Origin of the sequence: Streptomyces sp. NPDC087310 (genome assembly GCF_044744405.1) — a bacterium.
Taxonomy (GTDB): Bacteria; Actinomycetota; Actinomycetes; order Streptomycetales; family Streptomycetaceae; genus Streptomyces.
This window is the reverse complement of sequence record NZ_JBIUYF010000010.1, coordinates 306,533-364,203: the sequence shown is the minus strand read 5'-3', so window position 1 is coordinate 364,203 and position 57,671 is coordinate 306,533. Positions and strand designations below refer to the sequence as shown.

Genomic DNA, 57,671 nt, shown 5'->3' with positions numbered 1-57,671 from the left:
CTCCAAGCTGTTCCTGTGGGGCGGCGAACCGCTGATGCACAGCAAGTTCGGCGAGGTCGCGGCCCTGCTGGAGCGGTATCCCCGTACCGTCAACATGTGCACCAACGGGCTGCTGTTCAAGCGGAAGCTGGACGATCTGCTCCGCATCGGCGAGAACCTCAACCTGCTGGTCAGTCTGGACGGTCTCGGCGACGACCACGAGGCGCTGCGCGGCAAGGGCACGTTCCGCAGGACCGTGGAGAACATCGAGACCATGCTGCGGCTCCAGCGCGAGGGCCGGTTCCGCGGGGAGCTGTCGCTGTCGTGCATGGTCTCGCACGCCACCGTCGGGAAGATGTACGAGTTCATGGAGTGGGCGGAGGAACTCGGCGTCAACACCGTGTACTTCCAGTTCCCCTGGTACATCAGCCCCGAAGTGGCGGGCGCCATGGACGAGTTGTACGAGAAGTCGTTCGCCTGGCTTCAGCCGGACACCGGCACGAAGAAGCCCACCTGGCACTCGTACACCTACCAACTGCCCACGGAGCAGCTTCCCGTACTGCGGGAGTCCATGCGGCGGCTGGCCGCGCGGCCCTGGCGGGTGCGGGTGCGATATCAGCCGCAGCTCGACATCGACGAGGTCGAGGACTTCATCCTCGGCACCTCCCGTCCGGCGCAGCAGCGCAGCAAGTGCCTCGCGGTGTCCAACCGGATGGAGGTGCACGCCGACGGCAATGTCAGCTCGTGCAAGTTCTTCCCGGAGTTCGTCGTGGGCAATTTGTACGACACGCCGGTCACGGAGCTGTGGCAGAGCGACGCCTTCCGGCAGGTGCGCCGGACGCTCGCCGAGGGCGGCATGATGCCCGTCTGCTCGAAGTGCATTCTTCTGTATCTCAACGGAGTGTGAGGGTGGCGATGAGTGTGACCGTGGACGAGATCGAGCTGAAGATCAAGGACGTCCTCGCCGGTGTGCTGCCGGGCGACGCCGCCCGGGAAGCGATCGGCCCCGACACCGATCTGATCGACGAGTACGGCCTGGACTCGCTCCAGGTGATCTCCTTCCTGCTGGGGATCGAGGACGCCTTCGACATCGAGCTGGACTACGAGAACCTGCGGCTGGACGATCTGCGGTCGGTACGGCAGTTCGTCGGCTACGTCGCCGGTCTCGGCGTGGCGGCGCGGTGACGGCGGGCCGGGGCGCCCCGGCGGTACCGGCCGCCCCGGCCGCCCACTGGGGCACGTTCGACGCGGAGCGGTGGTGGCGGGCCCCGGAGCTGGCCACCCTGCCCGCGGTCACCCTGCCGGGCGGCGCGGGCGCGGTGGCCGCGATGGACGAGCTGCTGGCCGGGTTCTGCGCGCCGGGCGATCTGCTGGTGACCCGGACGCCGATGGCGGACGCGGTGCGCGAGGGGCTGGGCGCGTGCGGGATCGACGTCGAGCCGTACGTCCTGCGGTCGGGGGCGGCGGAGGACGACCGCCCTCGTACCGTTGACGCGCTGATCGCCGCCGACGGCGCGGCGCGCGAGCGGATCGCGGCCTGCCCGGACGTCCTGCCCTACGCCGTACTCCCCGACACCGTCGCCCTCACCGACCGGCTCGGCAGACCCGGTCTGCTGCCGCCGGTGGCGGTGGTCGCCGAGGTCAACTCCAAGTCGTGGTCCAACGCGCTCGTCCGGAGGCTCGGCCTGCCCGGCGCGGGGCGCGTGGTCCGTTCGGTGGACGAACTGGCCTCGGCCGTCGCCGAGTTCGGGTACCCCGTGCTGGTGAAGGACCCGTACGGGGTGTCCGGGCGGGACACCCTGGAGATCGCCGCGCCCGGCGTGCTCGGCGCGGTCCTGCGCACGCTGGGACGGCAGGTCGCAGCGGGCCGGCGGATCGAGCTGGTGGTGCAGCGCCGATACGCCAGGCGGTACGACTTCTCCGCGCATCTGCGGATCGCCCGCACCGGCGAGGCCACCGTACTGGGCGTGCTGATGATGACCAACCACCTTTTCCGGTACGCCGGTTCACACCCGGCCGACCCCGGCTTCCTCGCCCGTCTCGACGCGGACGGCTACTTCGACACCCTCGCGGCCGTGGCCGAAGCGGTCGCCGGCGCCGGGTACTGGGGGCCGGTGGGCGTCGACTCCATGGCCGTCGAGGACGGGACGGTCGTCCCCGTCCTGGAGATCAACGCGCGCCGCTCCCTCGGACTGCTCTCGCTCCGCCTGGACCAACGGGTGCGGGAGAGCGGCGGCGGCCTGCGCGGCCATCTCTGGCAGGTGGACCTCGCCGTACCGCCCGGCCGCTCCGTCGCCGACCTGAGCGCCGCGTTGCACCGGGACGGTGCGCTGTACGGAGGGGGCCCGCGCCCCGGGGTGACGCTGCTGGGCGGCAGTACGCTGGCGGCCCCCGGCGGCCGGGTGTACTGCGCCCTGTTCTGCGCCCCCGACGAGGCGCCCGCGCTGCGGCGCCGGGTGCTGGCGGCGGCGGCCGACGCCGGGATGACACCGCGCGGGGCGTCCGACGGGGTCGCCGATGCGGCTTGACATCGGCCTGATCGGGGCGACCGCGATCGCCGAACGCGCGGTGGTGGGGCCCGGCTCCCGGTACGACGACGTACGGGTGCGCGCCGTGGCCGCGAGCGATCCGGAGCGCGCCGCCGCGTTCGCCGCCCGGCACGGGATCCCCCGGGTGCACGCCGACTACGCGGCCCTGTTGGCGGACCCCGGCGTCAACACCGTGTACGTATCGCTGCACAACTCGGCGCACCGTCCCTGGGTGGAGCGCGCGGCGCGGGCCGGGCTCCATGTCGTCGTGGAGAAGCCGCTCTGTCTCGGCCCGGCCGAACTGGCCGGGATCCGGGAGGCCGCGGCGGCGGGCGGGGCGCGGGTGGTGGAGGCGGTGCCCACGGCGGGCCATCCGTGGCAGGGAACCGTCCGCGCCATGGTCGAGGACGGCCGGTACGGGCGGCTGCGCTCCGTACGGACCGACATCCGCTTCGGTGTCCCGGCGGCGGGCAGCTACCGGGAGCGGCCGGAGCTGGGCGGCGGGATCTTCCGCGACTGCGCGAGCTACTGGCTCCAGGCGATTCAGGCGACCGTGGGACTCGGCTCCGTGACCGGACGCGGTACGGGGCGGTTCGACGGCCCGTACGGGAGCGACCGGGCCTTCGAGGCACACCTCGGCTGGGAGGACGGCCGGGAGGCGGTGCTCCACTGCGAGGTCGGCGAGGGCCATCAGGCCCGCCACACGTTCGTCTTCGAGACGGCGGAGGTGCGGCTGCGCAACTTCCTGCTCCCGACGATGGGCGCGCTGCCGCTGAACCTGGTGGTCCAGCACGCCGACGGGGCCAGGCAGGTGCTGCCGTTCCCCCCGGTGGCGTACTACGACTCCCAGCTCGACCGCGTCCGGGCGACGCTGTCGGGTCGTCACACGGACCACGATGACCACGGCGGCGAAGGCGACGGGGGCGGCAGTGGCGACGGCGGCGAGCTGGAGCGGGCCGGCGCGCGCGTCGAGCTGATGGCCTCGATCTACCAGGACGCGGTCCGCGCGTCGGAAAGGCAGACACGGTGAACAATCTGCACAAGCGGCGCCCCGGGGAGCGGCAGTTCGAACGGATGCTCGCGGCGGCGGGCGTCGACCCCGGCCTGGTGCGCTCGCGCACCGAGCTGTCGGACGCGACGTTCAACACGGTCTACCGCCTCCACCTGGCCGACGAGGCGCCGGGCCACCGCGGCCTCGTCCTCAAGATCGCGCCCGATCCGGCCACCCCGATGCTGAGTTACGAGCGCGGCATCATGCGGACCGAGGGGCTGTTCTACGCGGCGGCGGCGGGCCGGGCGCCGGTGCCCGAGGTGGTGTACGCGGACTTCTCCCGGGAGCTGATCGACACCGACTTCCTGGTGATGTCCGCCCTGCCGGGCACCAACTGGCACGCGGCCCGCGACGGGATCGCGGACGGCGAGCGGACGGAGCTGCGCGGCGAGCTGGGCGGGATGGTGGCGGCGCTGCACCGGGTGACGGGCACGGCCTTCGGCTACCCGCAGACCCCGTCCGAGGACCGGTCCGGCTCCTCCCCCTCGTCGGCGCCGGGGTGGCGCGCCGCGTTCCTCGCCATGGTGGACACCGTCCTGGCCGACGCGGTCACCTTCGGCTCGCCCCTGCCGGAACCCGCGGAGCGGATCCGGGAGACGGTACGGGCCTCGGCGGATCCGCTGGACGCCGTGACCACCCCGGTCCTGGTCCACTTCGACCTCTGGGACGGCAACATCCTCGTGGACCGGCCCGCCGCCCCCGCGGGCGCGCCCCGGATCAGTGGTCTGGTCGACGGTGAACGCGCCTTCTGGGGGGACCCGTTGGCGGAGCTGGTCTCGCTGGCCCTGTTCGGCGACATCGAGCGCGACGAGGCGTTCCTCGGCGGCTACCGGTCGGCGGGCGGCCGGGTCGACTTCGACGGGGACACCCGGCGGCGGCTCGCCCTCTACCGCTGCTACCTCTATCTGATCATGCTGATCGAGGCGGTGCCGAGGGGCTTCTCCGGTCCCGAGCAGGAGGCCAGGGACCGCTACGTGGGCCGCCATCTGCGCGCCGAACTGGCGACCCTGTCCGGGGCGAGCACCGGAGGCCGGCCGTGATCGAGATCCTCACCTCCGGGGTGGCGCTCGGCGTGCACGTCCCCGGGCTGCTGCTGGCCGACCGGCTCCGCGAACAGGGCGCCGACGCCGAGGTCCGGGTACTGGAACGGCTGCTGCCGGAGCGTACGTTGACGACCACGGCCGCCATGAAGTGGGCGTTCCACCGGAACTTCCGGTTCGCGCTGACCGGCCAGCGGGTGGCGACCGACCCGTCGGCCACGGTGGCGGACGGGGCCGTCGAGGAGCTGATGGACACCTGGCGGGCGGAGCGGATCGACCGGTTCGTGGTGTTCTCCGGCTACTGGCTGCCGATCGTCGAGCGGTACGTGTCCCGGTACGGGGCGGCCGGCGCCGCCGCGCCCCCGGTCGACGTCTGCCATGTGGACTCCGTGGCCTCGCCGTCCTTCGTGAAGACCGGCCGTCCCGCGCCCGGCGTACGCCATGTGTGGCTGGCCGACTCCGCGGGCGGGCGCATTCCGTACAGCATCCCCGTCACCCGGGAGCCCGCACTCCCCTGGGCCGAGCGGGACCGGCGGCTGCTGGTGCACGGCGGGGGCTGGGGCATCGGCACCTACCGGGAGCGCGCGCGGGAGTTACGGGCGCACGGCTTCGCGCTGGACGTCGTGGCGTACGAGGAGGCCGACGTGTCCGGCGACGACCCGGACATCCGCTCCTTCATGGTCGACCCCGGGTGGCATCCGTGGCTGGACGACGGCTATCCGCCGTTCGGCCGCGTCGTACCGGGCGAGCCGACCCGCTTCACGCGCGGCGCCGGGCACCACGGCTCCTTCGACCTGACGCGGGCCGCGGTCGCCACCGTCAGCAAGCCTGGCGGCGGCACCCTGCTGGACTCCCTCTGGTCGGCGACCCCGGCCGTCCTGCTCGAACCGTACGGCGGCCACGAGGAGCGCAACACCGAGCTGTGGCAGGAACTCGGCTTCGGCATCACGTTCGCGCGCTGGGCGGAGACGGGCTTCGACATGGCCGTCATCGAGAAGCTGCACCACACGCTCAGGGAGGCCGCGGCCCATCTCCCCGACTACTCGCGGCTGCTGGCCGAGGAGGCCGCGTCATGACCGCCGGATCGCTCGGGACGCTGCGGACGACGGTCGACCTGGCGTTCACCGCCCCTCCCGGCGGCGCCCAGGGCGTGTACGCGGCCACGTGGGGCCAGCGGGAGATGTGGCACAAGATCGCCCAGCACCGTCCGGGCGGCTTCTACCAGCTCTCGCAGATCATCCCGGTCGGGGAGCCACGGAGCCTCGACACCGTTCTGGGGTGTCTGCGGCATCTCGTGGGCCGGCACGCCTCGTTGCGCACCACCTTCCGCGAGGACGCGGGCGAGCTGTTCCAGGTGATCCACCGGGACGGTGTGCTGCCCGTCCGGGTCGAGGAGGCGCCCGGCGAGGGCCGGGAGCGGGCGACGGCCGCCGCGCTGGTGGACGGCTTCCAGGAGGACGAGCCGCTGCTGGAGCGGGAGTTCGCGCCGCGGCTGGCCGTGGTGACCCGGGGCGGGGCCGTCACGTACCTCGTGCTGGTCTGCTCGCACGTGGTGCTGGACGGGCACAGCGAACGCGTGCTGGCCTCGGAGCTCAGGACGCTGCTGGCCGCCGCGAACGCCCCGGCGGAGGCGGAGGAGACCCGTACGGTGCTCCCTCCGGTCGGGCACGGACCCGCCGAGCAGGCCGAAGCGGAGGCCCGCGCGAAGAGCCGCCGTACCTCCGCACGGTCCGTCGCCCACTGGCGCGCCACCCTCGCCGACGCCCCGCCCGCCCTCTTCCCCTCCCCCACCGAACCGTCGCCCGCCGCGCCGATCTGGTGCGGCAGGCTCGCCTCCGGGGCGCTCGCCACGGCCGAGGCGGCGCTCGTACGGTCCGGGCTCGGGTCCGGCGCCCTCTGGCTGAGCGCCGTCGCCCGGGTCCTCGCGGCACACACCGGGCGCCCCGCGACGACCTTCCGCCTGCCGGTCAGCAACCGCTTCGACCAGGCGCTCGACGGGTACGTCGGCAACCTCTCCCAGCACACGGTGGTCACGGTCGACACCGCCACCGGAACCTTCCGCGAGCTGGCACGCCGGGTCGAACGCGACCTGATGCGCGCCTACTTCCACGCCCGGTACGACCCGGCGGAGCTGGCGGAGGCGACCACGGAGATCGAGTCCCGGCGCGGCGCCCCGCTCGATCTGACGTATCTCTTCAACGACGTACGGAGCCGGAACGGCAAGCCGCGCCCCACCCCCGCCGACCCGGCCGCCCCGGAGGAGTCGGGAGCGTCGGGGGTGAGCTGGGAACTCCTCCACAGCTCGAACAGCGACATCAAGCTCCACGTACGCGTCACGGAGACCCGCGGCCGGCCACGGCTGGACATCGCGGCCGACACCTCCTGCCTGTCGAGGAGCGCCATCACCGACGCCCTGTTCGCCGTCGAACAACTCCTGGTCGAGGCGGCGCGCGAGGCGGAGGACGGGGCCGGGTAGGGGGCGGGAGGCGGGGCAGAGGGGCGGCGCCGCTGGGTCAGGCGAGGCCGAGCCATGCCTCCGCCCCGAACGTGCCCTTCACGTCGGAGGCGACGGTGGCGGCGTTCACCGTGGCCCCTAGGGCGTACACGGTGGTCTTCCGCGCCCCGCGCACGCTGAGGTGGACCGGGCTGTCGCCCGGGTGGTCGCCGAGGATGCGCTTCAGTTCGCGCACGGACCGCTCGGTGATCCGGTGGGCGGGGAGCGCGAGGCGCACCGGGGGCCGCCCGCCGTGCTCGGCCGCGGAGACGTCCAGCACGGCGAGTTCCCTGCCGAAGACGTTCAGGGTGCCCTCGCGGTCCTCGATCCTGCCCCGGACGGAGACGACGTTGTCCTCGGCCAGCGCGTGCTGGACGAGCTGGTAGGCGGCGGGGAAGAAGAGGACCTCGACACTGCCGTCGCGGTCCGCGAGGTCCACGACGGCCCACGCGTTGCCCTGTTTGGTCATCCTGCGCTGGACGCCGGTGATCAGCCCGGCGAGCCGTACCTCCCCGGTGGTGCGTCCGGAGCCGAGCAGTTCGGCGAGGGAGCAGTCCCGTGCGCCGGCGAGGATGTGCTCGGCGCCGTCCAGCGGGTGGGCGGACACGTACAGTCCGAGCATGTCCCGCTCGGTGGCGAGGAGTTGGCGGCGCGGCCACTCCGTCCCGTCGATGGGGAAGTCCAGCCCGAAGGCCGGCCCGCCACCCTCCTGGCCGTTTCCACCGCCCTCGCCGCCCTCGCCGGCCGATCCGCTCAGCTCGGCGAAGAGGTCATCCTGCCCGTACCCGGCCGCCTTCTTCACGGGGATGACCGCGTCGACGGCGGCCTCGTGGACGGCGGTCAGGCCCTTGCGCGCATGCCCGAGGGAGTCGAAGGTGCCCGCCTTGATCAGCGACTCGACCGCCCGCTTGTTCAGCGCGGGCAGCTCGGCCTTGTCCAGGAAGTCGGGGAAGGAGGTGAACTTCCCCTTGGCGCGGCGGGTGGAGAGGATGGACTCGATGACGTTGTCCCCGACGTTGCGCACGGAGCGCAGCCCGAACCGTACGTCGTCCCCGACCGCGGTGAACTCCGCGACGGACTCGTTGACATCGGGCTGGAGGACGCGCACCCCGTTCTTGCGGGCGTCGGCGAGATAGATCGCGGCCTTGTCCTTGTCGTCGCCGACGGAGGTGAGCAGGGCGGCCATGTACTCGGCCGGGTAGTTCGCCTTCAGATAGGCCGTCCAGTACGACACCAGCCCGTACCCGGCGGTGTGGGACTTGTTGAACGCGTAGCCGGAGAACGGCAGCATCACGTCCCACAGGGCCTTGATCGCCTCCTCGCCGAAGCCGTTGGCCCGCATGCCCCGGTGGAACGTGGCCCACTCGGCGGCCAGCACGTCCGGCTTCTTCTTCCCCATGGCCCGACGCAGCAGATCGGCGCCGCCCAGGGTGTACCCGGCCAGTTCCCGGGCGATGGCCATGATCTGCTCCTGATAGACGAGCAGATGGAAGGTGTTGCCGAGGATCGGCTCCAGGGCGTCCCGGAGTTCGGGGTGGATCGGGGTGATCTCCTGGCGTCCGGTCTTGCGGTGCGCGTAGTTGGTGTGCGCGTTCGCCGCCATGGGGCCCGGCCGGTAGAGGGCGTTGACGGCCGCGATGTCCTCGAACCGGGTGGGTTCCATCTGCCGGAGCAGGACGCGCATGCCGCCGCCGTCGAGCTGGAAGACGCCGAAGGTGTTGCCCTCGGCCAGCAGCCGGTACGTCCTGGCGTCGTCCAGGGGGATCACGGTGACGGGATCGCCGTGGGCGTCGTCCATGGGGTCCACCGTGGCCAGGGCGATGCCCCGGTTCTCGCGGATGTTCTCGATGGCCTGGTCGATGACGCCGAGGTTGCGCAGCCCCAGGAAGTCCATCTTGACCAGGCCCATCGCCTCGCACGACGGGTAGTCGAAACCGGTGATCCGCACGCCGTCCGAGGCGCGCATGTGCAGCGGGATCCGGTCGGTCAGCCGGGTCTTGGAAAGAATCACCGCGGCGGCGTGCACACCGGTGCCCCGGGTCAGGCCCTCCACCCCGCGTGCGGTGTCGACGACCCGTCTCACGTCCTGCTCGCTGTCGTACAGCTCCCGGATGGCGCCCGCCTCGGCGTACCGCTCGTGGGAGGGGTCGAAAAGCGCGGCCAGCGGGGCGGACCTGCCGTTCTGGTCGGGCGGCAGCGCTTTGGTGATCCGCTCGCCGTGGGAGTACGGGTAGCCCAGGATGCGCGAGGAGTCCTTGATGGCGTTCTTGGCCTTGATCCGGCCGAACGTGTTGACCATGGCGGTGTACTCGTCGCCGTACTTCTCGGTGACGTAGCGCACCATGGCGTCGCGCCTGCGGTCGTCGAAGTCGAGGTCGACATCGGGCGGGTTGATGCGCTCGGGGTTCAGGAACCGTTCGAACAGCAGGCCGTGCTCCAGGGGGCACAGCTCGGTGATGCGGATGGCGTACGCGACGAGGGAGCCGGTGGCCGAGCCGCGGCCGGGCCCGAGGGGGATCCTGTTCTCGCGTGCGTGGCGGCAGATGTCGGCGACGACGAGGAAGTACGAGCTGAAGCCCATCGGGCCGATGACCGACATCTCGGTCTCGAAGCGTTCCAGGACGGCCTGCGGGACCGGGGTCCCGTACCGCGTGGCGAGGCCCTTGAGGACGTCCTTGCGCAGCCAGGACTCCTGGGTCTCGCCGTCGGGCACGTCCGGGAAGCGCGGCATCTCGTCGGTGTGGTCGAAGACCTCGTCGTACGGTTCGACGCGCTCGGCGATCAGCAGGGTGTTGTCGCAGGCCCCCGGGAGTTCGGAGAAGAGCGCGCGCATCTCGGCGGCGGTCCGCAGGTAGTAGCCGGAGCCGTTGAAGCGGAAGCGGCCGGGGTCGTCCTTGTTCTTGCCGACGCCGATGCAGAGCAGGCTGTCGTGGGCGTCGGCCTGGTCCTCGGTGACGTAGTGCGCGTCGTTGGTGGCCAGGAGCGGGATGCCGAGGTCCCCGGCCAGCCGCAACAGGCCGTCGCGGACCTCGCGTTCGATGTCCAGGCCGTGGTCCATCAGCTCCAGGAAGTAGTTCTCGCGGCCGAAGATGTCCTGGTAGGCCGCCGCCGCGGACCTCGCCTCCGCGTACTGGTCGAGCCGCAGCCGGGTCTGGATCTCCCCCGAGGGGCAGCCGGTGGTGGCGATGACACCCGCCGCCCGCTCCGCGATCAGTTCCCGGTCCATGCGCGGTTTCCCGGCCGGGAACTGGCCCTCGTAACTGGCCTGGGTGCTGAGCCGGAACAGGTTCCGCAGGCCCTGGACGTTCCGTGCCCACATGGTCATGTGGGTGAAGCGGCCACCGCCGGAGACGTCCTTCGACCCCTCGCCGTCGTCGCCCACGGCGCGCCGGCCTCCCGGCCCCCAGAACTCCCGCTGGCGGTGGAAGCGGGAGGAGGGCGCCACGTACGCCTCGATGCCGATGATCGGCGTGACGGTCTCGAATCCCTTGGCGACCTGCGCGAACTCATGGGCGCCGAACATGTTGCCGTGGTCGCTCATGGCGATCCCGGGCATCTTCTGCCGGGCGACCTCGCGGAACATCGGCGTCAGCTTCTGCGCGCCGTCCAGCATCGAGTACTCGGTGTGGTTGTGCAGATGGACGAAGGAATCTGGCACGGGTGAGTCACCTCCTGGACAACCGGGCGTTGACCTGGCTCATCAAAGCGAGCCCGGAGCAGGGGAATCAAACAACCATTTCACCCTCATCCCACAACCATCCGTTGTATCGACGACGTGGGGTGCTGTTAGCGTGGCCGTCGTGGATCTCTCTGCCGTGCGTACCTTCGTCACCGCCGCCGACGCGGGCCAGTTCCAGGAAGCCGCGATCAGCCTGTCGGTCACGCAGCAGGCCGTCTCCAAGCGCGTCGCCGCCCTGGAGAAGGAGCTCGGCGTACGGCTGTTCACCCGGGCGCCGCGCGGGGCCCGGCTCACCATCGACGGGCAGGCGTTCCTGCCGCACGCCCGGGCGCTCCTCCGGGCGGAGGAGCGGGCCGCCGCCTCCGTACGGCCGGGGCACCGGGCGCTGCGGGTCGATGTGCTCGGCCGGCGGCTCTCCACGGCGGGGCTGCTGCGCGGCTTCCACCGTGCGCACCCCGAGGTCGAACTCGATGTCGTGACCCTTCTGCGCGCCGACACGGCGGTCGACGCGGTCCGCGACGGCACGATCGACGCGACGTTCCGCGCCGTCCCGCTGCCGGGCGGGCCGCTGCCCGACGGTGTCGAGGCGGTCCCGGTCCTCGACGAGCCGCTGCATCTGTGCACCGGTCCCGCCCATGAGTTCGCCGCCGCACGCGCGGTCACCCCGTCCCGGCTCGCCGGCCACCGGATCTGGATGCCCGGCAACGCCCAGGGCACGGAATGGGCCGCGTACTACGACGAACTGGCCGCCGCCTTCGGGCTGACCATCGACACGATCGGCCCCGACTTCGGCGTCGAGCCGCTGCTCGACGCCATCGCTGACTCCTCGACGCTGGCGACCTTCGTCGGCGAACGGACCCCGCTCGTCCGGCCCGTGGGCCACGACCTGCGTCGCATCCCGCTGCGCGATCCGACCCCGGTCTACCCGCACTGCCTGCTCTGGCGCACCGACAACCCGCACCCGGCCCTCACCGCGCTCCGCGACCATCTCGCCGCCACGCGCCCCCGCCTCACGGAGGGGGAGACCTGGACCCCGGCCGGGGCCTACGCGGTGCGGTTGCGGCCCACGTAGACGTTCCGCGCCCGGTAGAACGTGTCGCCGCCCGGCCCCGACGACCCGGAAGAGCCCTCCATCTGGAGGTTGATGATCAGCCAGAGCGGCTTGCCGACGAACCCGGCGCCCCGGTGGGCCGCCTTCCAGGTGCCGTCGAGGTAGTAGTGGATGTCCACGTCCGTGGCGTTCACCTTGGTGATCCAGGCGCGGTACGTGTGCCAGGAGCCGGGCGACGGGACGCCGACGATCGTGCTCGACACGTCCGAGGACGTACGGAAGGTGTTGAACCAGTTGTTCGTGTTCCCCTTGAACTCCAGGATGTCGCTCTCCGGCGGCCAACTGTTGACCCCGGTCAGCCAGAACGCCGGCCAGGTGCCCGCCCCGCTCGGGGCCTGGAACTCGCCCTTGACCTCGTAGTCGGGGAACTGGTCGGTCACCACGATCTGGTTCTTCGCGTGCACGGCGCCCGAGTGGTAGCGGATCGGGAGGTGCGGCGTGGAGGTGCTGGTGCCCTCGTCCCAGGTGATCCGGGTCGCCTGGAGGGTGAGCACACCGGAGTTGAGATAGATGTGGTTGTGGTCGGTGGAGCTGCCGTACATCCGGGCGCTGCCGTTGTGATCACTGCCCCAGGGATAACGGTAGTTCCACTCCGCCTCGAACGCGCCGTAGCTGCCGAAGGACCCGTTGATCACGTCCTCCCACGCGGCCGCCGTCGCTGCTGACGGCGCTGCTGATGTCGCCGCCCGCGCCGTACGGGGCGGGGCGGCGCCCAGCGTCAGCGCCCCGCCCAGCGCCGCGGCCCCGCCGAGGAATCCCCTGCGGCCGACGCGGCCCGGACCACTCGGGCCGCCCGCGTGCCCGTCGCCCTGGCTGCCGTACGACTCGCTCCGTGCCGGTACGTCCCGCATGACGTCTCCCCAGGATGGGACAGAAAGCATCAGGACTCACCACATTCCCAAGGGGATCATGAGGCGTCAACGGGTGCGGCACGAGTCCCCGCCCCTCATCTGATCCCCCGTCATGGCGTAGGCCAGGGCGCCCATTCGGGGGAACGTCACGGCGTTGAAAGCGTCGAAATCGCCCTCCGTCGTGGCGGACCCGTTCCCATGTCCTATGTCCTTCCCGTGTGCCGCGCGCTCGCCCGGAACCCCGCCGAGGGGGACCCGATGACTTCGGGAGCCAACATCAAGACCGACCACACCACCCACGTCCGTGTCCCGTACGCCTGGGCAGCGGCGGGCCTGTGCGCCCTCGCGCTCGCGGGCTGTTCCGTGCTGGGCGCCGTACGGCCCGGTACGGGCTCGGACGACAAGGCCGCGACGAACGCCGTGAAGCCCGCCGCCGCCCGCCCCGCGCAGCGCCCCGCGGGGCCGGTGCCGGCCGTACTGGCGGACGCCCATGTCAACATCGACGACGGAGCCGTGGTCGGCGTCGGGATGCCGATGTCGCTGGTCTTCGAGCACCCCGTGCCCGTCGCCGAACGGGCCGCCGTCGAACGGGCCCTGACCGTCTCCAGCACCCCGCGCGTGACCGGCGCCTGGAGCTGGGTCAAGGACCGCAACCTCCTCGACGGCGGGCGTCTCGACTACCGTCCCCGTGAGTACTGGCCCACCGGCACGAAGGTCACCCTCCGCGCGGGCCCGGGGTCCGGCCCGGGTGCCTCGCTGCACCGGCGCTTCACGGTCGGGCGGTCCCTCGTCGCCACCGTGGACGTACGCGACCACTCCATGACCGTCGTCAGGGGCGGCGTCGCCACCCGGATCCCGATCACGGCCGGGGCCCCGGGCATGGAGACCTGGAACGGCGTCATGGTCGTCTCCAACAAGGAGCGCCGGCTGCTGATGGACTCCAGGACGGTCGGCTTCGGCGACGCGTACAAGGGCTACTACAACTACGCGGTCCACCTGACGTCCTCCGGCACCTACCTCCACGAGAACCCGCTGGCCGACGTGCACGCGGGCCGCGAGAACGTCACCCACGGCTGTGTCGGTCTCCCCACGGACGGCACGGCGCGCCGCTTCTTCGATGAGGTCATCCCCGGGGACGTCGTACGGGTCACGGGTGCGCCCGAGACGGTCGACCCGGGCAACGGCTACGGGGACTGGAACGTCCCCTGGAGCACGTGGCTGGCGGGCAGTGCGCTGAGGTGACGGAGGTACGGACGCCGCGCGCCGTCAGCGGGTACTGAGCCAGTGCGGGTCGGGGACCACGGTCAGGACCGCCGAGACCAGTACGACCACGGCCAGTACGCCCAGTTCGGCGCGGGCGGGGCGGACGGCGTCGCCGCCCCGGCGCAGCCGGACCCTGGCCGCCAGCGCCAGCGCGCACACCACGGCCACCAGGACGAGCTTGGCGATCAGCACCCTGCCGTACGCCGTCGTGAGGACGACGTCCACGGGGAGCCTGCGCAGCGTCGAGAGCGTGCCGGTGGCGGCCAGCGCGGCGAGGAGCCGGCCCGCGTGGCGGGCGTACCGGGAGAGCAGTTCCCTGGACCCGGCCGGATCGCCGCGCCGGAGCCACAGGGCGCGCAGCACGTACAGCAGCCCGCCGGTCCAGAGGGACGCCGCGGTGAGGTGGACGACGGTGAGCCCGACGCCCAGCATCGGGGTGTACGGCTCGGGGTGGGCCCGCAGCGCCTCCGCGCCGATGACGGCGGCGAGCGGGGCGAGGGCGAGGCACGGACGCGTCAGAGTGGCGCAGCCGGCCGCCAGGAGGAAGCCGTTGGCCATGACGAGGAGGAAGCGGCCGTCCGAGGTGCCGTACACGGTGGCGAGGTCGAGTCCGCTGACCCGGGCCAGCAGCAGGATCTGGCCGGCCGAGGCGCCGGCCCCGACGAGCGAGGCGGCGACCGCCCAGCGGCGCGGCCCGGGCGCTCCGGAAGCGGGCGCGGGCGCGGGCGCGGGTCCGGTGCGGGCAGGTCCGGTACGGGCCGGTCTCGTGCGGGCGAGCCGGCCGCCCGCGAGTTCGCCGAGGTGGACGGCGAGCGCGGCGAAGACGGCCGCGCGCAGCACGGTGGTGGCGCCCGCGCCGGGTATGCGCAGCTCCCCCGTGCCCCGGGCGGCGAGGCTCGCGCCCAGCAGGGCGACGAGGACGGCCGCCAGCGCGCCGCCCGCCACGAGCGCCGTGGTGGCGGGTGTGATCCCGCGACCGGACACACGGGCGGTGTCGTCGGCGGGCGGGCCAGGAGATATCACCCGCTCATCATCTCCGCGGATCGCGGAGAGCGGCAACGCGGACGGACGGCGGACGGGCGGCGGGCAGGCGGCGGACGGGTCAGCCGCGCCAGGGCTGGTAGTGCGGGTTGTCCTCGCACTGCGCCATGGTCTCGGTCCTCTTCGCCGTGTCCACCGGGCAGGCGCCGACGACGCGCTCCCGGGAGATGCCGCCGGGGAAGGCGACCTCCTCGTTCCCCTCCGGGGTGCGGGCGGCGCCCAGGGTCGTGACGACGTCGATGCCGCCGGGCGCGTCGATGTAGTAGTTGTAGACGGCCTTGTCCCCCACCGTGGACGTGTCCCCCACGATGGACTTGTAGAGGTCGTGGTCGTAGCTGGCGGAGACGTACGGCGAGCCCGGGCCCGCCAGGGTGTGGCGGGCCAGGTCGTACCGGCCGCCCACCGGCGCGTCGGGGTGGAGGCCCTGTTCGAAGACGAGCCGCGGTGCCCGGCTGTCGGCGCGGTAGAGCTGCTTGCAGTCGGTGCGCCAGGACGGCGTCGGGGTGATCCGCGCGACCTCGACCCGGTGGTCGACGGCGGCGAACATCCTGTCGGCGACGAGGGGGCACCGGTCGGCGGCCGGCGCGGACTCGGCGGCCGGGGCAGGCTCCGCGACAGGTGCGGGCTCGGCGACAGGTGCGGGTCCGGCGGGTCTCACGACGGCCGACGGGGACGGCTCGGGGCCGGACACGGCCTCGGTGGCCGAGGCGGGGACGAACACGGCGGCGGCGAAGAGGGCGACGGCCGCGGCCCGCCGCCGCAGGCGAGTAGTGGTCATGGGGAGCACCCTCCTCGCTGTGCGGCGGCGGGCCGTGGACCGTCACCCGGATTGGGGCGTGTTGCCGGTCGGTGGACGCGCCGGCGGACGTACCCCGGCCGCTCGGGTCAGCGGAAGACGCCCGTGTGCCCGAGCGAGTAGCGGCCCGGCTGCGGGTAGACCGCCAGCCCGTGCGGACCGCTGCCGACGGGGATACGGGCGAGCTGCTTGCCGCTGGTGGTGTCGATCGCGTACACCTCCTCGTCGTAACGCCCCGACAGCCACAGGACCTTGCCGTCCGACGAGACGCCGCCCATGTCGGGGCTGCCGCCGTCCGGCAGGTGCCACTTCTTCGTCAGCTTGTCCTGCGGGAAGTCGAAGACGGACACGGAGCCCTCGCCCCGGTTGGAGATGTACATCTCGCGGGAGTTCCGGCTCACGTAGAGGCCGTGGGTGCCCTTGCCGGTGGGGAGCAGCTTCGGGGTGGAGAACTTCTTCCCGTCGAGCACCCACACGCCGTCGGCCATCATGTCCGCGATGTAGAACGTGCCGCCGTCCGGGGAGATCTTCACGTCCTGCGGCATGGCCCCCTCGAAGGGCAGCTTCTGCTCGCCGACGACCTTCATCTTCGCGGTGTCGACCTTGAGGAGTTCGCCGGAGAACTCGCAGGACACGATGAAGTACCGGCCGTCCGCCGAGAAGTCCGCGTGGTTGACGCCCGCGCAGGTGACCGGTTCGGTCTTGAGGATCTTCATGGTGTGCGGGTCGCGGAAGACGAGTTCCCGGTCGAGGGAGGCCATGACGACCGCGTACTTGCCGTCGGGCGTGAAGTACAGGTTGTACGGGTCGTGCACCTCCACCGGCTCGCCCGCCTTGCCGGTGGCCGGGTCGATCGGGGTGAGGGTGTGACCGCGGTTGTTGTTGACCCAGAGGGTCTTCAGGTCCCAGGACGGCACGACGTGCTGCGGCTGCCGGCCGACCGGGATCGTCTCGATGACCTCGTACGACGCCGGGTCGATGACCGAGACGGTGTCGGAGTTGGTGTTGGGCACGTACACCCGCGAGGGGAAGCCCCGTACGACGGGCGAGAGCATGCCGGGGCGGTCGGCGGCGTAGATGTCCTTGGGGTCCTGCACGGGGGGCATGCCCGGCAGTCCGGCGGGCACGGACCGCGCGGGGACGGCCGGGCGGTCGGGCTTGGTGACGGCCGCCTCCGTACGGGCGGGGGCCCCGGAGTCGCCGCACCCGGCGAGGAGGGCGGCGAGGCAGAGGGCGGCAGCGGCGGTCACGAGCCGGGCGGCGGGGCGCGGGTCGCGGCGGGGGGTCGGGGGCATCAGGTCAGCAGCTCCGTGGTCGTCACCGCGCGCAGGCCGCGGCGTTCCAGTGCGTCGAGGAGGGCGGGCAGCGCGGCCACCGTGTCCGCGTAGCCGAAGTGCAGGCTCACCACGGAGCCGTCGCGGATCTCTTCGGTGACGGTACGGACGACGGTGTCGGCGCCGGGTGAGGTGAAGTCGAGGGAGTCGACGTCGTACGAGAGGGTGTGCGGGTAGCCGGCCCGCCGGGCCAGCCGCTGGACGAGCGGGGTGGCGTGCTGGGTGCGGGAGGGCCGGAACCAGGTGCCGACGGAGCCGGTGAGCCGGCGCAGCCGCTGCGCGCAGCCGGTGATCTCCGCGTACGCCGCCGCCTCGTCCAGGGCGGAGATGTCGATGTGGTGCAGCGTGTGGTTGCCGAGGTCGTGGCCGCCGTCGAGGATCCGGCGGGCGAGGGCGGGCTGTTCGTCGAGCCAGGTGCCGACGGCGAGGACGGTGACGCGGGCCCCGGCACGTTCCGCCTCGGAGAGCAGGGCCGTGGCGGTGGCGGGGTCGCCCTGGCCGTGGAAGGTGAGCGCGACCCGGGCGCGGTCGCGGGGGCCGTGCGCGATCTCGGCGGGCTGCCCGGGGAAGCGCCGGGGCGGTGGGGCGGTACGGGCGGCGGGGCGCGCCGTACCGGGACGGGCGCCGGCGCTCGCGCCGGGACCGGCGTCGGACGGGTTTTCGGACGGCCTTTCGGACTGCTTTACAGAAGGGGGTGCTGTGTCGGAACAGCCGGTGGAGAGGGCGCCCGTGACGGCAGCGCCGGCTGCTGCGCGCAGTGCACTGCGGCGGTCGATCGGGATCACGACCCCATTTAAGGGGGAAAGGGGGTGAAAGGTGGCGATTGACCCGCTGCGGGGCCTTCGCGGGTCGCCGAGCCTCGCGCTGGGTCTCCGGGTCCCGCTCTCAGGTCTCCGGGTTCCGCTCGGCCGCCGAGCCTCGCGCTCGGGTCTCCGGGTCCCGCGCTCGGTCGCCGGGCCTCGCGCTCCGGTCTCCGGGCCTCGCGCTCGGTCGCCGGGTCCCGCTCGGGCCCCCGGGCCTCGCGCAGTACGCGGGCTGTGCGCGGTGGGCGGGCTACGGGGTCTGGCGGTCGGCGACGCGCATCTCGAACCAGGTGGTCTTGCCGCGCGGCAGCAGGTCCACGCCCCACCGGTCGGAGAGCCGGTCCACCAGGAAGAGTCCGCGTCCGCTGGTGTCCAGGTCACGCACCGGCATCAGGCACGGCAGTCCGCGCGAGGGGTCGCGCACCTCGATCCTGATCCAGCCGCGGCGGCGCAGCATCCGTAACCCGAAGACGCGGGCGCCGGTGTGGCGTACGGCGTTGCCGACCAGTTCGGAGACGAGGAGGACGGCGTACTCGGCGGTCTGCGGCGAGAGCTGCCACTGGCGCAGCACCACGCTGTGGGTGATCCGGCGGGCGGCGGCGGCGGATTCGGGGCGGGACGGCAGTCGCACCTCCGCCTCCGTCGGGTTGCCGAACAATTCCAGCGCTTTGAGCGCCTGTTCGTCGTCGACGGACGGTATCCACCGCTCGGCGGCGGCGTTTCCGCGCTGCCGCGGCTGCTCCGTACCCTCCAGGCCCGCCATGCCCCCATCATGGCCGTACAGCGCCCTCCCCGTGGGCGTTCCGGGGTATTGGACCCCCCGGAACGAAGCATTCCGGGGGGCGTGATCGGCATATGCCGTTGGCAGAAATTGAGCGCGAGCACCTCTCCTGACCTGCGATGACGAGAAGCGATTGAAAGATCACCACATGTGACCGCGAAGGCCGGCTTAAGGCTGGCTTAAGGTCGCGCCGAGCGATGCACAGGGTTGACGTAACGGCCACGCATGTCCAACAGGGCGATTCTCAGAGGAACTTCGCCTTGCCGGGACCGTCCTCCACGAAGGAGCGCATCCCGCGCTCGCGGTCCTCGGTGGCGAACAGCCCCGCGAACCAGGTGCGTTCGACGGCGAGCCCGGTCTCCAGGTCCGTTTCGAGCCCCGTGTCGACCGACTCCTTCGCCGCGCGCAGCGCGAGCGCGGGCCCTTGCGCGAGCTTCGCCGCCCAGGCGTGCGCCTGCTCGTACACCTCGGCCGCCGGGACGACCCGGTCGACCAGACCGATCCTCAGCGCCTCGTCCGCCCGCACCTGACGGCCGGTGAAGATCAGGTCCTTGGCGCGGGACGGGCCGATCAGCCGCGCGAGCCGCTGGGTGCCGCCCGCGCCCGGGATCAGCCCGAGCAGGATCTCGGGCTGGCCGAGCTTGGCGTTGTCCCCGGCGATCCGGTAGTCCGCGCAGAGCGCCAGCTCGCAGCCGCCGCCCAGCGCGTACCCGGTGACGGCCGCGACGACGGGCTTGGGAATCCTCGCCACGGCCGTGAACGACTCCTGGAGCGCCCGGGAGCGCACGACCATCGCGGCGTGGTCCATCTCCCGCATCTCCTTGATGTCGGCGCCGGCCGCGAAGACCTTCTCGCCGCCGTACAGGATCACGGAGCGCACGTCGTCCCGCGCGCCGGCCTCCGCGGCCAGCTCGCGCAGCCGGTCCTGGACGGAGGTGTCGAGTGCGTTCATCGGGGGGCGGTCGAGCCGGATCGTACCGACGCCGCCGGAGACCTCAAGATTCACGGATGCCATACGAAAAATGTTAACCGCCGCTAACGACAACGGGCCCGGCCGCGCACCGGGTGGGTGCGCGACCGGGCCCGCGGGACCCGGTGGGAGCTACTTGGTTTACTTGGTCCACTCCGACCAGGACATGTTCCAGCCGTTGAGGCCGTTGTCCGGGGCGATCTGCTTGTCCTTCGAGTTCTTCACGATCACCACGTCACCGATGATCGAGGCGTTGTACATCCACGCCGACGGGGTGCCGTTGTTCCCGCCGCCCCGGATGTCCCGCAGACCGACGCAGCCGTGGCTGACGTTCGCCGAGCCGAAGGTGCCCGCGGACGCCCAGTAGTTGCCGTGCATGAAGGTGCCCGAGGTGGACAGGCGCATCGCGTGCGGCACGTCCTTGATGTCGTACTCGCCGCCGAAGCCGACGGTGGCGCCGTTCATCCGGGTCACCGCGTACTTCTCGCTGATGACCATCTGACCGTTGTACGTGGTGGTCGACGGGGCGCCCGCGGTGATCGGGATGGTCTTGACCAGCTTGCCGTCCCGGACGACCTTCATCGTCTTGGCGCTCGCGTCGACGGTCGAGACCTGGCTGCGGCCGATGGTGAACGACACGGTCTTGGCCTGCTTGCCGTACACGCCGGGCCGGCCCTCGACTCCGTCCAGGTTGAGCTTCACGGTCACCTTCGTGCCCGGCGCCCAGTACTTCTCCGGACGGAAGTCGAGCCGGTCGTTGCCGAACCAGTGGCCCTCGACGGGGACGGACGGCTCGGCCGTCACCGTGATGGCCTTCTCCACGGCCTCGGGCTCCGTGATGCCCCGGGTGAAGTTGATCGAGACCGGCATGCCGACGCCGACCGTCGAACCGTCCTCGGGCGTGTAGGTGCCGATGAAGGTGTTCTCCGGTACGAGCGTGGTGAACGTCGTGTCCTTCGCGGACGCGCGCCCGTCGGCGTCCTTGGCGATCGCGTGCACCTTGTACCTGGTCCCGGACGCCAGATGCTGGAGCGGCTCCCACGCCGTACCGTCCGCCGAGAGCTTGCCCTCGACCGGACCGCCCTTGTCGTCCTGGACGGTGACGGTGGTCAGCTTGCCCTTGGCCGCGGTGACCTTGAGGGCGCCCATGGTCCCCACGGCCTTGGCGCCGTCCTTGGGTTCGATCGTCACGACCGCGACGGAGGCGGCGTTCCGCACCTCCGCCGCGCCCTTGTCACCGCTCTTGCCGTCGTCACCGGCCCCGGAGCCCCCGCCGCACGCCGTCACCACCAGGAGCAGGGCCCCCAGCAGCAGGGCGAGCAGCCCCGTGCTCCCGCGGCCGCGCCCGCTTCGGCGACCGCCTCCGGACGTGGTCGATGTGGCCGGTATCGGCAGCCCGTTCACCATGGTTGTCTCCCCTCGCGCGGCCTGGCCCCGCCACGGCCCGCACCCCCGCGCGTCGAGTGCACGCGCATGACGAAAGATAATCACATGGCGAGCGCGACGTAGATCTCTCTTATGTCACCATTCCGTCCCAACGGGCCGGGACGGCGCAGGTCATAGCGGTGGTACGGGGCGGGGCCGACCGCGCGCGAGGGGCGCGGGGGTGCTCGTCTCAGCGGAGCGCCGAGCCCGCCTTCCACTTGTTCCACTCCATGTTCCAGCCACCGAGGCCGTTGTCCGGGGCGACCGTGCGGTCACGCGAGTTGACCACCTCCACCACATCGCCGACCAGGGTCCGTTCGAAGAACCAGCCGGCCGGCGCGTCCGGGTCGCCGCCCTTGGTGTCGCGCAGCCCGATGCACCCGTGGCTGACGTTCTCGGAGCCGAACGTACCCGCCGTCTCCCAGTAGTTGCCGTGCAGGAACGTGCCCGTGGTGGTCAGCCGGATCGCGTGCGGCACGTCCTTGATGTCGTACTCGGCGCCGAACCCGACCGAACCGCCGTTCATCCGCGTGACCTCGTGCAACTCCGTGACCACCATCTTCCCGTTGTACGTGGGGTTCTTGGCGTCGCCCGCGGTGATCGGCAGCGTCGACACCGGCTCGCCGTCGCGCCGTACCTCCATGGTGTGCTCCTCGGCGTCGACCAGGGAGACCTGCGAGCGGCCCACCGTGAAGCCGAGGTTCTTGTGCTGCATGCCGAACACCCCGGGCGCCGCCTGGACGTCCCGCAGCGCCAGTTCGATCGTGACCTCGGTGCCCGGCTCCCAGTACTCCCGCGGGCGGAAGTCGATCCGCTCGTTGCCGAACCAGTGGCCCGCCACCTCCACCGGCGGGTCCGAGGTGACCTTGACGGCGCGCTGGACGGCGGCGCGGTCCTCGATCTTCCGGTTGAAGTCGAAGGAGATGATCATGCCGGTGCCGACGGTGGCGCGGTTCTCCGGCGAGAAGTAGGCGGTGAACCGGTCCGTGGGCACCGCCGTGGTGAAGGTGGTGTGGCGGGCCGAGCGGTGCCCCGCGCCGTCCACGGCGACCGCGTCCACGCTGTACTTGGCCGCGAGCGCGACGACCGCGCCGCCGCGCGGGGTCCACGTACGGCCGTCCGCGGAGATCCGCCCCGGCAGTTCCGCCGGCCGCGCGTCCTCCACCTGGGTCACCTTCACCCGTTCGAGCCGCCCGTCCGGGATCGTCACCTCGATCCGGTCCGTCCGCGCGACCCCCTTCGCACCGTCCTTCGGGGTGACGGTGATGGTGTCGGCGGGGGTGCCCGCCTTGCTCTCCAGAAGGGCGGCGGGGCCGCCGGCGCACCCGGTCAGGCCCGCCAGTCCGGTCAGTGCGGCGATCAGTCCCGCCCAGGTCAGGAAGACCGCCCCGCGGGTCCCTGCCCGCTTCGTCACGTTTCTCATGACCGCCCAACGACCACCCCCCTCCGGGGGAAACGTGAGGGCAGGGCCTCTTGGGGGCAGAACAGGAGGAGGACCACGCGAGGAGCAGCCCACGGCCGGGACGCCGTGCGCGCCGGGGAGCGGGGCCCATGAGCCGCGGGAGGCCGGTCAGTGGCGAGCGCAGCCGAGCAGGAGACAGTCCACCAGGAACGCGCCAGGAAGCACGTCGTGCAGCACGCCACGGAAACGGAAGACGTGACGGAACACGTCGCGCGACACGTCACGGAACATGCCATGGAGGGGGAGCCGCCCGGCACCCCCATCCCCGCGCCCGTCGTCAGGCCGGGCTCGGCGACCCCGCTCGGGGCCCGCTACCGGGTCGCTCGCGACGGGGTGGCGGGCACCAACTTCGCGCTGTGGGCGGGCGGCGCCGAGGCGGTCGAGGTCTGTCTCTACGACGACCACGGCGCCGAGAGCCGGCTGCCGCTGACCGAGCTGACCCATGAGATCTGGCACGGCTTCGTGCCCGGCGTACGCCCCGGGCAGCGGTACGGATTCCGGGTCCACGGCCGCTGGGACCCCTGGACGGGGGCCCGCTGGAACCCGGCGAAGCTGCTGCTCGACCCGTACGCGCGGGCCGTCGACGGGGAGTTCGCGCTGCCCCCCGAGGTCTACGGCCACGTACGGGACTGGCCGCAGCCGCAGGTCGCCGACACCGTGCGCGACGACCGCGACTCCGCCCCGTTCGTCCCCAAGGGGGTCGTCGTCCACGACGCGGCGCCCGACGACGGCTGGACGGACGACCGGCGGCCCAAGACGCCCCTGGCCGACTCCGTCATCTACGAGCTGCACGTACGGGGCTTCACCAAGCTCCACCCGGGGATCCCGGAGAAGCTGCGCGGTACGTACGCGGGCCTCGCGCACCCGGAGGCGATCGGCCACCTCCGGCGCCTCGGGGTGACGGCGGTCGAGCTGCTCCCCGTCCACCAGTTCGCGCACGAGGACCACCTCCTGCGGCGCGGACAGCGCAACTACTGGGGCTACAACTCCGTCGGCTACTTCGCCCCGCACGCCGGGTACGCCGCGAGCGGCACCCGCGGCCAGCAGGTCGAGGAGTTCAAGGAGATGGTGCGCGCGCTGCACGCGGCCGGGATAGAGGTCATCCTCGACGTGGTCTACAACCACACGGCGGAGGCCGGCGAGCGGGGCCCGACGCTCTCCCTGCGCGGGATCGACAACCGCGGCTACTACCGGCTGCCCGCCGACGCCCGCCGGTACACCGACTACACCGGCTGCGGGAACACCCTGCACGTGGTGCAGCCGCACGTGCTGCGGCTCATCACCGACTCGCTGCGCTACTGGGTGACGGAGATGGGCGTGGACGGCTTCCGCTTCGACCTGGCGGCGGCCCTGGCCCGCTCCATGCACGACGTCGACATGCTCTCGCCCTTCCTCGCCGTGATCGCCCAGGACCCGGTGCTGCGCCGGGTGAAGCTGATCGCCGAACCGTGGGACGTGGGCAGCGGCGGCTACCAGGTCGGGGCGTTCCCGCCACTGTGGACGGAGTGGAACGACCGCTACCGCGACGCCGTACGGGACTTCTGGCGCGGCGCCCTGCCCGACGTACGGGACCTCGGCTACCGGCTCTCCGGGTCGAGCGACCTGTACGCGTGGGGCGGCCGGCGGCCGTACGCCTCCGTCAACTTCATCACCGCGCACGACGGCTTCACTCTGCGCGACCTGGTGTCGTACGAGCGGAAGCACAACGAGGCGAACGGCGAGGGCAACCGGGACGGGACGAACGACAACCGGTCCTGGAACTGCGGCGCCGAGGGCCCGAGCGACGACCCCGCGGTCAACGCCCTGCGCTGGCGCCAGCTCCGGAACCTGCTGACCACGCTGCTGGTGTCGACGGGCGTGCCGATGCTGGTGGCGGGCGACGAGATGGGCCGTACGCAGGGCGGCAACAACAACGCGTACTGCCAGGACAACGAGGTGAGCTGGGTCGACTGGTCGCTGCTCGACGAGGGGCCCGCCGACGGCGCCGACGCTCGGGACAGGGCGGACGGTACGGAGAACGGGCCGCTGGAGCTGCACCGGCTGACCGTCCGGCTCCTCGCCCTGCGCCGCGCCCACCCCGTACTGCGCCGCCGCGCCTTCTTCTCCGGCCGCCGCCAGGCCCCGGACGGACTGCGGGACCTGGCGTGGTTCACCCCGTACGGCGCGGAGATGACGGAGGCGGACTGGTACGCCCCGGCGTCGACGCTCGGGCTCTTCCTCTCCGGGCGCGACATCCCGGGGCGGGACGCGCGCGGCGAGAAGATCACGGACGACAGCTTCCTGACGGTCCTCCACGCGGGCCCCCGGCCGGTGGAGTTCACGCTGCCGGGGCCGCCGTGGGCGGCCGCGTACGAACTGGTGGTGGACACGGCGCGCACGGACCAGCGGGAGGCTCCGGGGACGGCGCACAAGGGGGGTGCGGTGGTACGGGTCCCGGCGCGGGCGGCGCTGCTGTTCCGGGTGGTCGCGTGACGGGGCGTCAGGGACGGGCGGGTCGGGGACGGGGGGCGTCAGGGACGGTGCGGTGATGTGCGGTCAGCCGAGGATGCCCCGGTCGTAGCCGGCCGCGACCGCCGCCGCGCGGTCCTTCACGCCCAGCTTGGCGTAGAGATGGGTGAGATGGGTCTTCACCGTGGCCTCGCTGATGAACAGTTCGACGGCGATCTCGCGGTTCGGCGTGCCCCTGGCGACCCAGCCCAGCACCTCGCGCTCACGCGCCGACAGGGGTTCGCCCCCCGGCGGCCGGGGCCCGTACGTGGGAGACGAGGCGGGAGGCGACGGCGGGCGAGAGGACCGTACGGCCGTCGGCGGCGGCCCGTACCGCCGTGAACAGCTCCTCGCGGGGCGCGTCCTTGAGCAGATAGCCCGTCGCGCCCGCCTCGATCGCGGGGAGCGTGTCGGAGTCCGTGTCGTACGTGGTGAGGACGAGGACCCTGGCGCGGGCGCCGCCGCGGGTGAGTTCGGCGATCGCCTCGACCCCGCCGCCGCCCGGCATCCGCAGGTCCATCAGGACGACGTCGGGGTCGAGACGGACGGCGAGCGCGACGCCCTCGACACCGTTCGCGGCCTCGCCGAGCACCCGGAAGCCGGGCGCGGACTCGAACATGCCGCGCAGACCGTCCCGTACGACCGGATGGTCGTCGACGACGATCAGGGTGATGATCCTGTCCGGTGTGCCGGTCCCGCCGGTCCTGTCAGCCATGGGGCACCAACGGTACGCGAGCCGAGACCGCCGTCCCCTCCCCCGCCGCCGACTCGACGGTGACCGTGCCCGCGAGGCGTTCCGCCCTGGCGCGCATCCCGGCCAGGCCGAAGCCGCCCGTACCGGAGCGCGGGGGCGGGGCGAGCGCGTCGAAGCCGCGGCCGTCGTCCCGTATGTCGAGGCTGATCTCGTCGCCCATGTAGGAGAGCGTGACGCCCACGCGGCGCGCCTGCGCATGCCGGGCGGTGTTGGCCAGGGCTTCCTGGGCGATACGGAGCAGGGTCGCCGCGACCTCGTCGTGCAGCGGCTCCTCCGTACCCGTGACGGTGAACCCGGCCCGCAGCCCGGAGCGTTCGGCCCAGGTGGCGACCGTCTTCCGGAGCGCCTTGGGGAGCGTGTCGTGCTCCAGCTCGGCCGGGCCGAGGTTCTGTACGGATCTGCGCGCCTGGCCGAGGCTGTGCCGGGCGAGGTCGGCGGCCCGCTCCAGATGAAGGCGGGCGAGCGCGTGGTCGGGGGTGGCGGTGACCACCTGGAGCTGGGCGATGATCCCGGCCAGGCCCTGCGCGATGGTGTCGTGGATCTCGGCGGCGAGCCGGCGGCGCTCGTCGGCGACACCGGCCTCCCTCGCCTGGACGAGCAACTGGGCCTGGAGGGCGGCGTTCTCGGTGAGGGCCTGTTCCAGCCGGGCGTTGGTGCGCTCCAGTTCCGCGATCGTGGCGGCCTTCTCCCGTACGTTCTCGGCCTCCCGGGTCGCGAGATGGCCGAAGATGAAGACAAGGGAGCAGTGCAGCAGGAAGAGCGCCCCGAGGACGAACGCCTGGAGCGGGGACGTCGGCGGCAGCCCGCCCGACTGCGCGCCCGCCATGGTGACGGCGGTGACGAACATGCCGGTGCGGGCGTACCGCCGGGGCAGCAGCCGGTCGACGTCGAAATAGCCGAGGATGGCGTAGATCGAGTAGAAGGGGTGCAGCCAGGCGAGCGCGAACGCGAGGGCCGTACGGGCCACGTAGTACGCCCGCGCGGGCCGGGACTGCACGGGCACCCGGCCGCGGGTCCGGTGCCACCACAGTTGGAGCGCGAGGGCCGCGAGCAGCAGCGCGGCGCTGGGGACGGGCGCGCGGTGGCTGTCGACGAGGGCCGAGATGCCGGTGGAGAGGGCGAGCGTGGCGTACGGGCCCCAGCGGAAGAACTGCTCCCAGCGCTCCTCCACGGAGACGGAGACGGACACAGGCAGGGGCGCGGGCGCGGTGGTCGGGGTGGTCTCGGTCGTCGGGGTCGTCTCGGTGGTCGGGGAGGTCGGGGGGCCGGACATCTCCCCAGTGTGCCCGCGTGCCGCCGCGGTGGCCGCTCTCACCCGGACACCCCACTGTTCACCCCGAGGCCCACCCCGGCGTTCACTCCCACCGGAACCAGCGGGCCGCCCCGGCCGTCAGCACCACGGCCCACAGCGCCGTCACCCCGAGATGGCCCCAGCCCGGCCAGTCGCCGCGCATCGCCTGGTCGAGCGCCTGGGAAGCGGCGCCGAAGGGGGTGAGTTCGACGAGGTGGCGCAGGGTGCCCGGCATCGTCTGCACCGGCATCCAGACCCCCGCGGTGAACATCGCGGGGAAGAAGGCGGCGGAGCCGACGGCCCCGGCGATCTTCTGCGTACGGGAAACCGCCGACACCACCGCGCCCAGCGCGAGGGCGCTCACCGTGGCGAGGACCAGGGCCAGCGCGTAACCGGTGAGCTGGCCCGGCGGCTTGACACCGAAGGCGGTTCTGCCCACGACGATCACCAGGACGGCGGAGCAGAGCGCCGCGGCCCCGTGCAGCACGATCTGCGCGCCGAGCAGGGAGGCGGGCCGTACGGGGGTCGCCGACATCCGGCGCAGGATGCCGCGTTCGCGGTAGCCGGTGAGGACGGGCGGCATGGCCTGGAGCCCGGACATGATCATGGCGAGCAGAACACCGATGGGCACGTAGAGGTCGATGACGCGCCGGCCGCCGAGCTCGTCCGAGGGCTCGCGGTAGGAGGGGATCAGTCCGAGGATCGTCGTCAGGACGGTCGGGAAGAGGACGACCCAGAAGAGGCTTCCCGGCTCGCGGAGGAAGAGCTGGGCCTCGGCCCTGACGACAGCGACAGCGGCGGCGGAACGGGGAGGGATGGCGGGACGCGGGGTGGCAGGGGCGGGCATCGGCTCAGGTCTTCTTTCCGGCGGGGGTCGCGGGGGCGGGGGCGGTGGTGTCCGCCGTCCCCGTGAGGTCGAGGAACGCGTCGTCCAGGGTCGCCTCGGTGACCCGGAGCTGGTGCGCGGTGACGCGGTGCCGGGCGAGCAGGGTGATCACGGCGTTGACGGTGTCGTCCGTCCCGTTGATCACCACGCGGTCGCCCCGTGTGTCGACGGAGACCGCCTGCGGCAGCGCGGCCAGTTCGGTGTCGTCGAGCGGCGCGGAGGGGGTGAAGGAGATGACGGTGGCGGCGGCCGAGCGGCCGATCAGCCCGGACGGGGTGTCGAGGGCGGCGATCCGGCCGTGGTCGATCACGGCGATACGGTCGCAGAGGCGCTGGGCCTCCTCCATGAAATGGGTGACCAGCAACACGGTCACGCCGGAGTCCCGTACCTCCTCGATCAGGCTCCAGGTGTCGCGGCGGGCGCGCGGGTCGAGTCCGGTGGTCAGCTCGTCGAGGACGACCACGCGCGGGTTGCCGATCAGCGCGAGGGCGATGAACAGCCGCTGCTTCTGGCCGCCGGAGAGCTTCGCGAACCGGGTCGTCAGCCGGGCGGTCAGGCCGAGCCGTTCGGCCAGGGGCCGCCAGTCGGCCGGCTCCGGGTAGAAGGCCGCGTACAGCTCCAGCGCCTCCCGTACGGTCAGTTTGGCCTGGAGCTCGCTCTCCTGGAGCTGTGCGCCGAGGGTCCGGGTCACGAGGTCGTGTTCGGCGACCGGGTCGAGCCCGGCGACCCGGACCGTACCGCCGTCCGGGATCCGGAGGCCCTCGACGCATTCGACGGTGGTCGTCTTCCCGGCGCCGTTGGGTCCGAGGATCCCGAAGATCTCCCCCTCGTCCACGGTGAAGGAGACGCCGTCCACCACCGTTCGGCCGCCGTACGCCTTGCGCAGGCCGTTCACTTCGATGATCGCCATGCGTACGAGGGTTCCGTGCGGCGGGGACGGGCGGCATCGGCCATCGCGCTCGACTCGCCATCATCCGATCAGTTGATGTGCTGGTACGACCGGACGAGAGTGGCAGGAAAACCACATGAGCGTTGTCAGTGGCGGACCGTAGGCTCGCTCTGATGACCGAGACAGACACACCCGCCGAGGACCGGTCCGGGGAACGCCCCGGGGAGCGGTCCTCCTCCGTCCGTTCGCTGCTGCGGCTGTGGCCGTACGTACGACCGGTGCGCAGGCGTCTCGCGACGGCGGCGGTCGTCGCGATAGTGGCCTCGTGCCTGGGGCTGGTGATGCCGCTCGTCCTGAAGTGGATGGTGGACGGCCCGGTGAAGGACCGGGACCCCGGCGGCGTCTGGCTCGGCGCGCTGGCGCTGCTGGCGCTGGGGGTCGCGGAGGCGCTGCTGTTCGGGCTGCGGCGGTGGCTGGTGGCCCGGCCGCTGGCGGGGGTCGAGGCGGCGATGCGCGCCGATCTCTACCGCCATCTGCAACGGCTGCCGGTGGCCTTCCACGACCGGTGGCCCTCGGGCCAGTTGCTGTCGCGCGGCACGACGGACCTGATGCTGCTCCGGATGTTCCTGGCGTTCCCGCTGACCTTCCTGCTGGTCAACGCGACGACGATCCTGGTCGGTTTTGTCATTCTGCTGCTCCAGGACTGGTCGCTGGGGCTGGTGCTGCTGGTCCCCGTCGTCCCGCTGGTGATCGTCTGTTCGCTCTTCGAGACGCGGTACTCACTGGTCGCGCGGAAGGCGCAGGACCAGGTCGGCGATCTGACGACGGTGGTCGAGGAGAGCGTGCTCGGCATCCGGATCATCAAGGGGTTCGGCCGCCACCGCAGCCAGGCGCTGGCCTTCCGTGAGCTGGCGCGGCGGCTGCGCGCGACGGAGCTGGGCAAGGCGCGGCTGCTGGCCGGCATCTGGGCCGTGATCATGACCGTTCCCGAGCTGGCCATCGGCGCGGCGCTGGTGCTGGGCACGATCCAGGTGGCGGACGGCGGGCTCTCGGCGGGCACGCTGGTGGCGTTCCTGTCGACGGCTCTGGCGCTGCGCTGGCCGGTGGAGTCGATCGGGTTCCTGCTGGCGATGAGCCAGGAGTCGGCGACGGCGACCGACCGGTACTTCGAGGTGATGGACGTACGGGAGGAAACGGAACCGGAGGAGCCGGAGACGCCGGCGGAGCAGGAGCCGGCGGCCGGGGTCCTCGCGGCGGACCCGGGCGGCCCCGGGGGCGGGCTGCGCTTCGAGGGGGTCTCGTTCCGCTACCCCGACGCCGCCGCCGACTCCGCGCCCGTCCTGGACCGGGTCGATCTGCACATCAGATCCGGCGAGACGATGGCGCTGGTCGGCGCCACGGGGTCGGGCAAGACGACGCTGACCGCGCTCGTACCCCGGCTGCACGAGACGACGGCGGGGCGGATCACCCTGGACGGGCAGGACATCACGGAGCTGCCCAGACGGCGGCTGCGGGAGCTGGTGTCCGTGGCCTTCGAGGAGCCCACGCTCTTCTCGGCCACCGTCGGGGAGAACGTGCTGATGGGCGCGGCGGGCGCCGGACCGGACGCGCTGCCGCGCGCGCTGGACGTGGCGCAGGCGGACTTCGTCGAGGCGCTGCCCCACGGCGCGCGGACCGAGGTGGGCGAGCAGGGCCACAGCCTCTCCGGCGGCCAGCGCCAACGGCTCGCGCTGGCCAGGGCGGTGGCCGGCCGGCCGCGCTTCCTCGTTTTGGACGACCCGCTCTCCGCGCTGGACGTGCACACGGAGGCGCGGGTGGAGGCGGCGCTGCGGCGGGTCCTGCGGGAGACGACGGCGCTGGTCGTGGCGCACCGGCCGTCGACGGTGCTGCTCGCCGACCGGGTGGCGCTGATCTCCGGGGGCCGGATCGCCGCCGTGGGGACGCATCAGGAGCTGCTGCGGAGCAGCGCGGAGTACGCGTGGCTGATGTCGGGGGCCTCGGAGCCCGCCCCGGAGCCGGCCCCGGAGCCCGCCTCGGAGCCCGCCTCGGAGCCCGTTGAGGAGAGTGTCCGATGACGACGTCGACCACGACGGACGCGCACGGCCCGGAGCCGGATCCGGTCGAGGCGCCCCTGCCGTCGCCCCCGCCGTCGTCGGGGCCCGCGCCCGATCCGGCCGGTGCGGGGGCGGGCCCGGACGACCCCTTCGGGAAGGACGCGCTGCCCGCGCCCCCGGGCGCCACCGGCGCGCTGCTGCGGTCCCTGCTGCGCGCGCGGCGTACGCGGGTGGCGGTGGCCGCGCTCCTCCTGCTGCTCCAGCAGGCCGTGATGCAGGCCGGGCCGCTGATCGTCGCGTACGCCATCGACCGGGGCGTGCCCGCGTTCCGCGCCGGGGAGTACGGGCCGCTGTACGCCGTCGGCGCGGGGTATCTGATCTGCTCGGTGGGGTCGGGCGCCCTCCAGTACGCGTTCATCCGGGCCTCCGCCCGGATCAACCAGGACGTGCTCCTCGATCTGCGCGGCCGTATCTTCCGCCACGCCCAGGCGCTGAGCGTCGACTTCCACGAGCGGTACACCTCGGGGCGGCTGATCTCCCGGTCGACCACGGATGTGGAGTCGCTGCGCGAGCTGCTGAGCGAGGGCCTTCAGGAACTCATCGCCGTGGTGCTGGCCTTCGTCTACATCTCGGCGCTGCTGCTCTACCTGGACGTGGGGCTCGGCGCGGTGGCCGTGGCGTCCTTCGTACCGCTCTATCTGCTGGTACGGCTCTACCAGCGGCGGGCGGCCCTGGCCTACTCCCGGCGCTCCACCGCGATCGCGGCCGTCATCGTGAAGTTCGCGGAGACGATGAACGGCATCAGGCCGGTGCAGGCGTTCCGGCGCGAGCGCGCCAACGACGCGGACTTCGGTGCGCTCAACCACCGTCACGAGCGCAGCAACGGCGACGCGATCCTGGAGATGGCCCGCTATGTGACCGGCTCCCGGCTCGTCGCGAACACGGCCGTCGCCGGGATCGTCCTCTGGGGCGCCTACCGGGTGGCGGACGGCACTCTGCCGCTCGGGGTGCTCGCGGCGGCGGCGCTCTATCTGCGGCGGCTGTACGACCCGATCGACCGGCTCGGGATGTTCCTCAACTCGTACCAGTCGGCCGCCGCCTCCATGGAGAAGATCGCGGGCCTGCTGGCCCAGACCCCGTCCGTGCCGGAGGCGGAGCGGCCGAGGGAACTGCCCGCGACGGAGGGCGGGTTCCCGGGCCGGGCGGCCGTCTTCGAGGGGGTGCGCTTCGCGTACCGCACGGGCGGCGAGGTCCTGCCCCGCTTCGATCTGACCATCCCGGCGGGCCAGACGGTCGCGGTCGTCGGCTCGACGGGCGCGGGCAAGTCCACCCTGGCCAAGCTGCTGGCCCGGTTCTACGACCCGACGGAGGGCCGGATCCTGCTGGACGGCGTGGACCTGCGCGAGCTGGACACGCCCGAGCTGCGGCGCGGGGTGGTGATGGTGACCCAGGAGGCGTTCCTCTTCTCCGGCACGGTCGCGGAGAACATCGCCATCGGCCGCCCGGACGCCGGCCGCGCGGAGATCGAGGCGGCGGCGAAGGCGATCGGCGCGCACGCCTTCATCAGCGGTCTGCCGGACGGCTACGACACGGATGTACGCAAGCGGGGCGGCCGGATCTCGGCGGGGCAGCGCCAGTTGGTCGCGTTCGCCCGCGCGCTGCTCGCCGACCCGGCGGTGCTGATCCTGGACGAGGCGACCAGCTCGCTGGACATCCCGGGCGAGCGCGCGGTGCAGCGCGCGATGGACACGGTGCTGCACGGCCGTACGGCGGTGGTCATCGCCCACCGTCTGTCGACGGTCGAGATCGCGGACCGGGTCCTGGTGATGGAGCACGGCCGCATCGTGGAGGACGGCGCCCCGGCCGACCTGATCGCGGGCACGGGCCGCTTCGCCGGTCTGCACCGCGCGTGGCGGGACAGCCTGGCCTGAGCGGCGCCCGGCGGCGGGCCCGCCGGGTGCGATGATGCTGCCGAGGTGATGTCAGCCACTGCCCTCGCGTAGGATCAGCGTATGAGCCGATGGGAGCCCAACGCGCGCGGGCGGATCGAGCAGGCCGCGCTGGAGCTCTACGGCGAGCGCGGATTCGAGCAGACGACCGTGGCGGAGATCGCCGGGCGCGCGGGGCTCACGGAGCGCACGTTCTTCCGGCACTTCGCCGACAAGCGCGAGGTCCTGTTCGCGGGCGCGGGCTCACTGGAACAGCACATCCTGGACGCCCTCACCCGTGTCCCCGATGCCACCGCGCCGATCGACGCGGTGGGCGCCGCGCTGGAGGTCACCGGGGACCTCTTCCGGGACCGCCGCGAGCAGTCCCGCCGGCGCCAGGCCGTCATCGCGGCGAACGCCGAACTCCAGGAGCGCGAGCTGATCAAACTCGCCTCCCTGTCCGCCGCGCTCGCCGAAGCCCTCCGCCACCGCGGCGTCGCGGACCCGGCCGCGAGCCTGGCCGCCGAGGCGGGCACCGCCGTCTTCAAGATCGCGTTCGAACGCTGGATCGGGGGAACCGGCCACGAGGACCTGTCGGAGCTCGTCCGGGACTCGCTGGCCGAGCTGAAGGCCGTCACCGCGGGCGACCGGCCGCACTGACCTCGCCGGGGGCCGCGATCCCCCGGCGGGGCTTCAGCGCCCGGACCCGGCCCCGGTGTCCGCCTCCGCGGCCAGTTCCCGTACCTCGGCCGGCAGCCCCCCGTCGTGTGCCAGCCGGGTCAGGGCCTCGTGGCTGCCCGGTAGTTCGGGGGTGAGGCGGAGCAGCCATACGGCCTGTTCGGCGGCGACGCCCCGGTGCGCGTACCGCTCCGCGAGGTCGGTCGCCCAGGGGGTGAGCGCCGTGGTGTCGTCGACCATCAGGCCGCACCAGCGCAGCACCTCCTGCGCGATCCAGGCGGAGATACGGCGGGTCCAGCGCGCCGTGAAGTCGGTGGTGTCCAGGCCCGCCCGCGCGCACCGCGCCTCGGCCTCGGCCATGCGCTCCCGGGTCACGTCGCGCGCGTACGGCATGAGGGCCCGCAGCACGGCCCTGGCCTCGACCCAGTCGGGCAGGTCCTCCCCCTCGCCGAGGTCCTTCGCGCGGACCTCGGGGGGCGGCTCCGGCACGGCGAGGGGGGCCGCCGGGAGGCATGCCTCCAGTACGGTGCGGGCGAGCGCGAGGTTCCCGGGGCTCTCCTCGGTCTCCGGAGGCCAGCCGAAGCCGGCGCCCCAGGAGTACGGGAGGGCCCGTACCGCCTCGGGGAGCAGTGGCGTCCCGGCGTTCCCGCCGTCGTCCGTCGTCGTCACGACACCCCCAGGTATTCCATCGCGCTCTTGGGATCCTTCATCTTGCCCGAGTCGCGCGCGGCCTGCTTCTCCGCCGCGCTCTTCCCGTTCCAGGCGGCGTCCAGGTCCTTGAGCTGCTTGGGGGTGAGGTCCTGGCCGGCGATCCTGGCCCCGAGGCCGTTGTCCGCGATGGTCTGCGCGGGGGTGCCCTCAGGGATCGCGCCGGTCTTCTTGTCCTTCTGGAAGCCGTCGAAGATCTTGTCCCAGTCCTTCTGGGTCTGGATCTCGTAGCGCGCCGCCCTGGGCGGGTTCGCCCCGTCCTCCTTGGCCCACTTGCCGAGCTTCTCCGCCTGGGCGCGCAGGGACGCCTGCGTGGTGGCGTTGGCGGTGTTCTTGACCTCCGAGACGTGGATGCTGCCGTCCTTGCCCTTGTAGACGACATCGGCGTCGTCGATGCCCTTGAGGTCGACGGTGGTGCCGTCCCCGAGGTCCACCGACTGGCGGCCCTTCTTCTCACCGACGGCCGCGTACACCTTGGTGCCGGGCGCGGCCTCCAGGTCGGCGGCGCGCTTGGCGGCGCGGACCTCGGCCATGGCCTCGGCGAGCTGGTGGCGGTCGTTGGCCTTCAGGACGGTCGCACCCAGGGAGCCGCGGCTCTGGTTGTCGATGCCCTTGGTGCCGAGCATGTCGGAGAGGTCGTCCAGCGCGGCGGCCAGCTCGTCCTTGCCGAACTCGCCACGGCTGAGGTCCGGGTTGTCCTTGGCCTTCGCGGAGAGCTTGTCGACCGCGCCCTCGTTGAGGTTGTAGCGGTCCTCCTTGGGCGTCTTCTGCTTGTTCTTCGCGTCCAGGATGGTCTGCTTCGCCCGGTCGGCCGCGTCGCCGAGTTCGGCGCCGTCGGCGGCCCGGTCCGCGTCGTCGGCCTCCTTCTGCGCGTCCCGCGCGTCGTCGGCCTCCGCCCCCTCGCACCGCTTCGTGCCGCCGCCCTCCGCGAGGACGATCAGCGGTACGGAGGCACGGGCCGAGGCGAGGACCCCGGTACCGGAGCCGGCCACACCGGCCGGGCCGCCGTCACCGCCGTCGTACGAGCCACCGCCGTACGGTACGAGCCGGGCGCCGCCCAGCGCGATGCTGCAACTGCCCTTCTCCTCGACCTTCTTGGCCGCCTCGTCGGCATGCCGCTGCGCCTCGTCGGCCGCCTCGCGCGCGGCCTTGGAGTCGCCGAGGCCCGCCGCCTTCCGTGCCTTGTTCGCGGCGCCCTTGGCCTTCTCCGCGCCGTCCGCGATGGCCTGGGCGATCTTGCCCAGCTTGCCGAGCTTGCTGGTCTTCCCGGCGACCTTGGCGGCGTTGTAGCCGGGGATGAAGAGCGAACCGATGTTCCAGGCGACGTTGGTGACGGCCTGGGTCTTCTCGCCCCGGTTCCAGGTCTCACGGACGTCGTCCCCGATGAACATGTCGTCCAGGACCCGGCCGCCGGTCTTGAGCGAGGCACCGGTCCAGTCGCCCAGCGCGCCGAGGTAGTCGCCGTCGCCCCACTTGTCGGAGGCGTCCTTCGAGTCGTCCGACCACTTGTCGCCGAGCGACTTGCCGTAGTCCATCAGGCCGTTGAAGGTGTCGACCGGGTGGATGACCGTGTTGAACATGCCGGAGAGGTCGCCCCCGATCCCGTCGACGAACAGGCCCTCACCGACCTGCCCCGCCTTGTCCCAGGTGCAGCCCCAGAAGCCGGAGCAGTCGGCCTTCTTGTCGTCGCCGTCGCCGCCCTCGTCGCCCTTGTGCTCCTCGCCGGGGGCGAAGATGGGCTCGTACGGGTCGGTGGGGTCGCCCGCCTCGTCGGGGTCACCGGGGGCCTCGGACCCACCGGGGGCGTCGGCCGTACCGCCGGAGGTGTCGGCTCCGCCGGCGCCACCCGTGCCACCGGTGCCGCCGGTGCCACCCGTACCGCCGGTGGCTCCGCCCGTCGTACCGCCGCTGGAGGTGCCGCCGTCCGCCGTACCGCCGGACTGGTTCCCCTGGTTCTCCTGGTTCTCATTGCCGTCCCGCGCCTCGATCGCGTCGCCCCCGCCGCCCTCCGTGGCGCAGGACATGTCGAAGACCGAGCAGATACGGGCCTGGACGCCGCCGCCGATCTGCGCGGCCCCGAGCACGAGTCCCCCGATGATCGCCACGACGACGAGGACGAGCCCGAGGTACTCCATCGCGGTCTGCCCGCGGTCGCGCCGCCACGTGATCATGTGCGAGAAGGAGAACCGCGGGCTCCCGGCCCGCTCGTACTCCGCCAGCGTGAACCACTCGCGGCTCCGCACCCGGCTCAGCAGCACCAGGATCACCACGGGCAGCAGGAGTTGGGTGAAGCCCTGGCCGGAGCCGTCACCGATGGTGGACAGACCGCCGAGGATCAGCCACACCTGGACGGCGACCAGCCCCCACCAGACCCGGACCCCACCGGTCGGCGCCTGCCGCACCAGCATCCAGCCGGCCACGCCGGGGAGGGCCGCGTACGCCACCACCCCGATCAGCCTGCCGTCCACCGCACCGACCATGACGGCGGTCAGGAAGATCCCGAGACCGCCGAGAAGCGTCGCGCCGAACAGGACGTACACCAGCAGGCGAGCCACCACGAGCTGCCTGGGCATGGACTGGGACTTGGGCATGGACTGTGGAACAGCACCGTAGAAAGACATGTCAGACCTCAAACTGCCCCGGTGAAAGGGCCGTTCATGGTGGCGCACCTCGCCCCACCCCCCGTTCGGGCGACAGTACGGGTAATGACCGGAACACGTCATGGGCCCCAGGACCCAATCCCGGGCCCAATCCACCGGATCGGGACAACCAGATCCGGACAGGACGGATAATCAAATTTTGCCAAACCGGGGAATACTCCGGTGTGTCGCGTTACCGGCTCTTTGTGTTCTGTAAATCTTCTCCCGTAATCCACCGCACACCCCGTCCCGGAACGCGTCGAAGAACGCGTTCCGGACAGAGGAGAGCCATGCGCTACGGCAACGCCCTGCGAGAAGCGGTTCAATCACCGCGCACCACACCGCTCATCGGAATTTACGACATGTACTCGGCCTCGATCGCGGCCCAGCACTACAACGGTTTCTTCGTCTCCGGATTCGGGTTCGCCGCCTCGCACTACGGGCTCCCCGACATCGGATACATCGCGTGGCCCGACATGGTGGCCTTCGCCGAACGGCTCCGGCTGGCCTTCCCCAAGCACCACATGCTGGTGGACATCGACGACGGCTACGTCGACCCCGAGGTCGCCTGCCACGTCGTACAGCGGCTGGAGCGCGCCGGGGCCTCCGGGGTGATCCTGGAGGACCAGAAGCGGCCCCGCCGCTGCGGGCACGCGGACGGCAAGCTGATCCTCCCGCTGGAGGAGTACCTGGCCAAGCTGGACCTGGTGCTGCGCAGCCGGGAGGACCTGCTCGTGGTGGCCCGTACGGACGCCACGGAGGAGGCGGAGATCATCCGGCGGGCCGAGGCGCTCGCGGAGACCGACGCGGACGTCGTCCTCGTCGACGGGGTGCGCAGCGTGGAGTGGATCCGGAAGATCCGTTCCGTCGTCGGCGACAAGCCCCTGCTGTTCAACCAGATCGCGGGCGGCAAGTCGCCGCGGCTCTCGCTCACCGAACTGTCGGAACTCGGCGTCGATGTCGCCATCTACAGCACGCCGTGCCTTTTCGCCGCGCACGGTGCGATCGACAGCGCGCTCATCGATCTGAAAATGGAGGACGGGCGGCTGCCCGACACCCGGGAAACCGGCGCCATCGGAGTGAAGGGCGCCACGGAACTGCTGGAGAAGAACATCAGCAGACATCACGACCTCCGGAATTCCGTACCGGTTCCCGCCTCCGTCTGAGCGGGGCTGCCGAACCTCGTGTCGTCGAACCTTTTCCGGGCCGGCACCGGCCGGCACCGGAACACCACCGGTGGATTCCGCCTGACACGCGGCTCCACCGCGGGCGTCCTCGCTGTCGCGGGCGCGAGCATCCTGTGCGGCGGCGCCGTCGCCCAGGCCGACGACGACGATGCGCCGACGGCCGGCCCGGTCGCCGGACGGAACGTCGGACTCGTCGTGATCGACAACTCCCATGCCGATTCCTGGCTGGAGATCGACCGCACGCTCAACACACTGATCAGCAGCAAGGGGACGGCGGGCAGCGACCACGACGGGGGCGGCGGCGCGATCGACGTACACACCGGGGACACCGGCACCGCACCGGCACCGGCACCCGCACCGGCGCCCGCACCACCAGCGGCACCCGCACCCGGCCCCCACTCCGGGCCGGCACCCGCACCGGCAAACGCGTCCGCGTCCCCGCCCGCGTCCCCGTCGGATCAGGACGCGTCCGAGTCCCCACCGGCCCAACCCCCTCCCCCCGCACCGGCCCCCGCACGGGCCGCCGGCCCCGCACCCTCCCTCCTCGGATGGATTCCGCAGATCGGCCACCCCCCGTGGCAAGGCGACGACGGCGAAGGTGATTGATGTGACTCAGGAGTCCCGGCCGCTGTCCTGGCCGGGCCGGCTGGGGAAGGCGGTCGACCCCTACGTGGCCGCCCTCCTCGGTACGGTCGTACTCGCCGCGCTGCTGCCCGCGACCGGCGGTGCCGCCGTGGCCGTCGGGAGCGCCGCCGATCTCGCCATCGGGCTGCTCTTCTTCCTCTACGGAGCGCGGCTCTCCACCCGCGAGGCCCTGGACGGCCTGCGCCGGTGGAAGCTCCATCTCGTCGTGGGCGCGAGCACCTTCGCGCTCTTCCCGCTGCTCGGTGTGGCCGCGGGCGGCGTCGTACCGTATCTGCTCACCGAGCAACTGCACATCGGTCTGCTCTTCCTCTGCGTCGTCCCCTCCACCGTCCAGTCGTCGATCGCGCTGACGTCCACGGCCCGGGGCAATGTGCCGGCCGCCATCTGCGCGGGTACGTACTCCAGCCTGGCCGGGATGGTCGCCACACCGCTGCTCGCCGCCTGGCTGATCGGCTCCACGGTCGGCTTCTCGGCGGACCGACTGGTCGCCATCGCCGTCCAGTTGCTGCTGCCGTTCCTCGCGGGGCAGGTACTGCGCCGCTGGATCGGCGCGTTCGTGGGGCGCCACAAGAAGCCGCTCTCCCTGCTGGACCGCGGCTCGATCCTGCTCGTCGTCTACACCGCGTTCAGCCGGGGCATGACCGAGGGCATCTGGCACCAGATCACTCCGGGGCGGCTGATCGGTCTGGTGAGTGTGACGGCGACCCTGCTGGCGCTGGCGCTCGTGACGACGTCGTGCGTCGCGCGGCGGCTCGGCTTCGGCCGGGAGGACCGGATCGCCATCGTCTTCTGCGGCTCGAACAAGAGCCTGGCGACGGGGCTGCCCATGGCGGCGGTGCTCTTCGGGGCCTCGGCGGGACCGGTGATCCTGCCGCTGATGCTCTACCACCAGATGCAGTTGATGGTGTGCGCGGTCATCGCGGCCCGCTGGGCCCGGCAGGCTCCCGGGCCGACGGGGACAAAGGAACCGACGAAGACGAAGGAACCGACGGGGACAGCAGGGACCACGGAGGCAACGGGGCCGACGGCGGCCACGACGTCCGTGCCCCCGTCCCGTCCGGCCGCGCGGAGTACCGCCGTCTGAGCCGGAGCACAGTCAGGAACACGCCACACTGCGACCGGATCAGGTCGGGCGACCACCCTGGTCCGGTTGACACTCCGTTCACACCTTCCGGTCCGGACGAACGCGTGGCCACGGCGCCCTGATGATCGGCGAAACGTCCGCTTAACGAACAGGCAATTTCGGGCAGCGAACGAATTCCGGCCAACTTTTTGACGCGCTCCTGACATGGGTGCGTCACTGCTGCCACTCTTCCCCCGTTCTCCGCACCACCGAGTCCGACCGAGCCACACCACGCTCCACAGCCCGACACAGCTCCGCGTGCACTGTCCGGGTGACCCACCGAGCCGCCCGGTCCCCCCTCGCAGAAGGAGTTCGCGTGAGACCCACGCACAGACCCCGCCGGCGCGCCACGGCCACCGGCGCACTGATCGCCGCAGCAGCCCTTCTCACCGTCGGCGTGCAGGCCGGCACCGCCGTAGCGCAGCCGGACGGCGCCCCCGCGGCGCCGGTCGCCGGCAAGGCCGACCCCGGCGCGCTGCCGCGCTCGCTCTCCCCCGCCCAGCGCGCCGCGCTGCTGCGCGACGCCGACGCGGCCAAGGCGGCGACCGCCGGGGAACTCGGCCTCGGCGCGCAGGAGAAGCTGGTCGTACGCGATGTCGTCCAGGACGTCGACGGGACCACGCACACCCGGTACGAGCGCACCTACCAGGGGCTGCCGGTCCTCGGCGGTGACCTCGTCGTCGCCGCGTCGAAGGCGGGCACGACGCAGTCCGTGAGCAAGGCGTCCAAGGCGGCGCTCACGAACGTGGACACCACGGCCGACGTGGCGCCCGCGGTCGCCGAGAAGCAGGCGCTGAACGCCGCCGCCGCGGAGGGTTCGAAGAAGACCGCGGCCGAGCGCGCGCCGCGCGAGGTCGTGTGGATGGCGCAGGGCTCACCCACGCTGGCCTACGAGACGGTCGTCGGGGGTCTCCAGCACGACGGCACCCCGAACGAGCTGCACGTGGTCACCGACGCGTCCTCCGGCAAGAAGCTGTACGAGTGGCAGGCCGTCAAGAACGGTGTGGGCAACTCCCAGTACAGCGGCCAGGTCACCCTCGGCTCCACCGCGTCGGGCTCGACGTACAACCTCACCGACGGGGGCCGCGGCAACCACCGTACGTACAACCTGAACCGCGGTACGTCGGGCACCGGGACGCTCTTCTCCAACTCCACCGACGTCTGGGGCAACGGTCTGCCCGCCAACCTGGAGACGGCGGGCGCCGATGCCGCGTACGGCGCCGCCGAGACCTGGGACTACTTCAAGAACGTGCACGGCCGCACCGGTATCCGCGGTGACGGCGTCGGCGCGTACTCCCGCGTCCACTACAGCAGCGGCTATGTCAACGCGTTCTGGCAGGACTCCTGCTTCTGCATGACGTACGGGGACGGTTCCGGCAACGCCAGGCCGCTGACCTCCATCGACGTCGCCGCCCACGAGATGTCCCACGGCGTCACCGCCAACACGGCCGGCCTGGTCTACAGCGGTGAGTCCGGCGGTCTGAACGAGGCCACCTCCGACATCTTCGCCGCGGCCGTCGAGTTCTACTCCGACACCGCGAGCGACCCGGGCGACTACCTCGTCGGCGAGAAGATCAACATCAACGGCAACGGCACGCCGCTGCGCTACATGGACCAGCCGAGCAAGGACGGCGCCTCCAAGGACTACTGGTACTCCGGCATCGGTGGTGTCGACGTCCACTACTCCTCGGGCCCGGCGAACCACTTCTTCTACCTGCTCTCCGAGGGCAGCGGTGCCAAGACGGTCAACGGGGTCTCGTACAACTCCCCGACCTCCGACGGGCTGCCGGTGACCGGCATCGGCCGGGACAAGGCCGAGCAGATCTGGTTCAAGGCGCTCTCCACGAAGTTCACCTCCACGACCAACTACGCGGCGGCCCGCACCGGCACGCTCGCGGTCGCCGGTGAGCTGTACGGCACCACGAGCGCCGAGTACACGGCCGTGCAGAACGCGTGGGCCGGTATCGCGGTCGGCCCCCGCCCGGGTGGCGGCGGTACGGGCCAGGCGTTCGAGTCCACGACGACGGTCGCCATCCCGGACAACGGCGCGGCGGTCACCTCGCCGCTCGTCGTCTCGGGCGTCACGGGCAACGCCCCGTCCACCCTCCAGGTCGACGTGAACATCACGCACACCTGGCGCGGTGACCTGGTCATCGACCTGGTGGGCCCGAGCGGCACGTCGTACCGGCTGAAGGCGTCGAGCAGCGGCGACTCGGCGGACAACGTGATCGAGACGTACTACGTCAACGCCTCGTCCGAGGTGGCCAACGGCACCTGGACGCTGAAGGTCCAGGATGTCGCGTCGCAGGACACGGGCCGGCTCAACAGCTTCAAGCTCACTTTCTGAACCGTCGTCCCACCGGAAGCCGCCCGGGGTGTCCCTGCCCCGGGCGGCTTTCCGCCGTCCCGGGCGGCGTACGGTTCACGGTGTCCATCGGTCCCACCGAGCGTCCCATCGGCAGGAGCAGCACATGTCCGGACTCACCTACGACGACGTCAAGCAGGCGGCGGACCGTGTCGCCGGGCAGGTACGCCCCGTCTCCCTGGCGCCGATGGACCCCGCCCCCGCGTCCGGCATCGACAACGGCATCGACAACGGCTCCGGCTCCGGTGCGGAGACGTGGCTGGCGCTGGAGTACCTCCAGTACACCGGCAGCTTCAAGGCCCGCGGCGCCCAGAACTTCCTCCGCGCCCACCGCGCCTCCGGCACCCTGCCGGACGCGGGCGTGACCATCGCCTCGGGCGGCAACGCGGGGCTCGCCTGCGCGTGGGCGGCGCGGCAGCAGGGCGTACGGGCGACGGTCTTCCTGCCGGAGACGGCCCCGCCGGTGAAGGTCGGCCGTCTGCGGTCGTACGGCGCGGACGTGCGGCTGGTCGGGGCCACCTACGGCGAGGCGCTGGCGGCGTGCGCGGAGTTCGCCGCCACGAGCGGCGCGCTGGCCTCGCACGCGTACGACCATCCGCTGATCGCCGCCGGCGCCGGCACCCTGATGGAGGAGATCCACGCCCGGCTCCCCGAACTGGACACGGTGGTGGTGTCGGTGGGCGGCGGCGGCCTGTTCACGGGTGTGGCCACCGCCGCCCTCCACCACGGCGTACGGGTCGTCGCGGTCGAGCCGGAGAACTGCCGCGCCCTGAACGCGGCGCTGGAGGCGGGCCGCGTGGTGGACGTCCCGGTCGACTCGGTCGCCGCCGACTCGCTGGGCGCGTCCCGCGCCTCCGCGATGGCCCTCCACACCGCCGGTCAGGAGGGGGTGCGTTCGGTCCTGGTCACGGACACCGCGATCACGGCGGCCCGCCGGACGCTCTGGGAGGACCACCGCATCGCCGTGGAGCACGCGGCGTCGACCGCGCTGGCGGCGCTCGTCTCCGGTCAGGAGGACGGGGGGTACGGCTACCGGCCCGCCCCGGGCGAGCGGGTCTGTGTGGTGCTGTGCGGCGCCAACACCGACCTCGGCTCCCTGACTTCGGCGCCTGTGGCTCCGTAATCCTCTAGTGAGGGTTGCTCGCGTTGGTGAGCGTCTCCCAGGCCACGAACAGGTTGTTGGTGCCCGCCGGGCGCTGCTGTTCCGTCAGGCGCTGCGTGTTGGTCATCGCGTAACCCAGCCGGGTGTTCAGCGCGTTGAAGCCGACCTCGGTGATCGGCCCGAGCCCCCGGGTCACACTGCCGCCGCAGAGTGAGGACGGTACGGACTCGGCCTGGATCTCGTACTTCGACTGGAACCCCAGCGCCTGCCGCAGCCGCTCGCCGACCTGCGGGAACAGGTCCTGGCCCTGGAGGCGTGCCGTCTCGTAGACATGGGCGACGGACGAGATGCCGTAGCCGGTGTGGACGAAGTCGCGGCAGGTCTCCTGGGTGAGGCCGGTGACGAAGGTGCCCTGGCCCTGCCAGTAACTGACGATCTTGGCGCGGGTGTTGAGGTTCTGGCTCGGTACGGTCCTGGGCAGATCGCCGTCCGAGGACAGGTAGATGTACGCGGGCACCCGGACCAGGTAGGTGTTGACCGCCTTGTCGTAACTCGCCTTGTCGTCCAGGAAGACGGCGATGGAGACCGCCGCCTCCATCATCGTGAGCTCCCAGTTCCCGTTGGAGTTCGAGCCGTTGATGATCTCGGGCAGGTAGACGGTACGGAGCATCGTCGCGAACCGCCCGGAGTTGGGCCAGTTGCCGTACACATGCTTGATGATCTCGGCGGCCTTGGGCCAGGAGGACCCGGCCCATCCCGTCTGGAGCGGGGCGTTGCTGTTGGTGTGGTCCTGGATCGTGGCGGACCAGGCGTCCATGAGCTGGATCGCCTTCTGGGCGTAGCGGTCGTCGCGGGTGATGTACCAGGTGAGGGCGGCGGTGTAGGCGGCGATCGCGTCCTCGCGCTCGTCCGTGCAGCCGTTGTTGGGGTTGGAGTACGAGCCGCACTCGACGACCGCGCGGGGCTTGGCGGTCCGGGAGAGGGAGGCGTACCGGCTCGCCGCCATCGCGTCGTACGCGCTCTTCCAGGGCTGCGCCCCGGCCTGCACCTTGCCGCGTACGAAGTCGAGTTGGGCGGTGTTGAGGTTCACGCCGGGGTGGGTGAAGTTCGCGGGCGCGGCGGCGACGGGGGCCGTGGCCGCCGCCGTGACCGCCTCGGGGGCCTGCTGGGCGGAGGCCGGTGTCACGAGGGCCGCGGCGGTGAGCGCGGCGAGTGCGGTGGAGAGCCCGAGGACGCGGGCGATGGATCCGGGGCGCATGTGGGGGTGCCTTCCGGTCGGTGACGGTCTGTCACGTTCGGTGAGGAATGGCGCTGCGATCCCCCGTTCCGATCACCCACATGAACACCGGGTGGGTTTGTGAACCGGGGAGCTGACCGTGGAACCTAGAACCATCACCTGGGTGCGTCAAGGTCTGGACCAATCCCCGTCGTGGGGCCCGGTCCTGGGCCGGACCGGCCCAGGGCCCGGAACCCCCACGGCGTTCAGCGCAGCAGGACCCCCGCGCCCTCCCCCGTCGCCTCCGTCGGCAGCGCCACCAGCCCCAGGTCCGCGCTGGTGGCGAGCAGCGGGTGGGCGGGCAGGACGCGGACGGTGTAGCCGTACGGGCCCGTACGGTCCAGGGCGAGCGGGCCCTCGTACACCCAGCGGCCCTCCAGGTCGGGGCCGCCCGCCGGTTTGAGCGGGAAGGGCCGGGCGTCCACGAGCGCGTCGTCCGAGCCGACCCGGCCCGCGACGGCCTGCACCTCGACGTCGTCGGGCCGCAGTTCGCCGAGACCGACACCGACCCGGAGGGTGAGTGTGGAGCCCAGCTCCGTGCTGCCACCGGCGCCGGTGGCCGCCACCGCCTCCACGTGGTCGACGGAGACGTACGGCCACAGCGTGCGCGTCCGGTACTTCCAGGCGGCCAGCTCCGCCGCGCGGCCGGGGTCGAGCGAGCGGTGGGCGCGGGCGGCCGGGGCGTAGAGCCGTTCCACGTACTCGCGCACCATGCGTCCCGCGAGCACCTTCGGTCCCAGGGTGACCAGGGTGCGCCGGACCATCTCGATCCAGCGGTCCGGCAGCCCGTCCGCTCCCCGGTCGTAGAAGCGCGGCGCGACCCGGTCCTCGATGAGTTCGTAGAGGGCGTTCGCCTCCAGGTCGTCCCTGCGGTTCTCGTCGGCGGTCCCGGTGTCGGCGGTGGGGATCGCCCAGCCGAAGTCGGGCTCGAACCACTCGTCCCACCAGCCGTCCAGGACCGACAGGTTGAGACAGCCGTTGAGCGCGGCCTTCATCCCGCTGGTGCCGCACGCCTCCAGCGGGCGCAGCGGGTTGTTCAGCCAGACGTCGCAGCCGGGGTAGAGCTTCTGCGCCATGCCCATGCCGTAGTCGGGCAGGAAGACGATGCGGTGGCGTACGCGCGGGTCGTCGGAGAACCGCACCAGCTCCCGCACCAGCCGCTTCCCGCCGTCGTCGGCCGGGTGCGCCTTGCCCGCGACGACGATCTGGACCGGCCGCTCGGGGTGGAGCAGCAGCTCCGTGAGCCGGTCGCGGTCGCGGAGCATCAGCGTGAGGCGCTTGTACGAGGGGACGCGGCGGGCGAAGCCGATGGTCAGGACGTCCGGGTCGAGGACGCCGTCGATCCACCCCAGTTCGGCGTCCTCGGCGCCGCGCAGCCGCCAGGAGGCGTGCAGCCGCCCGCGTACCTCGCTCACGAGCTGGGCGCGCAGCGCGCGCCGTACGTCCCAGAGCGCGGCGGCGGGGGTGGCGGCGAAGTCGGGCGGGTCGGCGAGGTCCCGGGCGCCGGGGTCCTGGCGGGCGCCGAGGCGGGCCATCTCGGGCGCGGTCCAGGTCGGTGCGTGCACCCCGTTGGTCACGGAGACGATGGGCACCTCCTCCGGGTCGAAGCCCGGCCAGAGCCCGGCGAACATCTTCCGGCTGACGGCGCCGTGCAGGGTGGAGACGCCGTTGGCGCGCTGGGCGAGCCGCAGCCCCATGACCGCCATGTTGAACAGGTGGGGCTCGCCGCCGGGGTAGCTCTCCCTGCCGAGGCCGAGGACCCGCTCGGCGGGTACCCCGGGCAGTTCGCCGTCGTCGCCGAAGTGGCGGGCGACCAGGTCGCGGTCGAAGCGGTCGATCCCGGCCGGGACGGGGGTGTGCGTGGTGAAGACCGTACCGGCGCGGACCGCCTCCAGCGCGGCCTCGAACCCCATCGCCGTACCGGATTCCGTACCGGACAGGGCGTCGGCCGGTGTGCTGACGAGTTCGCGGATGCGTTCCAGGCCGAGGAAGCCCGCGTGCCCCTCGTTGGTGTGGAACACCTCGGGCGCGGGGTGGCCGGTGAGCCGGCAGTACGTGCGGAGCGCGCGGACGCCGCCGATGCCGAGCAACATCTCCTGGAGGAGGCGGTGTTCGCTGCCGCCGCCGTAGAGCCGGTCGGTGACGTCGCGTTCGCCGGGGCCGTTCTCCTCGACGTCGGAGTCGAGCAGCAGCAGGGGTACGCGGCCGACGTGGGCCTGCCAGACGCAGGCGTGCAGGGTGCGGTGGCCGGGCAGGGCGAGGGTGACCCGGGCCGCGGTGCCGTCGGGCTCGCGCAGCAGGGTCAGGGGCAGTTCGTTGGGGTCGAGGACCGGGTACTGCTCCTGCTGCCAGCCGTCCCGCGAGAGCGACTGGCGGAAGTAGCCGTGCCGGTAGAGCAGGCCGACGCCGATGAGCGGTACGCCGAGGTCGCTGGCGGCCTTGAGATGGTCGCCTGCGAGGATGCCGAGGCCGCCGGAGTACTGGGGCAGGGCGGCCGTGACCCCGAACTCCGGCGAGAAGTAGCCAATGGCGGCGGGCAGCTCCGCGCCCCCGCTCGCGCCCCCGTCCGCGCCGCCCGTGTCCCCGTCGCGCTCCTGGTACCACCGCGCACCGCGCAGATAGGTGTCGAGATCGGCGGCGGCGGCCGTGAGCCGGTCGAGGAAGGCGCGGTCGGCCGCCAGTTCCGTGAGGCGCGCCGCGGAGACACCGCCCAGCAGCCGTACGGGGTCGGCGCCCGCGGCACGCCACCCGGCGGGGTCGACGGCCTCGAAGAGTTCGCGGGTCTCGGTATGCCAGGACCAGCGCAGATTGCGGGCGAGGTCGCTGAGCGGTTGGAGTGGTTCGGGCAGGACGGGGCGGACGGTGAACCGACGGATTGCCTTCACGTGTTCCACCTTCGCAACCGGGAGGGGCGGACAGCCGGACAGCAGAAGAGCCGGGGCGGGCACACCACACGGTGCGCCCGCCTCTCCTCGAAGGTAGCCCTACCCCGACGCGCGGGGCCACGGCGCACTCGTGGGGGTGAATGCACTCCATTCGCTCCCTCCCCGGTGGTTTCCCCGGTTGTTCCGTCGGTGATACCGGGGACGTGGTGGCGACGTCGCCTTACGGACACCCATGGGGTCCAGGGTCGCGACACGCGCCACCGCCCGTATCGGCCGAAACCCACCCCCTCGCGGCAGGCATGCCCCGACCCGGCCGGAGTAGGAGGAGTTAACACACCGCTGGATTACCGCCCCGAAACGAGTGGGAAGGCTCCAGCGGTACCTACCGCACACGAGCGCGTCTCGTCCCGATTTCCAGCGCTATTCGAGTGAACGCGGACAGGAGCGGCCATGCTCGCAGCCTCGCAGTCGCCCATAGAGCAGCTACAAAGAGCATCAAAACCACGAAAATCGCGCAAACCTTCTCTCTCCACGGCACTGCAGCAGCTCCACCCGCGCCACCCGCTTCACCCGCCCTGCCTGTCAAGCCCGCACAGCCCTCAGGTGATCCCGTGAAACCGCTGATCGGACGCATTCCCGTCCTGGACGTACGCCCACTCGTCGACTGCGGAAGACGCCCCGCGAAGGCGGTGACCGGTGAGTCCTTCCAGGTCACCGCGACCGTCTTCCGCGAAGGCCATGACGCCGTCGCCGCCAATGTCGTTCTCGTGGACCCGGGCGGACGCCCCGGCCCGTGGACCCCGATGCGTGAACTCGCCCCCGGCACCGACCGCTGGGGCGCGGAGGTCACCCCCACCGAGGAAGGCCGGTGGACGTATACCGTCGAGGCGTGGAGCGACCCCGTCGCGACCTGGCGCCACGCCGCGGGCATCAAGATCCCGGCCGGCACCGACGCGACCGACATCGCCCTGGTCCTCGCGGAGGGTGCCGAACTGTACGAGCGCGCCGCCGCCGGTGTGCCCAAGCGGGACGGCCGGGAGGCCGTGCTCGCCGCCGCCGACTCCCTGCGGGACACCGCGCTGCCGGCCGCCGCCCGGCTGGCCGCCGCGCTCTCCCCCGAGGCGACCGCAGCCCTCGACCGTCATCCGCTGCGGGATCTGGTCAGCTCATCGCGCCCCGTGCCGCTGCTCGTCGAGCGCCGGCGTGCGCTGTACGGATCGTGGTACGAACTCTTCCCGCGCTCCGAGGGCGCGGTCGTCAGGAAGGGCGAGCCGCCGGTGAGCGGCACCTTCAGGACGGCGGCCGGGCGGCTGCCCGCCGTGGCCGCGATGGGGTTCGACGTCGTCTACCTGCCGCCGATCCACCCCATCGGCACCACGTTCCGCAAGGGCCCCAACAACAGTCTGACCCCCGGCCCCGAGGATGTCGGGGTGCCCTGGGCGATCGGCTCGGCCGAGGGCGGCCACGACGAGATCCACCCGGACCTGGGGACGATCGAGGACTTCGACCACTTCGTGGAGACGGCCCGCACCCTGCGGATGGAGATCGCGCTCGACTTCGCGCTCCAGTGCTCGCCGGACCACCCGTGGGTCGAGAAGCACCCGGAGTGGTTCCACCACCGCGCGGACGGCTCGATCGCGTACGCGGAGAACCCGCCGAAGAAGTACCAGGACATCTACCCGATCGCCTTCGACACCGATCTGCGCGGACTGGTCCGGGAGACCACCCGCGTGCTGCGGTACTGGATGGCGCACGGCGTACGGATCTTCCGCGTCGACAATCCGCACACCAAGCCGGTGCTCTTCTGGGAGAAGGTCATCGCGAACATCAACCGCACGGATCCGGACGTCATCTTCCTGGCCGAGGCGTTCACCCGGCCCGCCATGATGCGTACGCTCGGCGCGGTCGGCTTCCAGCAGTCGTACACGTACTTCACGTGGCGCAACAGCAAGCAGGAGCTGACCGAGTACCTGACGGAGCTGTCAGGCGAGTCGGCCTGGTCCATGCGGCCCAACTTCTTCGTCAACACCCCGGACATCCTGCACGCCTACCTCCAGCACGGCGGCCGGCCCGCCTTCGAGGCGCGGGCGGTGCTCGCGGCGACGATGGCGCCTTCCTGGGGCGTGTACGCCGGCTTCGAACTCTGCGAGAACACCCCGGCCAAACAAGGGAGCGAGGAGTACCTCGACTCGGAGAAGTACCAGCTCAGGCCCCGGGACTGGGAGGCCGCCGAGCGGGAGGGCCGGACGATCGCGCCGCTGATCACGGCGCTCAACCGGATCAGACGGCGCCACCCCGCCCTCCAGCAGCTCCGTGACATCCACTTCCACCACGCGGACAACGACGCGGTCATCGCGTACAGCAAGAGGTCGGGCACGGACATCGTTCTGGTGGTCGTCAACCTCGACCCTCACCACACCCAGGAGGCGACGGTCTCGTTGGACATGGCACGGCTCGGCCTCGCATCGATGCGGGGGCACGAGACCGTGCCGGTGCGCGACGAGCTCACCGGCGAGACCTATCACTGGGGCAGCTCCACCTATGTGCGCCTAGAGCCGGGTGTCACGCCCGCGCACATCGTGGTTCTGCGACCGTCCCCGCCGATCGGAGGGTCACCCACATCATGATCGTCAATGAGCCGGTCCACGACACGTTCGAGGACACCCCGGCCAAGGACCGCGATCCCGACTGGTTCAAGCGCGCCGTCTTCTACGAGGTCCTGGTGCGTTCGTTCCAGGACAGCAACGGCGACGGCATCGGTGACCTCAAGGGCATCACCGCCAAGCTGGACTATCTGCAATGGCTCGGGGTCGACTGCCTCTGGCTGCCGCCGTTCTTCAAGTCGCCGCTGCGCGACGGCGGCTACGACGTCTCCGACTACACGGCGGTGCTCCCCGAGTTCGGCGACCTCGCCGACTTCGTGGAGTTCGTCGACGCCGCGCACCAGCGCGGCATGCGCGTGATCATCGACTTCGTCATGAACCACACGAGCGATCAGCACGACTGGTTCCAGGAGTCCCGCAAGGACCCCGACGGGCCGTACGGCGACTACTACGTCTGGGCCGACGACGACAAGGCGTTCCAGGACGCCCGGATCATCTTCGTCGACACGGAGACGTCGAACTGGACCTTCGACCCGGTCCGCAAGCAGTACTACTGGCACCGCTTCTTCTCCCACCAGCCCGATCTCAACTACGAGAACCCGAAGGTGCAGGAGGAGATCGTCTCCGCGCTGCGCTTCTGGCTGGACCTGGGCATCGACGGCTTCCGGCTGGACGCCGTGCCGTACCTGTACCAGCAGGAGAACACCAACTGCGAGAACCTGCCGGCCACCCACGAGTTCCTGAAGCGGGTCCGGGCGGAGATCGACGCGAACTACCCCGACACCGTGATCCTCGCCGAGGCCAACCAGTGGCCGGAGGACGTCGTCGACTACTTCGGCGACTACGCGAAGGGGGGCGACGAATGCCACATGGCGTTCCACTTCCCCGTGATGCCGCGGATCTTCATGGCCGTACGGCGCGAGTCCCGCTACCCGGTCTCGGAAATCCTGGCGAAGACCCCGGCGATCCCGAGTAGCTGCCAGTGGGGCATCTTCCTGCGCAACCATGACGAGCTGACCCTCGAAATGGTCACGGACGAAGAGCGCGACTACATGTACGCGGAGTACGCGAAGGATCCGCGGATGCGCGCCAACATCGGCATCCGGCGCCGCCTCGCCCCGCTGCTGGACAACGACCGCAACCAGATCGAGCTGTTCACGGCGCTGCTGCTGTCGCTGCCCGGCTCCCCGATCCTCTACTACGGGGACGAGATCGGGATGGGTGACAACATCTGGCTGGGCGACCGGGACGCCGTACGGACGCCGATGCAGTGGACCCCGGACCGGAACGCGGGCTTCTCGTCCAGCGACCCCGGGCGGCTCTATCTGCCGACGATCATGGACCCGGTCTACGGGTACCAGGTCACCAACGTGGAGGCGGCGATGGCGTCGCCGTCCTCGCTGCTGCACTGGACCCGGCGGATGATCGAGATCCGGAAGCAGAACCCGGCCTTCGGGCTCGGCTCGTACACGGAGCTGCCGTCGTCCAACCCGGCGGTGCTGGCCTTCCTGCGCGAGGCGCCCTCCCAGGAGGGCGAGGGCGACGACCTGGTGCTGTGCGTGCACAACTTCTCGCGCTTCGCGCAGCCGACGGAGCTGGACCTGAAGACGTTCAGCGGCCGGCATCCGGTGGAGCTGATCGGCGGGGTGCGGTTCCCGGCGATCGGGGAGTGGCCGTATCTGCTGACGCTGGCGGGACACGGCTTCTACTGGTTCAGGCTGCGGAAGGACACCGCCGCCACCGCGCCTCCCGCGTGATCCGCGCACCTCTCCTGTCCGCCGGATCCGAGGGGCCCTTGTGACACGGAGTTAACCCGTGTCGTGGTGCGGGGCGGTTTCCACCGCCTCGCACGGGGCACTCTCCTCCACATCCAGTTCGATCGATTCGATCAAATTCGTATTGAGTTCGTACGGAATCGATCCGTACGGATCATCCTCACCCGACACGTCCCGCACAGACGGACAGCCGTTGCCGCAATCCGGGACACTCTGCGCATCCTGTGGTGTGCCCGGGGAAAGGACGCGATGCCATGTCGAAGGCTGCATCCACCCGGTTTACTCCGGGTCTCGCCGACAGAAGCAACCCTCCGCAGGACCCCGTCACGTCCCCGGCCCAGGACGCCCGCCCCGACCACGGCGTCCCGCGAATCAGGAGTGCCCTGTCCCCCGCGCAGTCCCCCGCCCCCGCTCTCTCCGACGCCGAGGCACGGGCCCTGGTCGGCTCCCTCGCGCCGCTGCTCCATGAGTGGCTGCCCCGCCAGCGCTGGTTCGCGGGCAAGGGCCGCCCCGTCACCGGCTTCGTACCGGTCGCCGTCACGGAACTGCTGCCCCAGAGCGCCGGCGGGCCCGGCCTGTTCCATCTGCTCGTACGGGTGGAACAGCGCGGCGCCGCGAGCCCGGCCCCCGCGAGCAGCCGCTACCAGGACTGCTACCAGCTCCTCCTCGGCGTACGCCACTCCCTGCCCGCCCCGCTCGCCGCCGCCGCGATCGGCCGCGTGGAGCAGGGGCCGCTGGCCGGCCGTACCGTCTACGAGGGCCTGCACGACCCGCGCGTCGCCGACCTGCTGCTGGAGCGGCTGCGCACCCCCGACACCCGGGGACCGCTGCGGTTCTGCCGCGCGGCGCCCCTGCCCGCCGGGCTCACCGGCCGGCTGCTCGACGCGGAGCAGTCGAACTCCTCGCTGGTGTACGGGTCAGGCGGCTCGGACGCGTACATCCTGAAGATCCTGCGCCGGGTCTTCCCCGGCCCCCACCCCGATCTGGAACTGCCGCTCGCCCTGGCCGCCGAGGGATGCGAGCGGGTCCCCGCGCCGGTCGGCTGGATCGAGGCGGCCGACCCGTCCGGCGGCGGACTGCCGGGCAGCGGGGAGACCCTGACCCTCGGTGTGCTCCAGCCGTATCTGCGCGACTCCCGGGACGGCTGGTGCCTGGCGCTGGCCGCGCTCACCGGCGACCGGGAGTTCACCGCGGAGGCGCGGGCGCTGGGCCGGGCCACCGCCGAGGTGCACACCGCGCTCGCCGCCGCGCTGCCGACCGTGACACTGGGCCGCCGGCAGACCGCGCAACTCGCCGACGGGATGACCGAACGCCTCGAAGCCGCGGCGCGCGCGGTGCCCGCGCTGCTCCCGTACGTCCCCGGGCTGCGCACCGCGTTCGACGCGCTCGCCGCGCCGGCCGGGGCGGGACGGGGCAGGCTCGCGCAGCGGGTGCACGGCGACCTCCATCTCGGCCAGGCCCTGCGGACACCGGACGGCCGCTGGTCGGTCATCGACTTCGAGGGCGAGCCCGCGAGGCCGCTCGCGGAACGGCGCCGTCCGCAGCCACCGGTCCGCGATGTCGCGGGCATGCTCAGGTCCTTCGACTACGCGGCGCGCTCCCACGAGCCGTGGCGCCCCGACTGGGCCACGCGCTGCCGTGCGGCGTACTGCGAGGGGTACGCCGCGGCGGCGGGCACCGATCCGCGCGCGGAGCCGGAGCTGCTGCGCGCGTACGAGACGGACAAGGCGGTCTACGAGGTCCTGTACGAGGCGAGGCACCGCCCCGACTGGCTCCCGGTCCCGATGGCGGCGATCCGCCGACTGGCCGCGGGCACCTGACCGGCGCGCGGCCCGCCCGTCCACCCGCACGTCCCTCCTTCCTCCCTTCCCCCTTCTCCTCCCCTCTCCCCTCCCCCGTTCGACAACGAAGCCCCTTCACCGAAGCCCCTTCGAGGAGGCAGCCCCCGTGACCGCCCGCACGCCGTCCGACCGGACTCCCCAACCCACGTCGAAGTCCACGTCGAAGTCGAAGCCCAAGGCCAGGCCCAAGGCGAAGCCGAAGGCCGCGTCGTCCGCCGCCGCGCTCCCGATCCCCGCCCCCGCGACGGCGCCCGTCCCCACCGGGGGCCTTGCCGCGGCGGCGCCCCGGGTGCGCGTCGCGCCGCCGCTGGACGCGGGCGACCGGGACCGGCTGCTCAGCGGGACCCACCACGATCCGCACGGGCTGCTGGGGGCGCACCCCGTGCCGGACGGTGTGGTGTTCCGGGTGCTGCGGCCGTACGCGCGGGCCGTCACCGTACGCGCCGAGAACCTGCGGGCGGAGCTGACCGACGACGGTGACGGCTTCTTCTCCGGTGTCCTGCCGCTGCGCACGGTGCCCGCGTACACCCTGCTCGTCCGCTACAGCGACGCCGACTCCGCCGCTGAGCCGGACGAGGTGGAGGTGCGGGACCCGTACGGTTTCCTGCCGGCGCTCGGGGATCTCGATCTGCATCTGATCGGCGAGGGCCGCCACGAGGAGCTGTGGAAGGCGCTCGGCGCGCTCCCGATGACCCACCAGGGGGTGACCGGGACCCGGTTCACCGTCTGGGCGCCGAACGCGCGCGGGGTGCGGATCGCCGGTGACTTCAACTACTGGGACGGTACGAGCCTGCCGATGCGCTCGCTCGGCTCCACGGGGGTGTGGGAGCTGTTCGTGCCGGGGATCGGCGAGGGCGCGCTCTACAAGTTCGACATCGCCCGCCCCGACGGTTCGCACACCCTGCGTGCCGACCCGATGGCCCGGCGTACGGAGGTGCCGCCCGCGACCGCGTCGATCGTCACCGAGTCCCACCATGTGTGGCGTGACGGGGAGTGGCTCGCGCGGCGCGGTGAACGCCCGGTGCACGAGGCGCCGTTCTCCGTCTACGAGGTCCATCTCGCCTCCTGGCGACCGGGGTTGACGTACCGTCAGCTAGCGGCGCAGCTTCCCGCGTACGTGAAGGACCTGGGCTTCACGCACGTCGAGCTGATGCCGGTCGCCGAGCATCCGTTCGGCGGTTCGTGGGGGTATCAGGTCACCGGGTTCTACGCGCCGACGTCCCGCATGGGCACGCCCGACGACTTCCGGTACCTGGTGGACGCCCTGCACCGGGCGGGCATCGGGGTGCTCGTCGACTGGGTGCCCGCGCACTTCCCGAAGGACGAGTGGGCGCTGGCCCGCTTCGACGGCCGGCCGCTGTACGAGCACGCGGATCCGCAGCGGGCCGAGCACCCGGACTGGGGGACGCTGGAGTTCGACTACGGGCGTACGGAGGTCCGCAACTTCCTGGTCGCCAACGCGGTGTACTGGTGCGAGGAGTTCCACATCGACGGGCTGCGCGTGGACGCGGTCGCCTCGATGCTCTACCTCGACTACTCGCGCGAGGCGGGCCAGTGGTCCCCGAACGAGCACGGCGGCCGGGAGAATCTGGACGCGGTGGCGTTCCTCCAGGAGATGAACGCGACGGTCTACCGCCGCTGTCCCGGCGTCGTGACGATCGCCGAGGAGTCCACCGCCTGGAACGGGGTCACCCGCCCCACCCACCATGTGGGTCCCGACGGGCTCGGCGGGCTGGGCTTCGGGCTGAAGTGGAACATGGGGTGGATGCACGACTCGCTGGACTACGTCTCCAAGGAGCCGGTGCACCGCAAGTACCACCACGGGGAGATGACGTTCTCCATGGTGTACGCGTACAGCGAGAACTACGTGCTGCCGATCTCGCACGACGAGGTCGTGCACGGCAAGGGCGCCCTGGTCGCCAAGATGCCCGGCGACTGGTGGCAGCAGCGCGCCAACGAGCGCGCGTACCTCGGCTTCATGTGGGCCCACCCCGGAAAGCAACTCTTGTTCATGGGGCAGGAGTTCGCCCAGGGCGCGGAGTGGTCGGAGGGCCACGGCCCGGATTGGTGGCTGCTGGACCCGTCGTACGAGGCGGAGGCGGACCACCGGGGCGTGCGCGATCTGGTCCGCGACCTGAACACGGTGTACGGCGTGACGCCCGCGCTCTGGGAGCGGGACACCGTCCCGGAGGGCTTCGCCTGGGTGGACGGCGACGCGGGCGAGGACAACGTCTTCGCCTTCCTCCGCTTCGACGCGCAGGGCGCGCCGCTGCTGGCGGTCTCGCACTTCTCACCGGTGGTCCGCCACCAGTACCGGCTGGGCGTCCCCGAGGAGTTCACGGCCTGGACCGAGGTCCTGAACACGGACGCGGCGCGGTACGGCGGCGGTGACGTCCTCAACCCGGACCCGCTGAAGCCGGAGTCGGTGGCCGCGCACGGCAGACCGGCGAGCGTCCAGCTCACCCTGCCCCCGCTCGCGACGGTCTGGCTGCGGCCGGTCTGACCCGCCGGTCCGGCATACCATCAGGGAGACGTGGCCCCGCCGGATCCGCTCGCCGGCGGGGCCACCACGTCGTACGGACGGGTTCCTCAGCCGCAGGGGAACACGTACGAGGACTTGTAGTTGATGGACAGGCTGGACGAGCTCGTGCCCATCTTCGCGGTCACCGGGGCGCACGCGAAGCTGCTGATGTAGACGGGGCCGGCGTACTGGCTGAAGTTGCCGGAGTCGGTGTCACAGGCCGTGCCGCCCACCTTGCAGACCTGCACGTACATGTACCGTGACGCGCCGACGTTGTTGTCGAGGATGGCGCAGCCCCCGGCGCTGCCCTCATAGGCGAACAGCATCGCCAGACGCATGTTCGGGTCGGTTCCCAGGGGCAGCGGGGTGGCCGACCTCAGGCTGTAGCTGCTGCCGCAGACGTTGGCGGCGGCCACGGCCTCCGCGGCGGCCTTGGGGTCGGTCCGGACGAGGGCCTTCGTGGCGGCGTCGGCCTCGCTCGACACGCGCACGGAGGGCGTGTCCACGGCGACGGCCTGCGGGGCGGACACGGCGGCGGCGAACAGGGCGGTCGCCGCTACGGCGACACGCATGGGTATGGATCTCAGCATGAGTCAGAGGCTCTTTTCTGCGGGAGGTTCCCGCGGGAGACACTCCTGCCCGGGCAGCACCTTCGCCGTACCGGTCATGAGTCCGTTCGAATCGGCGCGCAATGGGCCGACGGTGGCTTCGTGCTGTGAACGCCAGGTCACTCTAGGTGCGGCGAGAACGGGCGCGCAACGGGAATCCAACCTTGGCCACCTCGGTTGACCAGCGGAAACAGCGAGAGCGGCCCTCAAGCGGAATCCCGCGACAGCCACCACGAGCGACGCGGGAACGGACGGACCCCCTCCTCGACGGGGCGAACCGGAAGGACGAGGGGGAGGTTCCGCTTCACCGGGAGACGGCTGAATCAACTCACTGTCGATCACATCACAGGCCGGAGCGGCGCCGGTGGATTCCCTTCAAAAGGAGCATTTTCCCGGAAACAGAGCCGGTCGACAGCGATTCGGCGACGAGTTGGCAATGAGTTAGCGACGAGAATAAGCCATTCCGTTTATGCCGCTTCTGCTGCCGCTCCAGCCCGTAGGGCCGGACGGCGCAGGGATGCGCGGGTGAACTCCGTACACCGCGCCCCTTCCGGCACCGTGCCTCTTTCGCGCCACCGCCGTACAGACCGAAAGATATTCCTGGCGCTGCTTCTCCTTCCGCGCCTAGGGTGACCAGCAGCGCGAGGCCGCTGTGACCAGGCTGCCCGCACGCACGCCGGCGAACGGCGCGGGGGGAATTTCATTCACGGGGGATCTGTCGGCATGCCGCGATGCCGGCCGTCCGCCCCCGCGTGCCTTCTCCGTCGCGTCCGACGCCGTCATGTTCCGCCTGACCGCGACTGACAGGGGATCCACAT

At 71.9% G+C, this 57,671-nt stretch carries 41 protein-coding genes and 1 pseudogene (2 of these 42 running past the window's edge); 23 read left to right on the top strand and 19 right to left on the bottom strand.

Going from position 1 to position 57,671, the window contains the following annotated elements; genetic code table 11:
• The 7 genes in view from ACIO3P_RS34665 to ACIO3P_RS34635 are tightly spaced (at most 8 nt apart) and all read left to right on the top strand, a layout consistent with a single transcriptional unit that may run on beyond the window.
• Positions 1-886 carry the 3' portion of a radical SAM protein gene (locus tag ACIO3P_RS34665; RefSeq protein ID WP_329829624.1) on the top strand. It extends 290 nt beyond the left edge of the window, so only the last 886 of its 1,176 coding nucleotides appear in the window; its start codon lies off the left edge, out of view; the stop codon is at positions 884-886.
• Between the two features lie 8 nt (positions 887-894).
• Positions 895-1,164 (top strand): acyl carrier protein, encoded by a 270-nt coding sequence (locus ACIO3P_RS34660; protein WP_329829623.1) that lies wholly within the window; start codon positions 895-897, stop codon positions 1,162-1,164.
• Positions 1,161-2,507: a hypothetical protein gene (locus ACIO3P_RS34655; RefSeq protein WP_401850933.1), complete on the top strand. Its 1,347-nt coding sequence runs from the start codon at positions 1,161-1,163 to the stop codon at positions 2,505-2,507. Before ACIO3P_RS34660 ends, ACIO3P_RS34655 begins: the two co-directional genes overlap by 4 nt.
• A complete protein-coding gene (locus tag ACIO3P_RS34650; RefSeq protein WP_401850936.1) occupies positions 2,497-3,537 on the top strand; it encodes a Gfo/Idh/MocA family protein in 1,041 nt (346 codons plus the stop codon). Before ACIO3P_RS34655 ends, ACIO3P_RS34650 begins: the two co-directional genes overlap by 11 nt.
• Positions 3,534-4,598 carry a phosphotransferase family protein gene (locus ACIO3P_RS34645; RefSeq protein WP_401850938.1) on the top strand — a complete coding sequence of 355 codons (1,065 nt, stop codon included), beginning with the start codon at positions 3,534-3,536 and terminating at the stop codon, positions 4,596-4,598. Before ACIO3P_RS34650 ends, ACIO3P_RS34645 begins: the two co-directional genes overlap by 4 nt.
• Positions 4,595-5,674: a hypothetical protein gene (locus ACIO3P_RS34640; RefSeq protein WP_401791119.1), complete on the top strand. Its 1,080-nt coding sequence runs from the start codon at positions 4,595-4,597 to the stop codon at positions 5,672-5,674. The genes ACIO3P_RS34645 and ACIO3P_RS34640 overlap by 4 nt, the downstream gene beginning before the upstream one ends.
• Entirely contained in the window at positions 5,671-7,074 is a 1,404-nt protein-coding gene (locus ACIO3P_RS34635; RefSeq protein ID WP_401850941.1) for a condensation domain-containing protein, read from the top strand. The genes ACIO3P_RS34640 and ACIO3P_RS34635 overlap by 4 nt, the downstream gene beginning before the upstream one ends.
• 37 nt (positions 7,075-7,111) lie before the next feature.
• On the opposite strand, the gene dnaE is transcribed toward ACIO3P_RS34635, so the two are convergent.
• Positions 7,112-10,750: a DNA polymerase III subunit alpha gene (dnaE, locus tag ACIO3P_RS34630; protein WP_401850943.1), complete on the bottom strand. Its 3,639-nt coding sequence runs from the start codon at positions 10,748-10,750 to the stop codon at positions 7,112-7,114.
• A 142-nt stretch (positions 10,751-10,892) separates the two neighbouring features.
• Between dnaE and ACIO3P_RS34625 the strand changes: the two genes are divergently transcribed.
• On the top strand, positions 10,893-11,843 hold the full coding sequence (locus ACIO3P_RS34625) for a LysR family transcriptional regulator (protein WP_401850945.1): 951 nt from the start codon (positions 10,893-10,895) through the stop codon (positions 11,841-11,843).
• On the opposite strand, the gene ACIO3P_RS34620 is transcribed toward ACIO3P_RS34625, so the two are convergent.
• Positions 11,816-12,733: a glycoside hydrolase gene (locus tag ACIO3P_RS34620; protein ID WP_401850952.1), complete on the bottom strand. Its 918-nt coding sequence runs from the start codon at positions 12,731-12,733 to the stop codon at positions 11,816-11,818. The genes ACIO3P_RS34625 and ACIO3P_RS34620 overlap by 28 nt on opposite strands.
• 258 nt (positions 12,734-12,991) lie before the next feature.
• Here ACIO3P_RS34620 and ACIO3P_RS34615 point away from each other — a divergent pair, with 258 nt between their 5' ends.
• The gene (locus tag ACIO3P_RS34615) at positions 12,992-13,975 is read left to right on the top strand and encodes a L,D-transpeptidase (protein ID WP_401850955.1); all 984 of its coding nucleotides are present in this window, start codon (positions 12,992-12,994) and stop codon (positions 13,973-13,975) included.
• Positions 13,976-13,999: 24 nt separating this feature from the next.
• Here ACIO3P_RS34615 and ACIO3P_RS34610 read toward each other — a convergent pair whose 3' ends face one another.
• From ACIO3P_RS34610 to ACIO3P_RS34575, 8 genes are all read right to left on the bottom strand, one after another.
• Positions 14,000-15,016 (bottom strand): CopD family protein, encoded by a 1,017-nt coding sequence (locus ACIO3P_RS34610; protein WP_401851729.1) that lies wholly within the window; start codon positions 15,014-15,016, stop codon positions 14,000-14,002.
• Positions 15,017-15,098: 82 nt separating this feature from the next.
• Complete coding sequence (locus ACIO3P_RS34605; protein ID WP_401850958.1) at positions 15,099-15,815, bottom strand: hypothetical protein; 717 nt, start codon at positions 15,813-15,815, stop codon at positions 15,099-15,101.
• A 107-nt stretch (positions 15,816-15,922) separates the two neighbouring features.
• On the bottom strand, positions 15,923-17,128 hold the full coding sequence (locus ACIO3P_RS34600) for a hypothetical protein (RefSeq protein WP_401850961.1): 1,206 nt from the start codon (positions 17,126-17,128) through the stop codon (positions 15,923-15,925).
• Positions 17,128-17,952, bottom strand: a complete 825-nt coding sequence (locus ACIO3P_RS34595; protein WP_401850964.1) for a polysaccharide deacetylase family protein — start codon at positions 17,950-17,952, stop codon at positions 17,128-17,130. Before ACIO3P_RS34595 ends, ACIO3P_RS34600 begins: the two co-directional genes overlap by 1 nt.
• 268 nt (positions 17,953-18,220) lie before the next feature.
• Positions 18,221-18,733, bottom strand: coding sequence for an ATP-binding protein (locus tag ACIO3P_RS34590; protein ID WP_329829612.1), 513 nt, complete (start codon positions 18,731-18,733; stop codon positions 18,221-18,223).
• Positions 18,734-18,995: 262 nt separating this feature from the next.
• The gene (locus tag ACIO3P_RS34585) at positions 18,996-19,766 is read right to left on the bottom strand and encodes an enoyl-CoA hydratase-related protein (RefSeq protein WP_329829611.1); all 771 of its coding nucleotides are present in this window, start codon (positions 19,764-19,766) and stop codon (positions 18,996-18,998) included.
• Positions 19,767-19,862: 96 nt separating this feature from the next.
• Positions 19,863-21,125, bottom strand: coding sequence for an Ig-like domain-containing protein (locus tag ACIO3P_RS34580; RefSeq protein ID WP_401791574.1), 1,263 nt, complete (start codon positions 21,123-21,125; stop codon positions 19,863-19,865).
• Positions 21,126-21,336: 211 nt separating this feature from the next.
• Complete coding sequence (locus tag ACIO3P_RS34575; protein WP_329829609.1) at positions 21,337-22,569, bottom strand: Ig-like domain-containing protein; 1,233 nt, start codon at positions 22,567-22,569, stop codon at positions 21,337-21,339.
• Between the two features lie 273 nt (positions 22,570-22,842).
• Between ACIO3P_RS34575 and glgX the strand changes: the two genes are divergently transcribed.
• Positions 22,843-25,080, top strand: a complete 2,238-nt coding sequence (gene glgX / locus ACIO3P_RS34570) for a glycogen debranching protein GlgX (RefSeq protein WP_401851731.1) — start codon at positions 22,843-22,845, stop codon at positions 25,078-25,080.
• A 63-nt stretch (positions 25,081-25,143) separates the two neighbouring features.
• Here glgX and ACIO3P_RS34565 read toward each other — a convergent pair.
• The 4 genes and pseudogenes from ACIO3P_RS34565 to ACIO3P_RS34550 all read right to left on the bottom strand — a co-directional run bounded on the left by ACIO3P_RS34565 (position 25,144) and on the right by ACIO3P_RS34550 (position 28,936).
• Positions 25,144-25,810, bottom strand: a pseudogene (locus tag ACIO3P_RS34565) (response regulator).
• Positions 25,803-27,038, bottom strand: coding sequence for a sensor histidine kinase (locus ACIO3P_RS34560; RefSeq protein ID WP_401851733.1), 1,236 nt, complete (start codon positions 27,036-27,038; stop codon positions 25,803-25,805). The pseudogene ACIO3P_RS34565 and the gene ACIO3P_RS34560 overlap by 8 nt, the downstream one beginning before the upstream one ends.
• Before the next feature lie 166 nt (positions 27,039-27,204).
• A complete protein-coding gene (locus ACIO3P_RS34555; RefSeq protein WP_401850969.1) occupies positions 27,205-27,987 on the bottom strand; it encodes an ABC transporter permease in 783 nt (260 codons plus the stop codon).
• A 4-nt stretch (positions 27,988-27,991) separates the two neighbouring features.
• Positions 27,992-28,936, bottom strand: coding sequence for an ABC transporter ATP-binding protein (locus ACIO3P_RS34550; protein ID WP_401850971.1), 945 nt, complete (start codon positions 28,934-28,936; stop codon positions 27,992-27,994).
• A gap of 152 nt (positions 28,937-29,088) precedes the next feature.
• On the opposite strand from ACIO3P_RS34550, the gene ACIO3P_RS34545 reads away from it, so the two are divergent.
• From ACIO3P_RS34545 to ACIO3P_RS34535, 3 genes are all read left to right on the top strand, one after another.
• Positions 29,089-30,990, top strand: a complete 1,902-nt coding sequence (locus tag ACIO3P_RS34545) for an ABC transporter ATP-binding protein (protein ID WP_401850974.1) — start codon at positions 29,089-29,091, stop codon at positions 30,988-30,990.
• Positions 30,987-32,900, top strand: a complete 1,914-nt coding sequence (locus tag ACIO3P_RS34540; RefSeq protein ID WP_401850977.1) for an ABC transporter ATP-binding protein — start codon at positions 30,987-30,989, stop codon at positions 32,898-32,900. The genes ACIO3P_RS34545 and ACIO3P_RS34540 overlap by 4 nt, the downstream gene beginning before the upstream one ends.
• 81 nt (positions 32,901-32,981) lie before the next feature.
• On the top strand, positions 32,982-33,557 hold the full coding sequence (locus ACIO3P_RS34535; RefSeq protein ID WP_401850979.1) for a TetR family transcriptional regulator: 576 nt from the start codon (positions 32,982-32,984) through the stop codon (positions 33,555-33,557).
• 33 nt (positions 33,558-33,590) lie between these two features.
• Here ACIO3P_RS34535 and ACIO3P_RS34530 read toward each other — a convergent pair whose 3' ends face one another.
• Together ACIO3P_RS34530 and ACIO3P_RS34525 are read right to left on the bottom strand one after the other, a co-directional pair.
• Positions 33,591-34,244, bottom strand: a complete 654-nt coding sequence (locus ACIO3P_RS34530; protein WP_329829600.1) for a hypothetical protein — start codon at positions 34,242-34,244, stop codon at positions 33,591-33,593.
• The gene (locus ACIO3P_RS34525) at positions 34,241-36,874 is read right to left on the bottom strand and encodes a hypothetical protein (protein ID WP_401850982.1); all 2,634 of its coding nucleotides are present in this window, start codon (positions 36,872-36,874) and stop codon (positions 34,241-34,243) included. Before ACIO3P_RS34525 ends, ACIO3P_RS34530 begins: the two co-directional genes overlap by 4 nt.
• A 338-nt stretch (positions 36,875-37,212) precedes the next feature.
• Here ACIO3P_RS34525 and ACIO3P_RS34520 point away from each other — a divergent pair, with 338 nt between their 5' ends.
• From ACIO3P_RS34520 to ACIO3P_RS34500, 5 genes are all read left to right on the top strand, one after another.
• On the top strand, positions 37,213-38,088 hold the full coding sequence (locus ACIO3P_RS34520) for an isocitrate lyase/PEP mutase family protein (protein WP_329829598.1): 876 nt from the start codon (positions 37,213-37,215) through the stop codon (positions 38,086-38,088).
• Positions 38,089-38,106: 18 nt separating this feature from the next.
• The gene (locus tag ACIO3P_RS34515) at positions 38,107-38,715 is read left to right on the top strand and encodes a hypothetical protein (protein ID WP_401850984.1); all 609 of its coding nucleotides are present in this window, start codon (positions 38,107-38,109) and stop codon (positions 38,713-38,715) included.
• Positions 38,708-39,838: a bile acid:sodium symporter family protein gene (locus tag ACIO3P_RS34510; protein WP_401850986.1), complete on the top strand. Its 1,131-nt coding sequence runs from the start codon at positions 38,708-38,710 to the stop codon at positions 39,836-39,838. Before ACIO3P_RS34515 ends, ACIO3P_RS34510 begins: the two co-directional genes overlap by 8 nt.
• Before the next feature lie 355 nt (positions 39,839-40,193).
• Positions 40,194-42,224 carry a M4 family metallopeptidase gene (locus ACIO3P_RS34505; protein ID WP_329829595.1) on the top strand — a complete coding sequence of 677 codons (2,031 nt, stop codon included), beginning with the start codon at positions 40,194-40,196 and terminating at the stop codon, positions 42,222-42,224.
• 124 nt (positions 42,225-42,348) lie between these two features.
• Entirely contained in the window at positions 42,349-43,365 is a 1,017-nt protein-coding gene (locus tag ACIO3P_RS34500; protein ID WP_401850988.1) for a threonine/serine dehydratase, read from the top strand.
• Between the two features lie 4 nt (positions 43,366-43,369).
• Here the strand turns inward: ACIO3P_RS34500 and ACIO3P_RS34495 are convergent, their stop codons facing one another.
• Both ACIO3P_RS34495 and glgP read right to left on the bottom strand, forming a co-directional pair.
• Positions 43,370-44,602 carry an alginate lyase family protein gene (locus tag ACIO3P_RS34495; RefSeq protein ID WP_329829593.1) on the bottom strand — a complete coding sequence of 411 codons (1,233 nt, stop codon included), beginning with the start codon at positions 44,600-44,602 and terminating at the stop codon, positions 43,370-43,372.
• Between the two features lie 224 nt (positions 44,603-44,826).
• Positions 44,827-47,505, bottom strand: coding sequence for an alpha-glucan family phosphorylase (glgP, locus tag ACIO3P_RS34490; protein WP_401850991.1), 2,679 nt, complete (start codon positions 47,503-47,505; stop codon positions 44,827-44,829).
• 620 nt (positions 47,506-48,125) lie between these two features.
• Between glgP and ACIO3P_RS34485 the strand changes: the two genes are divergently transcribed.
• From ACIO3P_RS34485 to glgB, 4 genes are all read left to right on the top strand, one after another.
• On the top strand, positions 48,126-50,132 hold the full coding sequence (locus ACIO3P_RS34485; protein WP_401851735.1) for an alpha-1,4-glucan--maltose-1-phosphate maltosyltransferase: 2,007 nt from the start codon (positions 48,126-48,128) through the stop codon (positions 50,130-50,132).
• Complete coding sequence (treS, locus tag ACIO3P_RS34480; RefSeq protein WP_329829591.1) at positions 50,129-51,865, top strand: maltose alpha-D-glucosyltransferase; 1,737 nt, start codon at positions 50,129-50,131, stop codon at positions 51,863-51,865. Before ACIO3P_RS34485 ends, treS begins: the two co-directional genes overlap by 4 nt.
• Positions 51,866-52,137: 272 nt before the next feature.
• Positions 52,138-53,703 carry a maltokinase N-terminal cap-like domain-containing protein gene (locus ACIO3P_RS34475; protein WP_329829590.1) on the top strand — a complete coding sequence of 522 codons (1,566 nt, stop codon included), beginning with the start codon at positions 52,138-52,140 and terminating at the stop codon, positions 53,701-53,703.
• Between the two features lie 250 nt (positions 53,704-53,953).
• Positions 53,954-56,227: a 1,4-alpha-glucan branching enzyme gene (gene glgB, locus ACIO3P_RS34470; RefSeq protein ID WP_401851737.1), complete on the top strand. Its 2,274-nt coding sequence runs from the start codon at positions 53,954-53,956 to the stop codon at positions 56,225-56,227.
• A gap of 86 nt (positions 56,228-56,313) precedes the next feature.
• Here glgB and ACIO3P_RS34465 read toward each other — a convergent pair whose 3' ends face one another.
• Positions 56,314-56,835 (bottom strand): hypothetical protein, encoded by a 522-nt coding sequence (locus ACIO3P_RS34465; protein WP_401978258.1) that lies wholly within the window; start codon positions 56,833-56,835, stop codon positions 56,314-56,316.
• 834 nt (positions 56,836-57,669) lie between these two features.
• Between ACIO3P_RS34465 and ACIO3P_RS34460 the strand changes: the two genes are divergently transcribed.
• Positions 57,670-57,671, top strand: a 2-nt sliver of a protein-coding gene (locus tag ACIO3P_RS34460; protein ID WP_401850996.1) for a glycoside hydrolase domain-containing protein. 2,221 nt of this gene lie beyond the right edge of the window; a 2-nt sliver of its 2,223-nt coding sequence is all that appears in the window; only part of the start codon is in view: it crosses the right edge, with 2 bases visible at positions 57,670-57,671; the stop codon falls past the right edge of the window.

What these genes read in the sequence shown, in the direction of transcription:
- ACIO3P_RS34660 (WP_329829623.1), top strand. Translation starts at nt 895, where the DNA reads ATGAGTGTGACCGTGGACGAGATCGAGCTGAAGATCAAGGACGTCCTC.
- ACIO3P_RS34650 (WP_401850936.1), top strand. Translation starts at nt 2,497, where the DNA reads ATGCGGCTTGACATCGGCCTGATCGGGGCGACCGCGATCGCCGAACGC.
- ACIO3P_RS34635 (WP_401850941.1), top strand. Translation starts at nt 5,671, where the DNA reads ATGACCGCCGGATCGCTCGGGACGCTGCGGACGACGGTCGACCTGGCG.
- ACIO3P_RS34620 (WP_401850952.1), bottom strand. Translation starts at nt 12,733, where the DNA reads ATGCGGGACGTACCGGCACGGAGCGAGTCGTACGGCAGCCAGGGCGAC.
- ACIO3P_RS34615 (WP_401850955.1), top strand. Translation starts at nt 12,992, where the DNA reads ATGACTTCGGGAGCCAACATCAAGACCGACCACACCACCCACGTCCGT.
- ACIO3P_RS34605 (WP_401850958.1), bottom strand. Translation starts at nt 15,815, where the DNA reads ATGACCACTACTCGCCTGCGGCGGCGGGCCGCGGCCGTCGCCCTCTTC.
- ACIO3P_RS34600 (WP_401850961.1), bottom strand. Translation starts at nt 17,128, where the DNA reads ATGCCCCCGACCCCCCGCCGCGACCCGCGCCCCGCCGCCCGGCTCGTG.
- ACIO3P_RS34590 (WP_329829612.1), bottom strand. Translation starts at nt 18,733, where the DNA reads ATGGCGGGCCTGGAGGGTACGGAGCAGCCGCGGCAGCGCGGAAACGCC.
- ACIO3P_RS34585 (WP_329829611.1), bottom strand. Translation starts at nt 19,766, where the DNA reads ATGGCATCCGTGAATCTTGAGGTCTCCGGCGGCGTCGGTACGATCCGG.
- ACIO3P_RS34575 (WP_329829609.1), bottom strand. Translation starts at nt 22,569, where the DNA reads ATGAGAAACGTGACGAAGCGGGCAGGGACCCGCGGGGCGGTCTTCCTG.
- glgX (WP_401851731.1), top strand. Translation starts at nt 22,843, where the DNA reads ATGGAGGGGGAGCCGCCCGGCACCCCCATCCCCGCGCCCGTCGTCAGG.
- ACIO3P_RS34555 (WP_401850969.1), bottom strand. Translation starts at nt 27,987, where the DNA reads ATGCCCGCCCCTGCCACCCCGCGTCCCGCCATCCCTCCCCGTTCCGCC.
- ACIO3P_RS34550 (WP_401850971.1), bottom strand. Translation starts at nt 28,936, where the DNA reads ATGGCGATCATCGAAGTGAACGGCCTGCGCAAGGCGTACGGCGGCCGA.
- ACIO3P_RS34545 (WP_401850974.1), top strand. Translation starts at nt 29,089, where the DNA reads ATGACCGAGACAGACACACCCGCCGAGGACCGGTCCGGGGAACGCCCC.
- ACIO3P_RS34540 (WP_401850977.1), top strand. Translation starts at nt 30,987, where the DNA reads ATGACGACGTCGACCACGACGGACGCGCACGGCCCGGAGCCGGATCCG.
- ACIO3P_RS34535 (WP_401850979.1), top strand. Translation starts at nt 32,982, where the DNA reads ATGAGCCGATGGGAGCCCAACGCGCGCGGGCGGATCGAGCAGGCCGCG.
- ACIO3P_RS34525 (WP_401850982.1), bottom strand. Translation starts at nt 36,874, where the DNA reads ATGCCCAAGTCCCAGTCCATGCCCAGGCAGCTCGTGGTGGCTCGCCTG.
- ACIO3P_RS34520 (WP_329829598.1), top strand. Translation starts at nt 37,213, where the DNA reads ATGCGCTACGGCAACGCCCTGCGAGAAGCGGTTCAATCACCGCGCACC.
- ACIO3P_RS34500 (WP_401850988.1), top strand. Translation starts at nt 42,349, where the DNA reads ATGTCCGGACTCACCTACGACGACGTCAAGCAGGCGGCGGACCGTGTC.
- ACIO3P_RS34495 (WP_329829593.1), bottom strand. Translation starts at nt 44,602, where the DNA reads ATGCGCCCCGGATCCATCGCCCGCGTCCTCGGGCTCTCCACCGCACTC.
- treS (WP_329829591.1), top strand. Translation starts at nt 50,129, where the DNA reads ATGATCGTCAATGAGCCGGTCCACGACACGTTCGAGGACACCCCGGCC.
- ACIO3P_RS34475 (WP_329829590.1), top strand. Translation starts at nt 52,138, where the DNA reads ATGTCGAAGGCTGCATCCACCCGGTTTACTCCGGGTCTCGCCGACAGA.
- ACIO3P_RS34465 (WP_401978258.1), bottom strand. Translation starts at nt 56,835, where the DNA reads ATGCTGAGATCCATACCCATGCGTGTCGCCGTAGCGGCGACCGCCCTG.